At 33.2% G+C, this 53,161-nt stretch carries 49 protein-coding genes and 4 pseudogenes; 43 read left to right on the plus strand and 10 right to left on the minus strand.

Translation table 11 applies throughout. From position 1 onward, the window contains the following. Nucleotides 1–188 precede the first annotated feature (188 nt). The 20 genes from AB3H93_RS12890 (at nucleotide 189) to AB3H93_RS12985 (ending at nucleotide 18,706) form a co-directional block, all read left to right on the plus strand. Nucleotides 189–476, plus strand: a complete 288-nt coding sequence (locus AB3H93_RS12890; RefSeq protein WP_161645545.1) for a hypothetical protein — start codon at nucleotides 189–191, stop codon at nucleotides 474–476. Then, nucleotides 460–834, plus strand: coding sequence for a hypothetical protein (locus AB3H93_RS12895; protein ID WP_002334431.1), 375 nt, complete (start codon nucleotides 460–462; stop codon nucleotides 832–834). Before AB3H93_RS12890 ends, AB3H93_RS12895 begins: the two co-directional genes overlap by 17 nt. Next, a complete protein-coding gene (gene mobP2, locus AB3H93_RS12900; protein ID WP_368020666.1) occupies nucleotides 834–2,780 on the plus strand; it encodes a MobP2 family relaxase in 1,947 nt (648 codons plus the stop codon). The genes AB3H93_RS12895 and mobP2 overlap by 1 nt, the downstream gene beginning before the upstream one ends. 57 nt (nucleotides 2,781–2,837) lie before the next feature. Continuing rightward, entirely contained in the window at nucleotides 2,838–4,046 is a 1,209-nt protein-coding gene (locus AB3H93_RS12905) for a DUF3991 domain-containing protein (RefSeq protein ID WP_081115473.1), read from the plus strand. Between the two features lie 10 nt (nucleotides 4,047–4,056). After that, a complete protein-coding gene (locus tag AB3H93_RS12910; RefSeq protein ID WP_248255340.1) occupies nucleotides 4,057–5,220 on the plus strand; it encodes a glucosaminidase domain-containing protein in 1,164 nt (387 codons plus the stop codon). 18 nt (nucleotides 5,221–5,238) lie between these two features. Then, nucleotides 5,239–5,706 (plus strand): EF0163 family protein, encoded by a 468-nt coding sequence (locus AB3H93_RS12915; protein ID WP_368020675.1) that lies wholly within the window; start codon nucleotides 5,239–5,241, stop codon nucleotides 5,704–5,706. Between the two features lie 114 nt (nucleotides 5,707–5,820). Then, nucleotides 5,821–6,075: a type II toxin-antitoxin system Phd/YefM family antitoxin gene (locus AB3H93_RS12920; RefSeq protein WP_104761970.1), complete on the plus strand. Its 255-nt coding sequence runs from the start codon at nucleotides 5,821–5,823 to the stop codon at nucleotides 6,073–6,075. Beyond that, nucleotides 6,060–6,329 (plus strand): Txe/YoeB family addiction module toxin, encoded by a 270-nt coding sequence (locus AB3H93_RS12925; protein ID WP_104761971.1) that lies wholly within the window; start codon nucleotides 6,060–6,062, stop codon nucleotides 6,327–6,329. The genes AB3H93_RS12920 and AB3H93_RS12925 overlap by 16 nt, the downstream gene beginning before the upstream one ends. Before the next feature lie 51 nt (nucleotides 6,330–6,380). Then, complete coding sequence (locus AB3H93_RS12930) at nucleotides 6,381–7,139, plus strand: Fic family protein (RefSeq protein ID WP_181916680.1); 759 nt, start codon at nucleotides 6,381–6,383, stop codon at nucleotides 7,137–7,139. Between the two features lie 701 nt (nucleotides 7,140–7,840). Further along, on the plus strand, nucleotides 7,841–8,176 hold the full coding sequence (locus tag AB3H93_RS12935; protein WP_181916679.1) for a TnpV protein: 336 nt from the start codon (nucleotides 7,841–7,843) through the stop codon (nucleotides 8,174–8,176). A 3,041-nt stretch (nucleotides 8,177–11,217) separates the two neighbouring features. Then, entirely contained in the window at nucleotides 11,218–13,686 is a 2,469-nt protein-coding gene (locus tag AB3H93_RS12940) for an SNF2-related protein (RefSeq protein WP_368020676.1), read from the plus strand. A 37-nt stretch (nucleotides 13,687–13,723) separates the two neighbouring features. Further along, entirely contained in the window at nucleotides 13,724–14,110 is a 387-nt protein-coding gene (locus AB3H93_RS12945) for a hypothetical protein (protein WP_010720568.1), read from the plus strand. Nucleotides 14,111–14,311: 201 nt separating this feature from the next. Next, entirely contained in the window at nucleotides 14,312–14,647 is a 336-nt protein-coding gene (locus tag AB3H93_RS12950) for a collagen binding domain-containing protein (protein ID WP_368020667.1), read from the plus strand. Between the two features lie 6 nt (nucleotides 14,648–14,653). Next, a complete protein-coding gene (locus AB3H93_RS12955; protein ID WP_368020677.1) occupies nucleotides 14,654–15,157 on the plus strand; it encodes a SpaA isopeptide-forming pilin-related protein in 504 nt (167 codons plus the stop codon). Nucleotides 15,158–15,524: 367 nt separating this feature from the next. Continuing rightward, the gene (locus AB3H93_RS12960) at nucleotides 15,525–16,007 is read left to right on the plus strand and encodes an LPXTG cell wall anchor domain-containing protein (RefSeq protein ID WP_229065697.1); all 483 of its coding nucleotides are present in this window, start codon (nucleotides 15,525–15,527) and stop codon (nucleotides 16,005–16,007) included. 317 nt (nucleotides 16,008–16,324) lie between these two features. Continuing rightward, nucleotides 16,325–16,984, plus strand: coding sequence for a hypothetical protein (locus AB3H93_RS12965; RefSeq protein WP_368020668.1), 660 nt, complete (start codon nucleotides 16,325–16,327; stop codon nucleotides 16,982–16,984). Between the two features lie 102 nt (nucleotides 16,985–17,086). After that, nucleotides 17,087–17,308: a type II toxin-antitoxin system RelB family antitoxin gene (relB, locus tag AB3H93_RS12970; protein ID WP_096708555.1), complete on the plus strand. Its 222-nt coding sequence runs from the start codon at nucleotides 17,087–17,089 to the stop codon at nucleotides 17,306–17,308. 1 nt (nucleotide 17,309) lies between these two features. Then, entirely contained in the window at nucleotides 17,310–17,576 is a 267-nt protein-coding gene (locus AB3H93_RS12975; protein WP_161440314.1) for a type II toxin-antitoxin system RelE/ParE family toxin, read from the plus strand. Nucleotides 17,577–18,124: 548 nt separating this feature from the next. Further along, nucleotides 18,125–18,346, plus strand: coding sequence for a hypothetical protein (locus AB3H93_RS12980; RefSeq protein ID WP_010738575.1), 222 nt, complete (start codon nucleotides 18,125–18,127; stop codon nucleotides 18,344–18,346). A gap of 3 nt (nucleotides 18,347–18,349) precedes the next feature. Continuing rightward, complete coding sequence (locus tag AB3H93_RS12985; RefSeq protein WP_368020669.1) at nucleotides 18,350–18,706, plus strand: type II toxin-antitoxin system PemK/MazF family toxin; 357 nt, start codon at nucleotides 18,350–18,352, stop codon at nucleotides 18,704–18,706. A gap of 69 nt (nucleotides 18,707–18,775) precedes the next feature. On the opposite strand, the pseudogene AB3H93_RS12990 reads toward AB3H93_RS12985, so the two are convergent. Together AB3H93_RS12990 and AB3H93_RS12995 are read right to left on the minus strand one after the other, a co-directional pair. Continuing rightward, nucleotides 18,776–19,038 (minus strand): annotated as a pseudogene (locus AB3H93_RS12990) (hypothetical protein). A gap of 188 nt (nucleotides 19,039–19,226) precedes the next feature. Then, nucleotides 19,227–19,904, minus strand: a complete 678-nt coding sequence (locus tag AB3H93_RS12995; protein ID WP_368020670.1) for a hypothetical protein — start codon at nucleotides 19,902–19,904, stop codon at nucleotides 19,227–19,229. 590 nt (nucleotides 19,905–20,494) lie between these two features. On the opposite strand from AB3H93_RS12995, the pseudogene AB3H93_RS13000 reads away from it, so the two are divergent. The 18 genes and pseudogenes from AB3H93_RS13000 (at nucleotide 20,495) to AB3H93_RS13085 (ending at nucleotide 38,989) form a co-directional block, all read left to right on the plus strand. Further along, a pseudogene (locus AB3H93_RS13000) lies at nucleotides 20,495–21,274 on the plus strand (hypothetical protein). A 40-nt stretch (nucleotides 21,275–21,314) separates the two neighbouring features. Beyond that, nucleotides 21,315–22,259, plus strand: coding sequence for an LCP family protein (locus AB3H93_RS13005; protein WP_136771186.1), 945 nt, complete (start codon nucleotides 21,315–21,317; stop codon nucleotides 22,257–22,259). A 15-nt stretch (nucleotides 22,260–22,274) separates the two neighbouring features. Continuing rightward, a complete protein-coding gene (locus AB3H93_RS13010) occupies nucleotides 22,275–23,054 on the plus strand; it encodes a YveK family protein (RefSeq protein ID WP_252711026.1) in 780 nt (259 codons plus the stop codon). A gap of 12 nt (nucleotides 23,055–23,066) precedes the next feature. Then, a complete protein-coding gene (locus tag AB3H93_RS13015; RefSeq protein ID WP_136771184.1) occupies nucleotides 23,067–23,765 on the plus strand; it encodes a CpsD/CapB family tyrosine-protein kinase in 699 nt (232 codons plus the stop codon). A gap of 27 nt (nucleotides 23,766–23,792) precedes the next feature. Continuing rightward, nucleotides 23,793–24,557, plus strand: a complete 765-nt coding sequence (locus AB3H93_RS13020; RefSeq protein WP_368020671.1) for a tyrosine-protein phosphatase — start codon at nucleotides 23,793–23,795, stop codon at nucleotides 24,555–24,557. Between the two features lie 13 nt (nucleotides 24,558–24,570). Beyond that, the gene (locus tag AB3H93_RS13025; protein ID WP_252711028.1) at nucleotides 24,571–26,388 is read left to right on the plus strand and encodes a polysaccharide biosynthesis protein; all 1,818 of its coding nucleotides are present in this window, start codon (nucleotides 24,571–24,573) and stop codon (nucleotides 26,386–26,388) included. A gap of 13 nt (nucleotides 26,389–26,401) precedes the next feature. After that, on the plus strand, nucleotides 26,402–27,622 hold the full coding sequence (locus AB3H93_RS13030) for a DegT/DnrJ/EryC1/StrS aminotransferase family protein (protein ID WP_010738106.1): 1,221 nt from the start codon (nucleotides 26,402–26,404) through the stop codon (nucleotides 27,620–27,622). 23 nt (nucleotides 27,623–27,645) lie between these two features. Next, nucleotides 27,646–28,656 (plus strand): NAD(P)-dependent oxidoreductase, encoded by a 1,011-nt coding sequence (locus tag AB3H93_RS13035; protein WP_136771181.1) that lies wholly within the window; start codon nucleotides 27,646–27,648, stop codon nucleotides 28,654–28,656. Beyond that, nucleotides 28,646–29,338 carry a sugar transferase gene (locus tag AB3H93_RS13040; protein WP_136771180.1) on the plus strand — a complete coding sequence of 231 codons (693 nt, stop codon included), beginning with the start codon at nucleotides 28,646–28,648 and terminating at the stop codon, nucleotides 29,336–29,338. The genes AB3H93_RS13035 and AB3H93_RS13040 overlap by 11 nt, the downstream gene beginning before the upstream one ends. Further along, nucleotides 29,338–30,534, plus strand: coding sequence for an ATP-grasp domain-containing protein (locus tag AB3H93_RS13045; protein WP_368020672.1), 1,197 nt, complete (start codon nucleotides 29,338–29,340; stop codon nucleotides 30,532–30,534). Before AB3H93_RS13040 ends, AB3H93_RS13045 begins: the two co-directional genes overlap by 1 nt. A 4-nt stretch (nucleotides 30,535–30,538) precedes the next feature. Next, a complete protein-coding gene (locus tag AB3H93_RS13050) occupies nucleotides 30,539–31,684 on the plus strand; it encodes a glycosyltransferase (RefSeq protein WP_002323845.1) in 1,146 nt (381 codons plus the stop codon). A 15-nt stretch (nucleotides 31,685–31,699) separates the two neighbouring features. Further along, nucleotides 31,700–32,854: a glycosyltransferase family 4 protein gene (locus tag AB3H93_RS13055; protein ID WP_002323846.1), complete on the plus strand. Its 1,155-nt coding sequence runs from the start codon at nucleotides 31,700–31,702 to the stop codon at nucleotides 32,852–32,854. Nucleotides 32,855–32,874: 20 nt separating this feature from the next. Beyond that, complete coding sequence (locus tag AB3H93_RS13060; RefSeq protein ID WP_002323847.1) at nucleotides 32,875–34,131, plus strand: O-antigen polymerase; 1,257 nt, start codon at nucleotides 32,875–32,877, stop codon at nucleotides 34,129–34,131. A gap of 8 nt (nucleotides 34,132–34,139) precedes the next feature. Further along, entirely contained in the window at nucleotides 34,140–35,126 is a 987-nt protein-coding gene (locus AB3H93_RS13065) for an acyltransferase family protein (protein WP_010738101.1), read from the plus strand. Nucleotides 35,127–36,233: 1,107 nt separating this feature from the next. Further along, nucleotides 36,234–37,646: a flippase gene (locus AB3H93_RS13070; protein ID WP_010738100.1), complete on the plus strand. Its 1,413-nt coding sequence runs from the start codon at nucleotides 36,234–36,236 to the stop codon at nucleotides 37,644–37,646. A 769-nt stretch (nucleotides 37,647–38,415) separates the two neighbouring features. Further along, nucleotides 38,416–38,514: a hypothetical protein gene (locus AB3H93_RS13075; RefSeq protein WP_263854360.1), complete on the plus strand. Its 99-nt coding sequence runs from the start codon at nucleotides 38,416–38,418 to the stop codon at nucleotides 38,512–38,514. 23 nt (nucleotides 38,515–38,537) lie between these two features. After that, complete coding sequence (locus tag AB3H93_RS13080) at nucleotides 38,538–38,759, plus strand: hypothetical protein (protein WP_025479000.1); 222 nt, start codon at nucleotides 38,538–38,540, stop codon at nucleotides 38,757–38,759. A gap of 2 nt (nucleotides 38,760–38,761) precedes the next feature. Next, nucleotides 38,762–38,989: a transposase gene (locus AB3H93_RS13085; protein ID WP_169301969.1), complete on the plus strand. Its 228-nt coding sequence runs from the start codon at nucleotides 38,762–38,764 to the stop codon at nucleotides 38,987–38,989. 114 nt (nucleotides 38,990–39,103) lie between these two features. Here the strand turns inward: AB3H93_RS13085 and AB3H93_RS13090 are convergent, their stop codons facing one another. Together AB3H93_RS13090 and AB3H93_RS13095 are read right to left on the minus strand one after the other, a co-directional pair. Continuing rightward, nucleotides 39,104–40,588, minus strand: a complete 1,485-nt coding sequence (locus AB3H93_RS13090) for a nucleotide sugar dehydrogenase (protein WP_181916668.1) — start codon at nucleotides 40,586–40,588, stop codon at nucleotides 39,104–39,106. A 265-nt stretch (nucleotides 40,589–40,853) separates the two neighbouring features. Next, nucleotides 40,854–41,603 carry a MurR/RpiR family transcriptional regulator gene (locus AB3H93_RS13095; protein WP_136771189.1) on the minus strand — a complete coding sequence of 250 codons (750 nt, stop codon included), beginning with the start codon at nucleotides 41,601–41,603 and terminating at the stop codon, nucleotides 40,854–40,856. Between the two features lie 550 nt (nucleotides 41,604–42,153). On the opposite strand from AB3H93_RS13095, the gene AB3H93_RS13100 reads away from it, so the two are divergent. The 3 genes and pseudogenes from AB3H93_RS13100 to AB3H93_RS13110 all read left to right on the plus strand — a co-directional run bounded on the left by AB3H93_RS13100 (nucleotide 42,154) and on the right by AB3H93_RS13110 (nucleotide 43,527). Next, on the plus strand, nucleotides 42,154–42,318 hold the full coding sequence (locus tag AB3H93_RS13100; RefSeq protein WP_154650183.1) for a hypothetical protein: 165 nt from the start codon (nucleotides 42,154–42,156) through the stop codon (nucleotides 42,316–42,318). Between the two features lie 290 nt (nucleotides 42,319–42,608). Then, on the plus strand, nucleotides 42,609–42,983 hold the full coding sequence (locus AB3H93_RS13105; RefSeq protein ID WP_368020673.1) for a DUF3440 domain-containing protein: 375 nt from the start codon (nucleotides 42,609–42,611) through the stop codon (nucleotides 42,981–42,983). A gap of 50 nt (nucleotides 42,984–43,033) precedes the next feature. Then, nucleotides 43,034–43,527, plus strand: a pseudogene (locus AB3H93_RS13110) (IbrB-like domain-containing protein). A gap of 1,084 nt (nucleotides 43,528–44,611) precedes the next feature. On the opposite strand, the gene AB3H93_RS13115 reads toward AB3H93_RS13110, so the two are convergent. Then, complete coding sequence (locus tag AB3H93_RS13115; RefSeq protein ID WP_010738094.1) at nucleotides 44,612–44,878, minus strand: helix-turn-helix domain-containing protein; 267 nt, start codon at nucleotides 44,876–44,878, stop codon at nucleotides 44,612–44,614. After that, entirely contained in the window at nucleotides 44,865–45,224 is a 360-nt protein-coding gene (locus tag AB3H93_RS13120; protein ID WP_368020674.1) for a type II toxin-antitoxin system RelE/ParE family toxin, read from the minus strand. Before AB3H93_RS13120 ends, AB3H93_RS13115 begins: the two co-directional genes overlap by 14 nt. Before the next feature lie 130 nt (nucleotides 45,225–45,354). On the opposite strand from AB3H93_RS13120, the gene xerS reads away from it, so the two are divergent. Continuing rightward, nucleotides 45,355–46,440, plus strand: coding sequence for a tyrosine recombinase XerS (gene xerS / locus AB3H93_RS13125; RefSeq protein ID WP_136771190.1), 1,086 nt, complete (start codon nucleotides 45,355–45,357; stop codon nucleotides 46,438–46,440). Nucleotides 46,441–46,831: 391 nt separating this feature from the next. Here the strand turns inward: xerS and AB3H93_RS13130 are convergent, their stop codons facing one another. The 4 genes from AB3H93_RS13130 to AB3H93_RS13145 all read right to left on the minus strand — a co-directional run bounded on the left by AB3H93_RS13130 (nucleotide 46,832) and on the right by AB3H93_RS13145 (nucleotide 50,358). Beyond that, nucleotides 46,832–47,374, minus strand: a complete 543-nt coding sequence (locus AB3H93_RS13130; RefSeq protein ID WP_010738091.1) for a hypothetical protein — start codon at nucleotides 47,372–47,374, stop codon at nucleotides 46,832–46,834. Nucleotides 47,375–47,438: 64 nt separating this feature from the next. Beyond that, complete coding sequence (locus AB3H93_RS13135; protein ID WP_010738090.1) at nucleotides 47,439–47,993, minus strand: tyrosine-type recombinase/integrase; 555 nt, start codon at nucleotides 47,991–47,993, stop codon at nucleotides 47,439–47,441. Between the two features lie 841 nt (nucleotides 47,994–48,834). Then, nucleotides 48,835–49,428 (minus strand): hypothetical protein, encoded by a 594-nt coding sequence (locus AB3H93_RS13140; protein ID WP_010738089.1) that lies wholly within the window; start codon nucleotides 49,426–49,428, stop codon nucleotides 48,835–48,837. A 12-nt stretch (nucleotides 49,429–49,440) separates the two neighbouring features. Beyond that, a complete protein-coding gene (locus AB3H93_RS13145; RefSeq protein ID WP_010738088.1) occupies nucleotides 49,441–50,358 on the minus strand; it encodes a ParA family protein in 918 nt (305 codons plus the stop codon). A 2,017-nt stretch (nucleotides 50,359–52,375) separates the two neighbouring features. On the opposite strand from AB3H93_RS13145, the pseudogene AB3H93_RS13150 reads away from it, so the two are divergent. Then, a pseudogene (locus tag AB3H93_RS13150) lies at nucleotides 52,376–53,161 on the plus strand (replication protein RepR); the annotation flags it as partial.

Genomic DNA, 53,161 nt, shown 5'->3' on the forward strand with positions numbered 1-53,161 from the left:
TAGTAATGGCAAATTACATTTTAGAACGAAAGAGAGGGAGATCATTGATTCGATTCGTATTGTGTTTATTGATCCTTTTTATTTTTATGGGTTGTATTTTTTATGGAATCTATTATTTTTTATCGAACAAAGGAGAAAAATTTCGTCAATTTTTGTCGACTATGAGGTTTAAAAGGAGAAGATGATTAATGGATATAAAAATTAAAAATGTGAATAAAGAAGAGTGGGATCGTTTTGAAGCATTTTGTAAAAAATCAAATCGTAGTCGCTCAGAAATGTTAAAGGAATTTATTCGTGATGCAGGAAAATTTGAAGCAGTACTCGAAACAGAATTACGAATGAAGGCGATAATGGATGATGTAATCGCCCACTTAGATTTAAACACACAAGCGTATTTATTAAATGTTCAACAAGGACTAATCCCTTTAGTCCAAGAACCAATAAGGGAGGAAAACATCAATGACATTTTCAATTAATCCTAACCATCGTACAGAAGATTTATTAAATGAGCTGTTAGGGAAATTTGGTGGAACGAAAACTGGTGTGGTAAATATTTTAGCGGATCGTTACTTAGCACAAGAAAAAATGATCGAACAACTACAAGAAGAATTAGATGAAGAACGTCGCTTGCGAAAAAGTTTGTTGCGAAATTTAGAAAACAAAATGAATGTGGTTTACGAAATTGAAAACACACGACTTCATTACGAAGATTTTCCCAAAATGAAATCGTCTGATCAAGAGCCCAATCATATTTTAAGAGAAGCAGAAAATCATTTAGAGATGAAACGGAATCAAGAGATTTTTCATCACTTTGAACAGCGAGTGAATGACTGATGGGGTCGTCTCCTGGGATTATTATGACTGGAAAATTTGCTCGACCAGGTTCGTCTGCATTTCAGTCTTACATCGATTATATGGATCGAGAAGAAGCTGTTCGTAATGAAGCTTATGAGGCCTACTCTGCTTTTACGAATAGAGAAGGGACGAGCGCGGCGTATGAAGGAGACGAAGACGAAACATTAGAAGGGTACATTCATTATATGGCGAATCCTGTCAAAACGTCTCGCTTATTTTCCACAGATAAACACCAATTAAATGAAGAAGATTTAAAAAGAATGAAAGAACAATTTACCGCCGCCGCTAAAAATGGAAGTGTCATGTGGCAAGATGTTTTTTCATTTGATAATCAATGGCTGGTTCAACATGGCTACTTAGATGAACGAACGAATCAATTAAAAGAAGAAAAAATTCATGAAGCCATTCGATTAGCGATGGCTACGATGTTATCAGAAGAAGGAATGACAGATTCCGCTGTGTGGACAGCTTCTATCCATTACAATACAGATAATATTCATGTCCATGTAGCGACTGTCGAACCTTATCCGACTCGAGAGAAGAAAAGGTTTGTCGATCCAGAAACAGGTGAGTTGGTTACTGAGGTCAAAGGATATCGTTCGCGTAAGATCATGCGTAAAATGAAATCAGTTTTTGCCAATCAATTGTTAGGTTTACAAAAAGAACGTGCGAAAATTGATGTGTTGCGTAAAGTAATGATTGAGGGAATACGTTCCGAACAAGGACAAGAACAATTGAACCATATGGTTATGGATTTACAACGTGTGGCTGAAAAATTGCCCGAACAAAAAGGTTACCAGAAATATGGTTACGCAGAAAAATATGGATTTAAAAAAGAATTAGACAAAGTGATCCAGTCTTTTATCGACCAAAATTTTCCTGAGTTGTATCAAGAAATGATGGATCGACAAGCATATATTCAGTCAGAAGAAGAGTCTGGATTTGGAGAAGGTCGGAATAGTTCTGAAAATAAATTGCATACCTTATACACACGTCTAGGAAACCATATTTTAAAAGAAATCCAAGCGATGGATCTCGTTCCTAAAAAAAGACAAGTCAGCGGTTCATTAGGAGAGATGATGATGGAAGATCAGTCAATTGATCGTGACAAAATCACAGAAGAGAATCAGACAAAAACGACTGAAGCTTTTCAACTTGCACTTGAACGAATTGTAAATAATCCTGCACGACACCGAGCCAACGAGCCTCCAGTTTTGGAAAGTTTGTTGGCTTATATTCGTACGGAAGAAGAAAAAATGAATGTAATCGAGGAAGAACCCGATGAACGTGAACAATACAAACGAGAATTAAAAAAGGAATGGAAACTTCGCACAAGTAATACCCAAAGAATGACCATTCAGGAAGTAGAAGAAAGCAATTTTCCTCCGATGTTGAAAAAAATGATTCTAATAAGTTCGAGACAAGAAACGATCACAGAACAAGTATTTGATGAACAAACCGAATACTTTATCGATCAGTGTTTACCAAAAAGTTCTAAAGTATCAGAATACCAAAAGGAATTTGTAAAAAGTTTGAAAGAATCAGTGGAGAAAATTGAAAACAATCCTTTCCAACATAAAGAAAATGAACCACCAACAGCGGAAGAATGGCACCGTTATTTTCAATCATTGGAACAATCCATACCAACAGAAGATTCTTATGACCATTTATTCCAAGGTCAGGCTGAAGAGGTGCGTTCCATGTATCAACGAACAAAAGAATCATCTGAAAAACAAGCGAAATGGACGAAGAAACGGCGTTTTCCATTATCCAAAAAAGAACGTGCCATGTTACAAAAGCAATGGCAGAAAGAAGTAGCCAAACGAAAACAAGTGTATCAACTTCAACGTGTATTGCGAGAGAATACAGAACAATGGCGAAATGAACGCTTTTATGAACGAAACATTTTAGATCTATCCGTTTGACGAGTGAACAACTTTTATTGAAGTTGTTCTTTTTTTATTACTAAAGGAGGATGTTAGATGAGTTACTATTCACCAAATCAAATAAAGGAAGCACGTAATTCAGATATTTTGGAATATATGATCTCAAAAGGAGAAACTTTCCAACGCCAAGGCAACTATTATCGTCATACAGAACATTCTAGTTGGGTATATGATAGTCGTCGAAAAGTGATGTTTTTCAATAAAGAGATCGATCAACCTGCGGTCAATAACTGTATCATATTAGCGATGAAACTTTATGATTTTTCTTTTGAAGAAGCCATTGGCGATATTTTAGGCAGTGAAGTCAAGGTGTTGTCTGAAGCTGATTATCAAGTGAAGGAGAATGAACCGTTAAACTATCAACGAGACATTAAAGAACAGTCCAATTTTTCAGAAGTGTTTTCTTATTTGACCAAAGAACGAGAAATCGACCCAACGATTGTGACCTTATTTAATCAAGCCAATCTAATTGGTGAAGATCGCTATCAAAATATTATTTTCAAATTTTTTGATCGAACCCAAATCATGAATCCTACAGTGGTGGGCGTGGAATTAAGAGGAACACGTTATTTACCAGAAGAAAAACGGTTGATCAAGGATCGTCCTTATTTTCTTTTCCAACACCCAGGGAATCAAAAAGATGCGATGTTTTTTGCTAGTTTAAACTCGAAAATTCCTACTGGAGAATTAAAAGTATTTGAAGCACCGATTGAAGTGATGAGTTATCTTTCTTTATATAAAGAAAGATATTTTGGTGCGAAAAAAGTATTAATAAATACTGATTTTTGTGCCATGTCAGGTTTGAAGCATCAAGTTGTAGAATCCTATTTTAGAAAAGTATTAGAATCCAATCGGAAGATGGCAGAAGGGAAGAAAACGATCGTCCCACGTATTTCATTGTGTGTGAATAATGATGAAGCAGGACGAGACTTTGTCGATCGTTTTAAGAAGTATTTGGCACAAAAGGGATATTCAGAAACATTTATCAACTATAATGTTCGTCAAGAATTGCCGGTATCACAATTGGGGAAGTCTGAATCCTTTGACTACAATGATTTATTAAAAGAAACCAATCATTTGAAAACTATCGATCGATCCATGATGGTTCAAGAAGACAACTTGATGGAACGATCTATATCGGCTAAAGAAGACAACGTGGTGGAACGCTCCATAGTAACTGAAAAAGATAACGTAGTAGAACAGTCCATGATAGTCAAAGAAGATAATGTGATGGAACAAGCGTAGAGGTATCTGAATGAAATGGAAATTAATGGTGTTTGGTTCAGGTCTTCTTCTATTGCTTTTACCTTTTTTTATTATGCTAAATATGATGATACAAATGATTGGTTCAGTAGGGGCAACAGAAGAAGTAAGTTCTTGCTCAGAAGGAATGTTTACCGGAGAGTATACGGAAGATTTACCTATTTTTGAGGAAATTAAAGGAAGAGGCCCCATTACAGATGAACACGCGAGATATGCGGTAGGAGCGGCAGTAAAATACAAATTATTACCTTCAGTCATTCTTTCGCAATTAGGATGGGAAAGTGCTTATGGACAATCGTATTCTGGAAAAAATGATCATAATTATTTTGGGATAACCTGGTATTCAGGTTGTCCTTACCCTAAAGGGAGTGCAAGAGGTGTCGGAGGAAGTGAGGGAGGAAATTACATGAAATTTCCTGATGCAAAAGCATGTTATGCATATTATGGTTACATGGTGGCTACTCAATCCAACTTCAATGCGTGTGTGGGAAATAAAGATCCTGGACAATGCCTTTTAATTCTAGGTAGAGGTGGGTATGCAGCAGCAGGAATTACCGAAGGAAGCGCATATTATCAAGGAGCTATGGGAATTATTAAATCCTATAATCTAACTGAATACGATGAATTTGCGATCAAAAAATGGGGAAGTATTGGTTCAACTTCTAGTGGCGGAAGTACTGGTAGTTTAGGTGGTGGATGGTACAATCCGTTTCCTGGATCAAGTTTAGATCGAAGTTCATTTTTGGGAGGACAACTTTTTGGAAAAAATCCTGGAGGAGAATTTCGCGTGAATGGTTTCCATAATGGCTTAGATTTTGGATCGGTTGATCACCCTGGAAATGAGATACATGCGGTTCATGCAGGAACTGTCGTATTTGCTGGTAATCCAAGTATTGCAGCATTGGGTTCATGTGTCATTGTTATAAAGGATGGTGATTTAAGTATGGTGTATCAGGAATTTGGTTCTTCTCCTTCAAATGCACGTGTTAAAGTGGGAGATAAAGTCAAAGCAGGACAAGTAATAGGAATAAGAGATACGGCACATTTACACTTAGGATTTACTAAGAGCGATTGGTATGCCGCCCAAGCTTCAGCATTTAAAAATGATGGTGTTTGGTTAGATCCATTACCTTATTTACAACAAAGTGGAAAGTAGGAGAAAAGATTGAAAAAAGTGATATTACTCAGTTTACTAGCGGTTCTTTTTCTTTCGGGCTGTCATAAAAAAGAGGAAATGAAAGTAACAGAAACAACTACCAGTCAGTCAACAATGGTTTTGGAAGATAAAACGACTGAAACAAGTAAAGAGCCCGAAAATCCACGTCCTATGTTATTAGCATTTGGCAATAAATTTTTAAATTTCAATTCATTAAAAGAGCGGAATCAATCCGTAAAAGAATATATGACAGAAAAATGTCAAGAAGAAAATGGCATTAATGTGGATTTAGATGCTAAATTTCGTAGTGTAGGAAAAATTATCAAAGTGTTTCAAGACACAGATAGCGAAAAACAATATGCATTATTGGGTGAAGAAGATAGTCGTGGTGTGAAAAACGAAGTCCTATTTGTTGTTCAACTGGTTGAAGAAGATGGACAATATAAAATTGATAATTTTCGCTATGAACAACTTCATGTACATTAAATTCTTAATTTAAACAATTTCTATGTTCATTTATTTTCTATAACCAAAACGTTGACGAACGTTAAAGCGTACGCTATAATCAGGGATGAATAAACATAAAAGGATGTGAACATAATGGAAGTCACTACACCGACAAATGCTCGTAATAATATTTATGGGTTGATTAGGCACGTTGTTTCTGATAATCAACCTGTAGAAATTATCAATACAAAAAATGAGAATGAGAGTGTCGTTATGATCAGTAAATCTGATTGGAATGCGATTCAAGAAACATTATTTTTACAAAATACAGGGGTTCTTGATCAAATTAAACGTCACGAAAATGAAGGCACAGAAGAGCTAGGTGAAATTGATTGGGATTCACTATAGAGATTAAGAAAAATGCCAAAAAGGATTTACCAAAATTGAAAGCAGCAGGATTGCATAAAAAATTTGATGAACTGATTCAAGTGATTCGAGAAAATCCTTTTCAAACTCCACCACCATATGAAAAATTAGTTGGTGTTCCATATTATTCAAGAAGAATTAATATACAGCACCGATTAGTTTATAGCGTAGATATAAAAGAAAATGTGGTAGTTATCCTTTCTGTATGGTCACATTATGAACGTGGATTAAATTAGAAAAAATATACTAGCACCATGTAACTCCCAAAGAAAGTTAGAGGTGAGAAAATGACTTATAATTTTTACGATGAGTATTCTATCGCGCGTAATCAATTTCATAACCAGCAATTCCCTTCAGAATACTTAGATGATATTTTAGTTCGATTAGCTTATCATTCAAGTGCTATTGAGGGAAATACGATATCTTTACCTCAAACTGTTTCTATCATTTTGCATAATACGGTTCCCGAAAGAACTTCACTACGTGAGCTATTTGAAGTTGAAAATCATAGAGGTGCTTTTGCATTAATGCTGGAAAAAGTACAAGAGAACGAAGAATTATCCATTTCTTTAGTTAAAGATATCCATGAACGACTAATGGATAAATTAATTGTTGATCGTGGTCGATTCAAATCGAATGAAAATGCGATATTAGGGGCAGATTTTGATACAGCTTCACCGCAGGAAACTCCGTTTTTAATGCAACAACTTATTGATAACCTGAATTACCGGTTAGCTGTTTCTACAACTGAAGGCGAGCAACTTGAAGCAATTTTGGATTCGCATATCCAATTTGAACGTATCCACCCATTTAGTGATGGTAATGGACGTACGGGGCGATTGGTTATGAATTATTCTTTACTCAAAGAGGGATTTCCACCTTTAGTGATTCAAACGGAAGACAAAGGTCAATATCTGGAGTTATTAGCTGAACAAAATGTCAGAGGGCTAATGAAGTATGCACTTGAACAAATGGCCAAGGAAGAAAAGCGCCAAGAACAATTCATTGAAAAAGAAAAAGTACAGGAACACGATTTAGAGTTATAAAAAATTGAATAGAAAAGGGTACGCCTTTTCTAAGGAGGGGCGTATCCGCTCCTCCTTCTTTTATCTTTTTGGGAGGAAAACTATGAATTATCAAAAATACAAGGAATTAGGAAATTTATTCAAGGAGACATTTCTATTGGTTGTTTCTGATAAGAACAGTTTATTTGATTTTTTCAACCAAGTTCAGATATTTCATAAATACGATATTTATGAACAAATATTTATTTACGGACAGAAGCCGAATGCTACTCATATCGCTGATTTTGATACGTGGAAAAAATTAGGACGATTTGTTAAAAAAGGAGAAAAGTCTATTGCTGTTCTTAGCCAGTCAACAGGGAAAATAAATATAAAACATTATTTTGATCTTTCTCAAACAGATGGAAAAAAACTTGATTTTCCAGATTATACGTTAGAAAAGAACGACTGGAATCTTTTAGTTAGCCAAGAGATAGAAGATTTAATTGATGAAACAGTTGATTTTACTGAAGAACCAGATATTCGTAGACTATCTATAGAAATTGGTTTATTTTTGGCAAAAAATAAGAGTATTGGTTCTGAAGTAATTGATATAACCGAACAAGAATTCACTATGTTACAAAGTTTGCCTAACTTTTTTAAAGTAATGAATTATGCAAATGAAGTAAACCGACTAATTAGTAAAGAAATTTTAGTTTATAAAAGAGAGAGGATGAATGAACATGAGTCTAAAATATTACGAGAACGAGACAGGTCAATTGATACCAGAAGTCGAGTATCCCAATTATCCACTGGGGAGATTCGGGAAAATAGCTGTAGCCAAATTACAGGAAGAGAATCCCGTGGAGTATCAAATCAAACTAGTCGAGGGCGATTTGATGAAGTGGGGACACGAGATCAACAAAAAAGTGTGGAACAGAGTAAGCGAATTGATGGAAGCGTTGGAAGAAGCCAATCCACTGACATCAGCCCAACAAGCGAATTTCGAGGAAGCGTCGAAGATACGAACGCAATTTCGGGAACAAGCAATCGAACTCGCAATGAGCGAGATTCTATAGAGGTAAAATCTAATATAGATATAAAAGACTTGGAAGAAAAACAATCTTCGGAGTCTTTTTTTGTTGAAAAAAATCATGATTACGAAGAAATTACTCCAGATTTTACAGAGGAAGAGCTAAACAACATATTGAGACGTGGATCAGGCGTTGAAGGTGGAAAAATACGCATTTACCATTTATATCAACGAACCCTTTCCAAAAAGGAAAGAGCTTCTTTTTTAAAAGATGAATATGGTTGGTCAGGTTCTACTTTAGATATTCAGGGTTCTTCTTTTTCGATGATGGATTGTCGTCCAAGCAAAGGAATTACAGTAATTAAAAAAATCAATAATGAAGACTATGAGCGTGTGATGAAATGGTCGGAAGTTGAGGAACGTATTGGTTTGTTAATTCGTCAAAATGAGTATCTAACTGAAGAAGAACTTAAACTTGTGCAATCAAAGAAAGAAGAATCAGTTAAAGAAGAGTTAAGCCAAATGGATACTGAAGCAGAGGAATTAACGCTATTTGATTTAGAAGAGATAAAAACAGAAGGAAAACCTGTTATAACTGAAGGATATGGGACAGAAGTAGCATTTATTCCGAAAATAGAAGCTAAAAAAGAGACAATCAATCATGACGAAACAATGTTTGAACAAATTTATCGGAATAAAACAAACGGTTTTTCTTTTGAAAATATAGACGTTGTTCAATTTTATCCTAGTAAAGCGAGAGAAAAAATCAAAGCAAATCTTGAAGCGATTCGGTTATCGAAAGAAATTAGTCAGATACCTGGACGAATCGCTACTGACAAAGAACGAGAAGTTCTTGCAAAATATGTCGGTTGGGGTGGTTTGGCAGCGATTTTTGATGAACGTGATGACCAATATTTAAGTGAACGGAATCAGTTGAAAGTTTTGTTATCTGCAGAGGACTATCGAGCAGCTAGAGAAAGCGTATTGACTGCTTATTATACTGATCCACGTATTATTCAAGCAATTTATCAAAAAATTGAAGCGATGGGCTTTAAAGGTGGCACAATTTTAGATCCTTCGACAGGAACAGGGAATTTCTTTTCGGCTATGCCAAAAACAATCAAAGAAAATTCCACACTTTATGGGGTGGAATTAGACCCAATTACTGGGAAAATTGCGCAACAATTGCACCCTGACGCGAATATTGAAATTACAGGTTTTGAGAAAACTCCTTTAAATAAAGATAAATTTGACTTAGTCATTAGTAATATTCCTTTTGACAACTTCAAAATTGAAGATGAAAACTATTCTAAAAAATATGCGATTCATGATTACTTTATTAAAAAAGCCCTTGATAGCACAAAAGAAGGCGGAATTGTAGCAGTTATTACGTCGATGTCGACAATGGACAAATCAGATTCTTCTATTAGAAGAGAATATGCTGAAAAAGCTGATTTATTAGGTGCTGTTCGCTTACCAAGTAATGCGTTTAAGAAGATTGCAGGAACGGATGTTGTGACAGATATTCTTTTCTTCCAAAAAAATTTTGAACGAGAATTAGAATACTCTCCTAGCTGGGTATTTACTGGAACAGATCCAGAAATACCAGAAGTAAGTATGAATAATTATTTTATTCGACACAAAGAAATGGTTTTAGGAGAATTAGCTGTCAAGAACTTCAGAGGACAAACCCTAATAGTCAAATCACATGAAGGAGACTTAATTGATTATTTAAACCAAGCATTTTTGAATTTTAATGGTCAATTAGCCATTTCAACGGAAACAGAAGTGATTGATTTAGTTTCGGTAGAAAAAGAAGGGTTAGAGAAAGAAATTCCAATGTTCAATTATGGAGTCATTGGTGACGAAATTTTCTTCAATGATGCTGGAGAATTAGAAAAGTATGCGGGTTCTAAAAAGTCCACAGAACAAATGAAACGATTGATTGAAATTAAAGAAGCTTTGCTTTCAGTCATTGAGTTACAACGAAATACAGAATATACACAGGAAGAATTACAAGCTTCTTTAAATCAGCTTAATGATTGTTATGATGGATTTGTAGCTACCTATGGTTCGATAAATAAAGTAGGTAAAATATTTGATCGTGATGAGTATTATCCGTTGTTAAAGTCGATTGAAGAGGTTCAAGAAGATGGCACAGTTCGAAAGGGAGATATCTTCTTTCAAGCAACGATTCGACAAATAGAAGAAATCACTCAAGTAGATACAGCTCAAGAAGCTCTACAATTGTCAATTAATCGACAAATGAAAGTAGATCTCGATTATATGATGTCTATTTATCCAAAAGACAAAGAAACGATCATTGACGAATTAGAGGATTCGATTTTTATCAATCCTACGAAGTATCAAGGTGATATTTATGGTAATGTTTGGGAAACACGTGAAGAATATCTCAGCGGAGATGTCAAACAGAAATTAGTGGAAGCAAAATTAGCGATTGAATCGTATCCAGAAATTTTTCAAAAAAACGTGTCAGCACTTGAACAATCACAACCAACACCATTAAAAGCTGGAGATATTGACTATTCATTGGGAGCTACATGGATTCCAACTGAAATTTATCAATCGTTTATGTATGAATTATTTGAAACACCTCAATACATGCAGAGAAGCGGGATTATTCAACTAGAGTATGATTCCTATGCTTCTAAATATTTTATTCGTGGAAAAAGTAGAGACGAAAATGCGTTAACAACCAATAAATATGGGACAAAGCGTGCAAATGCGTATTTGATTTTGGAAAATAGTTTAAATCTTTTAAAAGTGGAAGTACGAGACCGAGTGATTGATAATGACGGTAAGAAACGATACGAACTCAATCCAAAAGAAACGATGTATGCACGTACGAAACAAGAAGAGCTACAAGAAACCTTTAAAAGTTGGGTGATGAATCATAGTGAGGTATTGGAAGAATTACATGCAATCTATGAAGAACGGTTCAATCGAATTGTGTCAAGGACTTATGATGGCAGCAAACTAGAGTTTCCTGGTTTGAATCAAAAAATCACTTTACGCCCTGCGCAACAAAATGTGGTCGCGCGTATTCTACATGAAGGAAGAGCGTTAATGGCACATTCTGTAGGGGCAGGAAAAACACTTTCCATGATTACAGCAGGAATGATGATGAAAGAACATGGACTGATCAAGAAACCATTGTACGTTGTGCCTAATCATTTAGTGGGAGATTTTGGGACAGAATTATTACGCTTTTATCCTGCCCAAAAAGTATTGATTACCACAAAAAAAGATTTTGAGAAAAGTAAACGCAAAGAGTTTGTTTCTCGAATTGCTGTAGGAGAATATGACGCCGTTATTATTGGTCATAGTCAATTTGAAAAAATCACGTTATCGCCAGAACGGCAAAAGAAAATGTTACAAGAAGAAATTGATCGAGTTTCTGAAGCAGTTGCGGAATATCAAATGAATAACGAAGAAGAATCTTGGTCAATCAAACAGATGATTTCTTTTGAAAAACGATTAAACGAAAGACTTGAGAAATTAAATAAACAAGATAAGAAAGATCATATGATTTATTTTGAAGATTTAGGAGTGGACTTCTTATTTGTTGACGAGGCGCATGTTTATAAGAACCTTTATTCTTATACGAAACTATCCAATGTGGCAGGAGTGAACTCTTCCAATAGTTTACGTGCCAGTGATATGGAAATGAAGGTCAAATATCTGTTAGAAGAAAATAATCAACGAGGGGTTGTTTTTGCGACAGGAACGCCGATTTCCAACTCGATGTCTGAAATGTTTACAATGCAGAAATATCTTCAACCCGATATATTAGAAGCATATGGTGTCAGTCATTTTGACGCATGGGCTTCTACTTTTGGCGAGATTATTTCTTCTTTAGAGATTAATCCTGAAGGTAGTGGTTATCAGATGAAGAATCGTTTTGCCAAATTTCACAACTTACCTGAATTGATGACTATGTTTAATTTGGTAGCGGATATCCAAACACCTGATATGTTAAAACTTCCTGTGCCTAAATTAAAAACTGGAAAAGCACAAATTGTTGTCACTGAACCAATTCAGTATCAAAAAGATAAGGTGGAAGAACTTGGTGATCGTGCGATGGCAGTACGTGAAAAAAAAGTAATGCCAGAAGAAGACAATATGTTGAAAATCACGAATGAAGCAAAACTCATGGCTTTAGATCCACGTTTATTGGAAGACTATGATGAAGAAAAATATGATTCTGACGAATTGAAGCAAACGAAGTTAGCTACTTGTGCCAATAAAGTATTTGCGATTTGGAAAGAAACAGAAGCAGCTCGTTCCACGCAAATGATTTTTTCTGATTCTGGTACACCAAATCCAAAAAAATTTAATGTTTATGATGAAATGAAACGATTATTGATGGATAAGGGAATCCCAGAAGAAGAGATTGTGTTTATTCATGACGCTAAAAATGATAAACAACGAGAAGCGATGTTTGAGAAAATGAGAAAAGGCTCGATTCGTATTATGTTGGGAAGCACAAGTAAAGTTGGGACAGGAACAAATATCCAAAACAAAATGATTGCGGCTCACCATATTGATTGTCCTTGGCGTCCGTCAGATATCGAGCAGCGTGATGGTCGAATTATTCGACAAGGAAATGAGAATAAAAAAGTTCAAATCTATCGTTATGTGACGAAAGGAACGTTTGATAGTTTCTTATGGCAAATTCAGGAACAAAAGCAAACGTATATTTCTCAAGTCATGTCTGGTAAAGCTATTTCTCGAAGCGTTGATGAATTATCCGAAACAGTGCTAGACGCTTCCGAAGTTAAAGCATTAGCAACAGGAAATCCATTGATTGCAGAGAAGATGAAATTGGACAATGAGATTAGCCGTTTGCGGATGTTGCAATCTGCTTTCTTGAATGAACAAGAAAGTCTAAAAAGAAATGTAGAACAAAATTATCCGAAAAAAATGCAAGAAATTAAACATTCGATTACCCAATTGGAAAAAGATGTCGAATTGTCAAAACAATATTCTAATAATGAATTTCAAGTTCAATTATTGAACATGACTTATGATTCTCGAACGGAAGCTACGCAAAAGCTTGAACAGTTGTGCCAAGCTTATAATCGTTCTGAAGAATTTGTAGAAGTGGGTGCTTATCAAGGTTTTAGTATCCATCTAAAACGTAGTGAAATGCAGTATGGACAGCTTGAAATGAAATTGCAGTCTGAAGGTGGACGTTATACAACGTTGATTGATCCACAAGCAGGTATTGGAATGGTTCGTCGGATTGAAAATATTGTTCAAAAATTGCCTGAACGGATATTAGAAAAACAAGAACAACTAAAAGAAACGGAAGAAAAGTTAGAAATAGCAAAACAACAACTTGGTCAACCTTTTTCACAAGAACAAGAACTAAAAGAAAAAGTAGCAGAACAAACAAGAATTAACACAGAAATTGAGTGTTCACTAAGTAAGAAGAAAGGCTCACAATCAGTGACTGATGAAATAGAAGAAACTGTGGAATATGAAGAAGAACGCTATACAGAAGAATACAATATAGAAGAAATAGAAATGTAGGGACTCCTACATTTCTATTATTTTGGAGGTAAATAAAATGACAAAAGAAACTCTTTCAATAAAAGATATTTTAACTAGATTAGAAGCTACAGAAGACGGAATATTGCTCATTCCGGAATCAGATGTAGCAATTGTTGATGAACGAGACCTTGAAGAGTTTGATATTCCTGAAACATTAAAAGATTCCAAGATTATTTGTTTCTGGACTACTGATGAAGTTCGAAATTATTTTAGTATAAAAGATGATAAAATGTTGTGGTTTGATAATGAATTAAGCGCACCTGTAAGTTTTTTTGAAGGAAATGTAAAAGAAGATATTGTATTTGTGATCGATGATAGAACGTTTGACTTAAAAATTTTATCAGACGATATTGTTCAGTATGAAGATCACAATTTTTTTGAGGATAGAGAAATAGAAATGTAGGATTCCTACATTTCTATTTTATTTATATACAGGGAAGGAGAAGAAATATGTTAAACAATCATTCTTGGGAAGAAAAGGGAAAGAAAATCTATTCGGCTGAAACGCTATGAAAAGGATAGCACGCCAATCCCATTTACTGTTGAAAAAGGAAAACAGGATTCTGTACAATTAACGAAGAAAAATAAAGTTGTACCAGGTAGTGTGTTATTAACAAAAGTAGACAGTGAAACAGGAAAAACTCTTGCAGGCGCAGTTTTTGAACTACAAGATAAAGATGGTCATACTTTGCAAGAAAACTTAGTAACAGATAATTTCGGTCACTTATCTATTTCAGGATTAAAAGTAGGACACTATCAATTAGTTGCAACACAAGCACCTAAAGGCTATGAGATAGATACTACACCTATTAAGTTTGAAATCACCAAAGACATGAGCCATAAGAATGTGGAAGTGACAAAGGAAAACACACCAGAAGAAAAGAGTGTTCGTTTAGAAAAACGTGATCGTCAAACGGAACAGCTATTGTCTGGTGCATAATTTGAACTGAGGAATGAAGATGGCAAAGTTCTTCAAAGTGGTTTAGTGACAGATAAAAATGGGGTTATTTTCCTAAAAGGGTTAGCTAATGGTAACTATCAACTAATAGAAACTAAAGCGCCAAATGGTTATCGTTTGGATAACACACCAGTTGTTTTTACTATTGATTCGGATACAACCGTTGTCAATGTAACAAAATACAATGTGAAAGAATCGCAAGATACACCAGTAAATCCAACGAATAAGAATGAAGGAATACCAACTAAAAACAATTTATCCAATAGTAGTAAGTATACAATATCAATGGCTAAATATAATCAAACAAACAATCCTAAAGAGAAAAAATCTTCTGTGGATGGCAAGCGTACTTATTTGCCAAAAACAAGTGAGAAAACAAATAAATGGTTAACTTGGATTGGTGGAGGGATTTTTCTAGTAGTTAGTGTTGGGATATTTTCTTTAAAAAAGAAGAAGTCATCAACCCAAACGGTTGATGACCGAGATAGATAATAATGGAAGATGTAGATTGAAATTTGTATAAAATCATTATATGAAGAAAAACAGTAATTTTATTCTTATTTTTAATCAAAAAAAGATAAAAAATAAGAATGGTTGAAAAACAAGATTTTTTTGATAAAATAGTATTGATAAACGTCCATACTATAGGCTTTATAGGTACTGTCCGTTAGTGAAGTTTCAGGCAGTACCTATCTTTATTAATTTGGTATATAGATGTTATACTCAAGATGCAGTAAGGTAGCATTTTTTATTTGTTTTTGAAGTAATTTTCTGAGCTATGTTTACGCATAGCTTTTTTTATTCATAGTATATCATTTGATAAATTACCAATATATTAAATGAAGGGGGAGTGACTGAGTTGTTAGTAGAAGCTGTTCATGTTCAACCAGCACATGGAAGAATAAATGATTCCGTCTACTTAAAAAATAAGATATTTACTTTTCGTGTAGCTGAAAAATTAGAAAAAAAGCTTCAAAAGGGAATGCTTGTGTATTCTAAAGATGGTCAATTGGTTTATGTTAAAAATATAATTAGTGGTAGATCCGAAAAAGAAGAAAACGAGTATACTGCGATTATTAGTAAAATTTTTAACGAAAATCGTTCCTCGGGTGCTAGTAAGAATCAAACAGTCGTAGACAATTATCAGGAAACAAAAAAACAAGAACCTAAAAAACTATCTGTGAATGGAAACCATACGTATTTTCCAAAAACAAATGATAAAACGAATCGATGGGTGACTTTGATTGGAGGAATCGTTGTTATGAGTGGAATAGGATGTGCTATTTTAGCTAACAAAAGAGAGAAGTCACCAAATAAATTATTTGATGACTACGTGAAATGATATAGAGATTATAAAGTTTTAAGAATATTGGATGATACAAATATAACAAAAAAATAGTTTTAACCATTTCAAAAAATTTAAAATAAAAAGAAAAAGAAAAAATAAAAAAGATAGGTACTGCTCATTGATGAAGTTTCAAGCAGTACTTATCTTTTTCATTTGACATATAGATGTTATACTCAAGACGTAGTTACGATAGCATTTTTTATCTGTTTCTGAAACAATTTTAGGAGCTATGTTTGCGCATAGCTTTTTTTCATTCATAGCATATTCTTTGGTAAGTTGCCAATATATTTGATGAAGGGGAAGTGAATTAGTTGCTAGTAGAAGCTGTTTATGTTCAACCAGCACATGGAAGGATAAATGATTCCGTCTACTTAAAAAATAAGCAATTTACTTTTCGTGTAGCTGAAAAATTAGAAAAAAAGATTCAAAAGGGAATGCTTGTGTATTCTAAAGATGGTCAATTGGTTTATGTAAAAAACATAATTACTGGTAGATCTGAAGAAGAAGAAAATAAGTATACTGCGATTATTAGTAAAATTTTTAATAAAGCACCGAGTATTCTCCCTGTAAAAAAAGGAGATAAAATACGATTCATAAACAAAAAGACAATTTTTGAAGGGCTATTTTTAGAATTGAAAGATAAGACCTTACACAAAACCAAGCAAAAGGTTTATTTCAAAGTACCACCAACTATCTATAAGAAAATTGGCATAGGAGATATTGTGATCTTTTCTATTAAAGGTAAAAAGTACCATGTATTAATTATCCAAGTCTACAAACCAACAGAATTGGATAAAGAAGTATCTTTAATCAAACCGAAATTCAAACCATTCTTTTTAAAAAAAGCTGCGAAAGGCTTCAAAAAAACAGACTATATTACTATACCAAAGGAAGAGAATATTGTAACTTCTAATCAAAATCAACAAACAAATCGTAAACGTCCGTTTACGATAAGAAAAACAAGTCAATAAGATATTTTGAACCTCTCATGACTACGAGAGGTTCAATCGTACTTTCAATTTGAGATTGTAATACAATTGTATTACAATAGGTTTGAAAGGAAGTTGATAACTATGCCAGTAATCAGTATTCGAGTATCTAACGAAGAAAAAGATTTTCTTGAAAAAGTTGCTAACTTTAATGGAGACAATATTTCTGAATTTATGCGCAGTAATTCTTTACAATCAGCTGAGTCATTAGTAGACTTTGAAACCTATAAAAAACTAATGAAAGATCATGAGAAAAATGATCAAAGCATTTCTCATGAAGAAATGCTAAAAGAGTTAGGATTATAAGATGACCTATCAAGTACGATATGAACGAGAAGCGCAAAAAGCATTAAAAAAAATGGATAAATTTCAAGCAAAAGTTATCCTGAACTGGATTGAGAAAAATCTTGTTGGCACAGACGATCCAAGAAGACATGGGAAAGGACTAACAGCTAATAAATCAGGATATTGGAGATATAGAGTAGGTGCATATCGTATAATAGCTGATATTAGTGAGCAAGAAGTGACGATTCTTATCTTATCAATTGGTCATAGAAGCGAAATATATAAGTAATAGACATGTCGATATAATTTTGTTAAAGGGCCAGAAACTTAAAAGTTTCTGACCCTTTATTTTTTCTATATTCTGATATGTGTAACTTTTTTTCTAGAAGGAGCATGTAAAAAAGTCATTTGACATAGCTTGCACGACAACAGTAGGGACAGCCATAAAAATTGTTTAACGGATATTTCTTTTGGGCAGTAACCATAGCGGAATAGTAGGAAAGTTCAAAGCCTATTAGTACTCTATCTTGGCAACAGGCTAAAAACGGGCACTCATTCGTGTGAATGGCATGTCTAAAATGTTGATTGGTAAATTTCTCGAAGTAGTAGTAATACATTATTGTCACTCTCCTTTACAATCACAAATATAACAAATAAGAGAGTAATCACATTTCACACTTTTTACTTTTTTGATTATAAATCACGATCATTAAATCACGATTTTATGAACATTTTCTGCCTGATTATTTTTTATAAGAATAACCACATAAATGAATACATTGTATTTACTTACAACTTATATTATAATAGTAATAAATTAAATAGAGGAGTTTTTTTATGAAAACTAGACGACAAGGAAATGCAATTGTTTTAACTGTTCCAACTAAGTTCGGCATTAATGAAAATGTTGACTACTTAGCTGTTAAAGGAGACGATGATTCAATCACGTTTATCAAAAAACAAGCAAATATTTTTGATGCAGCAGCTGCTGCAGGTAAAAAAATCGATGCAAGTTCAGGATTCCCAGACGATAAACCCATTGGAAAGGAAATTCTTTAAAAAATGGATAAACCTAAAGAATTTCCTAAACAAGGGGAGATTATAACTATAAATTTCAATCCCAGTGCAGGACGAGAAATTCAAAAAAGACGACCAGCTCTAGTTGTAAGCACCGATAACTATAATCTAGTTACTGGATTGGTAGCTGTTTGCCCAATCACAAGCACCAAAAAAGAACATTTTATTCCACTAAATGAAAATCATCAGATAAAAGGTTATGTCAATGCTTTACAAGTAAAAACTTTAGACTATAAAGCACGCCACTGGAAAAAAATAGAAAAAGCAACATTGTCAGAACTTGGACAAGTAGCACAAACAATAAACATGATTTTTAGCTTTGATACTTTATTGGGAGAATAAAAAGCTCATCCTGCTACATAGGTGAGTTTTTTTCATTACTTATTAATCTCAAAAATATTAGATATATTTTCACTGAAGACCTATTAGCCTAGTAATATGATCAGAATTTTTAACATTGAATAATGACACAACTAACTGATTTATTCTATTGTAGTGTCCGTTAACTACTACATTATATTTTCCGTCCTCTAACATTAGCATCTTCGTCGCTAACTCTTTTTTGGCCACAATACAACAATAGGGTTTGTGAATAGTAGTTAACGTAAATCGGATCATTAGAGGATCATATTTATAACTCTTATTTTGTCTAATACTCCTACTAAATGTTCCACATTTCTCGCCCCTAATATAGTTTCATAATAATATCACTTATCACCATTAATTAGTTAACTACAGGACTAGTATAACTCACTTATATAATAGAAAAAATATAGCACTGCTGGAAACTTCTTTAACAAGCAGTACCTACAATAACAATTGAACATCTACTACTATTTATCTTATCACTAAATATAAATTATTATTTGCTTGTTTTTCTTATTGTAAACGGACGTTTACGATTTATTTGTTGCTTTTTATCAGAAGCTGCACTACTTTCTTCCCCTGATATAGTGATATAGTCTGTTTTTTTAAAGCCTTTCGCAACTTTTTTCAAAAAAAATGGTTTAAATTTCGGTTGAATGAAAGATACTTCTTTATTCAATTCTGTTGGTTTGTAGACTTGGATAATTAATACATGGTACTTTTTATCTTTAACAGAAAAGATCACAATATCTCCTATGCCAATTTTTTTATGAACAGTTGATGGTGCTTTGAAATAAACCTTTTGCTTGGTTTTGTGTAAGGTCTTATCTTTTAATTCTAAAAATAGCCCTTCAAAAATTGTCTTTTTGTTTATGAATCGTATTTTAGGTAACTTTTCTCCTTTTTTTACAGGGAGAATACTCGGTGTTTCATTAAAAATTTTACTAATAATCGCAGCATACTTATTTTCTTCTTCTTCGGATCTACCAGTAATTATGTTTTTTACATAAACCAATTGACCATCTTTAGAATACACAAGCATTCCCTTTAGAATCTTTTTTTCTAATTTTTCAGCTACACGAAAAGTAAATTTCTTATTTTTTAAGTAGACGGAATCATTTATTCTTCCATGTGCTGGTTGAACATGAACAGCTTCTACTAACAACTTATTCACTTCCTCTTCATTTAATATATTAGCAATTTATCAAATGATATGCTATTAATGAAAAAAGCTATGCGTAAACATAGCCCCTAAATTTGCTTCAGAAACAGACAAAAAATGCTATCGTAACTACGTCTTGAGTATAACATCTATATGTCAAATGAAAAAGATAAGTACTGCTTGAAACTTCATCAATGAGCAGTACCTATCTTTTTTATTTTTTCTTTTTCTTTTTATTTTATATTTTTTGAAATGGTTAAAACTATTTTTTTGTTATATTTGTATCATCCGATATTCTTAAAACTTTATAATCTCTATATCATTTCACGTAGTCATCAAATAATTTATTTGGTGACTTCTCTCTTTTAATATATTGGCAATTTATCAAAAAAACTACGATTTTCTGAACACTTTGTTTTAAAATAAGAGCTAAGAAAATCCACCAATTATTTTGAACGATGTTCTTAGCAATTAAACATTTATAGTTTCTGTCAAATAAAATTAAAAATTTATGCCATTTAAAAAGAAAAGTGACAGCTGTCATTTTTATGTAAGTGAATTATATCTTAATTTATCTATCATCCATACTTAGGAGTGAATCTATGGAAAAGCCATTCATCAAGTCATTGACTACTGTGGTGGTAGGTGCAGGTGCTATTGCGATCTGTTTGTTTGGATACCATATCAATAATCAGCGGCAACATCATCAACGGATCAATTACGCAGAATCTGCCATCACCAATCAAAAAGACACCGTGACCTCTTTATCAAAAGAAGTAGATAAGCTGTACAGTACAAAAGAAAAAATTTTCCTAAATCCTGAAATAACAGAAGAAACAGTTTCAAATTTGTCACATAAACTATCTTCTATCAAACTTTCGGCAGATGATTATGACATCAAGGAATCAGAATTACCTAAAGAAGCTGCTGCGATCTAAGAAGAAAAGAAAGCAGTCTTAACGCAGTTAGAGGATGCAGGATCAAAACTGAAGATCCAGACGGCTGTCAATAAATTATTTACTAAAAACGTATCAAACTGGCAGCAAGCTGTGGATGATGTCATCATCAAAGAAAAGTTGGCAAGTGCAGATGTCGCCCATGTACGTGAAAATATGAGCTTTTTTAAGGATAGTGCTTGGAAAACAGTCGTTATGCAATATCTAGGATTCGCTGATACCCAAATTGCACAAGTCACGCAACTAGATCAGCTATTCGATACGATGCTGAAAGACGGTCAAGTAACAGCTACTGCTACTTACGATCAATATTTGACCGCACTCAGTCTCATCGAACAGATCCGGAATGAAAAAATAAGAGCCGTATACGCGTCAAAAGCAGAAACAGTCGCTCAGCAAATGGGCTATAGCAATACGAGCTATTAATAAGCGAGAATTCAAGCAAGGCTAGCAAACGGAGGAAACTATGGCAAAACGAAGAAGAAAATCAAGAGGGAAAAAGATATTTCTAATTATTTTAGCAATTCTTGTCGTATTAGTATTAGCAATCGTAGGAGTAGGAGCAAAATTATATCTAGATCTCTCACATTCTATTGAAAAAACTTACGAATCAGTGGAACGAACCCAAGGAGAACGAACAAAACCAGTTGATCTGGACAAACAAGAATCCTTCTCTGTCCTATTGATGGGGATCGATACGGGAGATTTAGGACGGGTCGATCAAGGACGATCAGATACGATGATGGTTGCCACAGTCAGTCCTGAAGATAAACAGACAACGATTGTCAGCATTCCTCGGGATACGTATGTCGACATCGTTGGTCATGACACAAAAGACAAGATCAACCACGCTTACGCATTCGGCGGAGCTGCCATGGCAATGGATACCGTACAAAAATATGTAGACATCCCAATCGATCACTATGTTTCAATCAATATGAAAGGTCTAAAAGAACTCGTTGATGCAGTTGGTGGTATCGAAGTCAATAATGACCTCACCTTCTCACAAGATGGCTATGATTTTACGATCGGTAAAATCACATTGAACGGGGATCAGGCATTATCTTATTCTCGTATGCGTTATGAAGATCCAAACGGTGACTATGGTAGACAAGAGCGTCAAAGAAAGATCGTAGAAGGTGTAGCGAAAAAAGTATTGAGTCTAAACGGTGTCAGCAACTATCAATCCGTTTTGAATGCTCTAGAGTCGAATATGAAAACAGACATGAGCTTTGATGAAATGAAAAAGATTGCTTTAGATTATTGGGAGGCATTTGGTACGATCAAGCAAGATCAGCTGCAAGGAGAAGGCTTCATGCAAGACAATATCTCATACCAAAAAGTCAGCGATCAAGAACTTGACCGTGTGAAAAAAGAATTAAAAGATCAAATGAATCTAGAGAATAAATAGGAAAGTGGAGAAAAAATGGAAGAGACAATCAGCTTGAAAGAAATTTTTGAAACATTACGCAAACACGTGATAACAATCCTCATCTCAATGTTTGCTGGTTTGGCCATCTCAGGCATCGTGACGTTTTTCATCTTGACACCAAAATACAGCTCACAAGCCCAATTGATTGTGACAATGCCACAATCAGATACTGTAAATGTCAATGATGTCAATACGAACCTGCAAATGATCAATACGTATAAAGATATGATCGTCAGTGATCTAGTACTAAATGAAGTCAAAGATCGTTTAGAAACAGAAGACAATGTGAAAATGACTGCTGGACAAATCAAAGATGCCATCTCCGTCAATCAGTCACAAAATTCACAAATGTTCTCGATCCAAGCAACAAGCACAAATGCAGTGACGGCTCAACAAATCGCTAATACAACGTCACAAGTATTCCAAGAGAACGCCAAAGATGTGATGAATGTCGATAAAATCTCGATTATCTCAGGTGCAGTTGCCAATACGACACCTGTTTCGCCAAATAATAAATTGAATCTAGTGATTGGCTTAGTGTCAGGAATGATGGTAGGTGTAGGTCTAGCTTTCTTATTTGAATTACTCGACCGGACAGTAAAAGATGAAAAATATGTGACGGATACATTAGGCTTTCCAATCTTAGGGACTGTACCAGAAATGTCAGCGAAAGAATTGAATGCTGGTATCCGTAAAAAAGGAACAGCTCCGACACAACCAAAAGCTACAAACGATAAAACAGCGCCATCACGCAGAAGCCGCTCAAGAGTCTAGGAGGAAAGAAAAATGGCACGAACACAGAAACAAAAAGCAACCCAAACTCATGCAGTCAGTTTGGTCACACTAACAAACCCCTCTTCACTAATAGCCGAACAATATCGTACGATTCGGACGAATATCCAGTTTGCCTCCGCAGCTGGTCAGCAAATCAAAACGATTGTTGTGACTTCATCAGGACCTGAAGAAGGGAAATCTACCACTGCAGCAAACATTGCCGTTGTTTTTGCCAAATCTGGTCAACGGGTGCTGCTAGTCGATGCAGACTTACGTAAGCCCGTCATCTATAAAACGTTCAAGTTGAACAACGCAAGCGGATTAAGTACTGTCCTTAGTTCATCAGGAAGTGTAGCAGATGAGATCCAACGAACACCAGTCGACAATTTGTCGATTCTGCCAAGTGGACCTAAACCACCAAATCCATCAGAGTTACTAAGCTCGCCAAGAATGGATCAGATTTTAGCAGAAGCAAGACAACTATTTGATGTAGTGATCTTCGACATACCGCCAGTCGTTGTCGTAACAGATGCACAGATCATGTCTTCAAAAACGGATGGCACCTTATTGGTCGTACGGGAAAATACGTCACGTAAAGAATCATTGACTAAAGCAAAAGAACTGTTAGATATGGTACAAGCGCGAGTCCTTGGTGTTGTATACAATGGGGCAGAACACAGCAAAGATGCTGGCTATTACTACGGGAATTAAGAAATAAAAAGAGAGGAGACAAGAGAAATGATTGATCTACATTGCCATATCCTGCCAGGAATTGATGACGGAGCAGAAAACTTAGATGCCAGTATCGCCATGGCTGAAAAAGCGATTCAACAAGGGATCACACATATTTTATGCACACCCCATCACAATAATGGAAAATACAGCAATGAAAAATCACAAGTCATTTCTCTAGTCGCTTCGTTACAAGCAGAATTAGAAAAAAGACAATTGCCTTTGACGTTATTGGAAGGACAAGAAGTACGTATTACCGGAACACTGATTGAAGACATCCACCGAGATGAAATTTTATTTACAGATTTAGATGATACATATCTTCTAATCGAAATTCCGACACTGGAAGTGCCGTTATATGCAGAACGGCTCTTTTTTGAGTTGTTACAACTAGGAAAGACACCAGTGATCGTCCATCCAGAACGCAACGCGCATTTTCGTAAAGACCCGAATCATTTGCTTCCGTTTCTAGATATGGGATGTTTGGCCCAACTTACTGCGCCAAGTTATGTTGGTGTATTTGGCAAAGACATCCAGAAAACAGCCAAAACAATGGTCAAACATAATCTCGTGCAGATGGCTGCTTCTGATGCACACGGGGTCTCTAAGCGCACGTTTTACTTAAAAGAGTGCTATGAGCAGATTGCCAAGGACTTTGGTAAGGAAAAAGTAGTACAGATGAAACAAGTCGCAAAGGATCTGATCAACGGGGATGAGATCAGTTATCCAATCTATGAAGAGGTAAAAAAGAAGAAGTTTGGTTTATTTTAGGGGGAGTTAAAAAGTGTTTATATTAACAAGAAGAAGAAAAATTGCCACATTGGTTGTTGTGGACAGCTTGTTATTAATCGCTGCAAATATTGCAGCAGCTAAATTCATGAAGCCGTTTGTATCTATATCAATGGACCTTATTTTAATCTCTATCGGTTTGTCGATTGGTTTTTATTTATTTTATGGTAGTTTATTCAAAGTTTTCACTCGGATCAATCGCTATACAAATTTAAGAGAAATCATTGCAATTTTTAGTTCACTATCTGCAAGTGCTGCCTCAAGTATCCTCATACTGCTGTTCATTAATCGGCGATACAGTTTACGGTTAGTTATCTTTGCTTATCTGCTTTCGCTCTTATTGATCATCGCTAGCCGATTGATCTGGCGTATCTACATCGAAACAAAAAATATGAGATATGTATCAGCAGATTCTGCTAAAAATACCTTGATCGTTGGTGCTGGCGAAGGCGGGCGTATTTTATACAACAGCTTTCTTGGATCCAAAACAGCTCAAGATATCCACGTTGTCGGGTTTGTAGATGATGATCCAAATAAAAGAAATACGTATCTTTCAGGAAAAAAAGTATTAGGTGCATTAAAAGATATTCCGGAATTGATTGAAAAATATGACATTCAAATGGTAACGATCGCTATTCCTTCCTTATCAAGAAAAAAATTACGAAGAATCTTCGAGTTAGTCGAATCCGCTCGTGTGAAAGTCAACACGATGCCTTCTATAGAAGAACTTGCTTCAGGAAAAATTAGTGTATCAAAATTAAAAACAATTGACGTAGTGGATTTACTGGGAAGAGATGAGGTAAAGCTGGATATTGAATCCATCAAAGATCAGATCACAGACAAAGTCATTCTTGTCACCGGCGCAGGAGGATCGATCGGTTCAGAAATCTGTCGGCAAATCATTCAATTCAATCCTGCAAAGCTATTGCTTTTAGGACATGGGGAGAACTCGATCTACTTGATTGACCGTGAGTTACGCACGCATCATCAAAATTATCCTACAGAAATCGTACCGATCATCGCAGATATCCAAGATCGCGAGAAAATCAATGAGATCATGGAACAATATCATCCAGATATTGTCTACCATGCAGCTGCTCATAAACATGTACCACTGATGGAATATAATCCAAAAGAAGCAGTCAAAAACAATATTTTCGGTACAAAAAATGTAGCAGAAGCAGCTAAAGCAGCAAGAGTGAAAAACTTCGTCATGGTATCGACAGATAAAGCTAACAATCCTCCAAATGTCATGGGTTCAACAAAACGAATTGCTGAAATGATCGTGACTGGGTTGAATGAAGAAGGCTGTACGAAATTCTCAGCTGTCAGATTTGGGAATGTCCTTGGTTCTCGTGGTAGTGTGATCCCAGTATTCAGAGAACAAATTGCTCAAGGAGGGCCAGTCACCGTAACAGACTTTCGTATGACCCGATATTTCATGACGATTCCTGAAGCTAGTCGTTTAGTTATTCAATCTGGTGCATTAGCAAAAGGCGGCGAAATCTTTATTTTAGACATGAGCGAACCAGTGAAAATCGTAGATCTAGCCAAAAACATGATCCGATTGAGCGGATACAGCGAAGACGAGATCGAAATCATTGAAACAGGTATCCGTCCAGGGGAAAAACTATATGAAGAACTATTGTTAGATAAGGAAAGAAACGATGAAGCAGTTTACGAGAAGATCTTTGTGGGAAACATCAAAGGTTACTCCATGCAAACAGTGATGGATTTTGTCAAGAGCCTGCCGCAAGACGACGAACAATTGGCTAAAGAGATCGTCACTTTTGCAAATGCTTCAAATAAGTAGGGGGAAAATATAAATGAATAAATTAGAAAAACGTCAGATACCATTTTCACCGCCAGATATTACTGATTTAGAAATAAAAAACGTTGTAGAAGTATTAAAATCTGGATGGATAACTACGGGACCAAAGACAAAAGAATTAGAAAAAAAAATTACAAAGTGGTTAGGAACTTCTAAAGTAGTTTGTTTAAATTCACAAACTGCTGCTGCAGAAACAGGGTTACGTTTGCTGGGAATAGGAGAAAATGATGAGGTTATCGTCCCAGCTTATACTTATTCTGCCAGTGCATCGGTGGTATGCCACATAGGCGCGAACCTAGTTTTAGTAGACTGTCAACAAGATTCTTTGGAGATGGATTACGATGCATTAGAAGCAGCAATTACGGAGAAGACAAAAGTGATTATTCCTGTTGATCTTGGTGGTATACCTTGTGACTACGACCGTATTTTTGAGATTGTGGAGAAAAAAAGAAATTTATTTCAACCTAGTAATGAGATTCAGAAAGCTTATGGTCGTATAATTGTTATGGCAGATTCTGCTCATGCGTTTGGAGCTAATTGGCATGATCATATGGTTGGTAATGTTGCTGATTTGACAACTTTTTCATTTCATGCTGTTAAGAATTTTACAACTGCAGAAGGTGGAGCTTTAGTATGGAAAGAGCACGAAAAACTAGATAATAAGGCAATGTATAATCAATGCCAGTTGCTTTCTTTGCATGGACAGTCAAAAGATGCACTTGCTAAAACACAGTTGGGTGCATGGGAGTACGATATTGTAGGTCCATGGTACAAATGCAATATGACAGACGTAACTGCTGCAATTGGTTTAGCTCAGTTCGAGCGTTATCCTAGACTGCTTGCAAAACGTAAAGACATCATTGCAAAATATGATGATTCGTTTAAGCCGATTGGGATTGAGGTACTGAATCATTATACAGACAAATACCAGAGTTCCGGTCATCTATACATCACACGCATTCCAGAAATCACACCGGAGCAAAGAAATGAAATTATCATTAGGATGGCAGAGAGAGGAATTGCTTGTAATGTACATTATAAGCCACTGCCAATGCACACTGCATATAAGAAACTTGGATTTGACATTAAGAATTATATGAATGCTTATGCGCATTTTGCTAATGAAATCACACTGCCACTTCATACAAAACTGACGGATGAAGAGATTGCATATGTAATCGATAACTATAGTGACATTGTGAAGGAATATATTTAAACAAAAATAAAGGAGAGCATCATATGTATATTGTTATGGGGGCATCCAGTTTTATTGGTGTTTATACTGTTGCTGAATTTTTAAAACAAGGAGAACAGGTAATTGTTACTGGTAGAAATAACAAGTTTAAAGAACATTATGATAAACTTGGAGTTCAATACATTAATTTAAATTTAACCCATAAGGAAGATTTTGAGCAGCTTCCGAAGGAAGGTATAGATGGAGTGATTCTCCTGAGCGGTCTGCTCCCGGCAAATGCACAGGTGAATTTAGATGAAGATGAAAATGCAGATGAATATTTTGCTGTCAACACTATTGGAACAATTAATGTACTTGAGTATTGTAGAAGAAACAGAATAAACAGAATTATTTCAAACTGTTCATATGCAGATGTTAGAGGCGCATGGGGAAAGAAAATAATTACCGAAGACGAACCACGCGATTTTATATATACAGGTGATCACGCTGTGTATGTATTTTCAAAGAACGCCGCTAATGATGCTATGGAGTACTATAATCAGCAGCACGGCATGAAAAATGCCTGGTTTAGATTTCCACCTGTATATGGAGTAGGACCTCATGATTGTTTTTACATTAATGGAACACTGAAGAAATCAGGATTGAAAAAATTTATTGATAATGCATCAGTGGGTGATGATATTTGTATCTTTGGTGACCCAAATCTTAGCCGTGATGTTGTATATGTTAAAGATGTAGCTCATGCATATTATTTAGCTATGAAAAGTGAGCATACATATGGTCTGTATAACATGACATCCGGTCGTGGTGTTACACTGCAAGAACAGGCAGAGATTATTGCAGAGTTGTGGGCTCCAAGCAAGGAGAAAAAATCTAAGATCACTTATAGACCTGAAGTGGTTAATAACACTCCTTCATATATATTCTCTATGGATAAAGCAAAGCGTGATTTTGGATTTGTTCCCCAATATGCAGACTTTAAAGTTATGATGATAGATTATAAAAAAGATTTAGATTCCAATAAATATCAGGAGCTCTTCCATTATGTTAAATAATAAAATGACTCCAGCAGGGAGTATAGGATATAGATTTATAAAAAGAAGTTTCGATATTGTTTGTTCTACAATATTGTTAATTCCGGTAGGAATTGTAATTGGTTTTTCTTCAATTTTCATCAAAAAGGAAGATCACGGGCCGATATTTTATATGGCCAATAGAACAGGTAGATATGGAAAAACATTTAAGATGTTTAAGTTGCGTTCTATGAAAGTAAATGCTCCAGATATACGTCTTGCTGATGGCTCCACATATAATGGAGACGATGATCCTCGCGTAACTAAGTTTGGAAAATTTGCAAGGAAAACGAGTATAGATGAATTACCGCAGATTATTAATATTTTTAAGGGAGATATGACATTTATAGGCCCTCGTCCAGATACCCCTGTAGGATCAGCTGCTTATACATATGAGGAGAAGATTATTCTTAGAGTACGCCCTGGTGTTACTGGATATAATCAGGCTGTAAATAGAAATTCAGTCTTAACAAAAGAAAAACTGAAAAATGATATTTACTATGTTAAGCATATATCGCTTTGGTTTGATATAAAGATAGTATTCATGACTATAGTTACAGTTCTGGGCCACAAAAATGTTAATAGAATAGATGCTACAACAGATAATACCTATGTTCTCAATGAAGATGGAAGTAAAACAGAAAATATTTCGGAGGTTAAATAATGCATAAAAGAATAATGATTTTGGGTGCGAGTATCCTTCAGCTTCCTGCCATTGAGAAGGCATTAGAAATGGGATTACAGGTTGTTGGAGTCGATATGAATCCAGAAGCAATAGGATTGCAGGTTGAAGGAGTTATTCCTGAAATAATAAGTACAATAGATATCCCAGCCGTTGTGGAAGCCGCAAAAAGACATAAGATAGATGGTGTTATGACATTGGCAAGCGATATGCCAATGAGAACCGTAGCTGCTGTGGCCAAGGAATTGGATCTAATTGGGATTACCAGTGATACAGCTCTGAGAGTGACTAACAAAGCTGAAATGCGAAAAGTACTTAAAGAACATAATGTATCGATTCCGGAGTTTTATAAAGTTTCGAATGAAGTGGAATATGAGAAAGCTATTTTATCATTACAATTTCCAATTATAGTAAAGCCTGCTGATAATTCTGGTAGTAGAGGAATTTTTAAATTGGAAAGTGGGGAAGATATTGAGCTGATTCAAGCGGCTTACAAGTACAGCAAGGAATTTTCTAGAAATGGAGATGTAGTGGTCGAGGAATGGATGGAAGGACCAGAAGTTAGCGTAGAAACACTTACAATCGACGGTACATGTCATGTGATTCAGATCACAGATAAGATTACAACTGGCTCCCCACATTTTGTGGAGATGGGTCATACACAGCCAACAAAACTTTCTGATTCGACTTCTGAACAAATAAAGATAGTAGCTAAATCCGCTAATAAAGCATTAGGAATTACAAACGGCCCGTCGCATACAGAAATTATTGTAACGAAAAGTGGCCCTAAGATTGTAGAACTTGGTGCAAGACTAGGCGGTGATTATATTACAACACATTTAGTGACGCTGTCAACAGGAGTCAATATGGTGGAGTGTTGTATTAGAATAGCGTTGGGAGAGAAACCAGATATAACTCCTAAGTTTGCTAAGGGTAGCGCAATAAGATATTTCAATCAAACAGCAGGAGTTATAAAGAACATATACGGTGTTGAGGATGCTAATCGTATGGAAGGTATTCAACAAGTTAGTATTACTCATGGTATTGGTGAAACGATAACACAGATTGACAGTAGTACAGCGAGAATGGGATTTGTGATTGCACAGGGGGATAGTGCGGAAGAGGCAGCTCGAATGTGCAACGGTGCAATGAGTAAAATAAAAGTAGAGATGGAATAAGAATATGAAAAAAGCAGTGATAGTTACTCCGTTTGATAATTATAGTTACAACGTTAGAATTAAATTTGTAGAGGAGTATCTTCAGAAAATTGGATATAACGTAAAAATTCTTTCTTCTGATTTTGATCATAGAAATAAGGAAAAGTATCAAAACAATCGAAAAGGATTAGAATTGCTGAAGGTGCCGGAATATAGGCGAAATTTATCACTTTCAAGAATTCAATCCCATAGGATATTTGCAAGAAAAAGCGTAAAGAGAGCCCTGCAATTGCAACCGGATTTGTTGTATGTTAGTGGGCCTCCGAATTTCCTTTTTAAATATTTTGCCACTAACAAAAGTAGTTTTAAAGGAACAAAGCTCATATTTGAACTCGGTGATATGTGGCCAGAAACAATGCCAATAAATGGAAAAAAGAAAACTTTATTTAAGTTTCCAATGAAGATATGGGCTTCATTAAGAGATAAATACATTGCAAAGGCTGATTTTACAATATTTGAATGCGATTTATTTAAAGAGTTAGTAAACACTAATATAAAGGAGATTAAAGGCGGTACCATATATTTATGTAAAGATGGTACAACAATGGAATTGCCTAAAGAACAAATTTCGAATGAATGTATAGAACTAGTTTATGTTGGATCTATCAATAATATAATTGATGTTGATTTGATAGTAGAAATCTCAAAAAAAATAGCGGTAAAGAAAAAGACAATAGTACACATTATTGGCGATGGTGAACAACGTCAAGATTTAATTTCTGAGTTAAGTGGAAAAAATATTGAAGTCAATTATCATGGAATAGTTTATGATGAGGTTGAAAAATCTAAAATATACAGTAGATGCAGTTTTGCTTTTAATATTATGAAAGAAACCGTATGTGTTGGTCTGACAATGAAAAGTATAGATTATTTTGAAGCAGGATTACCTTTGATAAATAATATTTCAGGCGATACACATGATTTAGTGGTAAACAATAGATGTGGATATAATGTTGATAGGAAGAATTTGGATACTGTTGTAGAAAAAATATGTGCGGTTTCAATGGACGAAGTAAGGAATATGAAAAAAGCCTCTAGAGATATGTATGATAAATATTTTAGTAAGACAGCATTTGAAAAGCAATTTGAGGAAATGATGAGTAAGTTATAATACAGAGGTGTCGAGATGAAAAAAATATTGATTTTTAACGGTTGGTATTTACCGTCTAAGCGATGTGGTGGACCGGTAACAAGTATTAGAAATACTGTTGAGGCGTGTAGTGATGAATTTCAGTTTTATATTGTTGCGTTAAATCATGATTTTGGTGACAACATAGAGTTTCCTAATATTCAAAAAGGATGGAACCAGGTAGGTAAAGCGAAAGTTCTGTATGTCCCAGATAAATATTTTGATTTTAATATGAATCATCTTGAAAAGCTGTTTACTGATCTAAAACCAGATCTAGTGTGGTTTTCTGGTATTCTTCATCCAGAAATCAAGCTTTATACGATGCGGTTGAGTAGGAAACTAAATTTTCCTGTATTGTTTTCTCCACGTGGAGAGGTTAGTCGAGATAGAGTTACAAATCTGAAAGCATATAAAAAAGTACCATATTTATTTTTAGCTAGGCGCTTAGGATTTTATAAAGGAGCATGGTTTCATGCTACCAGCGATGATGAATTTGAAGGCTTAAAATATTATATAGGTGCTCCAGCAGATAGAATTTCATATGTTAGGAATATACCGGTAATGCCGGATAATTATAGGGATGACTATGAAAAAAAATCCGGAGAAATTCGAATAGTATTTATATCAAGAATCCATGAAGTGAAAAACTTAAAATTTGCAGTGGAAGTAGCAACCAAAGTTAAAAATTATAACGTTATTTTTGATGTTTACGGACCAAAAGAGTCACAGGATTATTGGGATGAATGTGAGGAAATAGGGAAAAATGCTCCCACTAATGTGAAGTTAAATTATTGTCGAGTACTTGCTCCAGACGAAGTAGGAAGCACATTTAAGAAGTATGATTGTTTCTTATTTCCGACAATTAATGAAAATTATGGTCATGTTATAGCAGAATCCTTAGCTAATGGTTGTCCGGTGATTTTAAGTAAGGGAACAACTCCTTGGGATGATTTGGATAATATAGCAGGATATGTATGTAACCTTGGGGATGAAGAAGCGTTTGTTGAAGCTATAGGTAAAATAGCAGTATTAAATACCCAAGAGTTTAACTCATTATCAAATAATACGGTTGAGTATTACAAGAAGAAGATTGCCGAGGATGATGCAATTAAAGGTCATATAGATATGTTTAATCGAATTATAAGCTCTTAAGAAAAGGAATTAAATTTATTATGATAAAATTTATTGGAATATTATTAGGCCTGTTTTTTTTATTAATGTTATATATCTATTACCAAAAAGAAAAAGATTTTTTAGAGCCAAAGGTTTTGTTTTTGATATTGGAATTTATTTCTTACGTTCCTGGAATGATTCTGTTTACATCAGAATCATCTATAGAATTTACGGTTGCGGGATGTATGAAGGTGATGTTATTTGAATTAATATATGTTTTTTCAGCATTAGCAGGCATTAATTTATCGAGGAAGATATTTGTAGCGGAGAAAAACAAGGTATATGATATTCCACTAATTAATATTATTATATTTTTTGCGATCGGTTTTGGGGCGAAAATATTGGTTATCCTCAAGTTAGGTGGACTCTCATTTGTAATTCAAAACGGACAGCTTGCATACTTGATGCAATCCCATGGATATGGAATATATACTATGTTTTATAAATTTATGGTTGTTGCAATACTAGCAATGTTTGAAAAATTCGTCATTCACAAAGAACGAAGAGTATATAAAGTACTGTTGATTGTAATGATCTCTTTATACGCATTATCTTTTCTTATCTATACAAGCCGGACTCCAGCGTTTATTGTAGTATTGATTACTTTTTTTATATATAATTTTGAGATTCGAAGAATGAATTTATCAAGAGTGCTAAATTTAAGAGTTATTTTAGTAGTAGTATTACTTGTATTTTTGGCATATACAGCAACATTGAGTAGGACTGAGAATTCAAATAAAGTAAGTCAGTCCATGTGGGAAGATTTATTTTATAACTATACTAATGTCGGTCGTGATATCAAAGTTTATGATTACTTTTCTGATCATGAAAAATGGCTAGGAAAAGGATATCTTAATATTATTCCTTCTTTAATTCCAGGAACTAAATCGAAACCAAGTACGGATGATGGAATTTATTTAGTCAATATTATAAGAGGAAACGATATAGACATTAATGCCAACAGTGACGAATTGCCGAGTCAGACAGGAAGTGTACCATTTACAACTCCAGGATATATGTATGCCAATTTTGGTTTTGTTGGGGTTTTATTAGGAGGTATAATAGAAGGATTTCTTATAGGATTATCATATAAGAAAATGCAAAAAAACAAAAATGCATTTAATGTAGCTATATATTTCTATATGATATATTCTTTTGGTTTATCTACGGGAAGAATGGTGCCCACAATGATTTCCATTATCTTTATATGGTTATTTAAAAAAGTCATAAACATCAGAGTGAAAGTATATAGGTGAATTCAATAATGAACGAACGTAAAGTCGAATTAGATATATTAAAAGGCATTGGCATTATTTTTATGATAATGGGACATATTGAATATGGGGATATATTTAATAAACTTATCTATGGATTTCATATGGTTTTGTTTATATGTGTATCTGGATTTTTATATAAAGATTACAATGGATCCGTGAAATCATGGCTAAGAAAAAAAGGCAGAAGTTTACTGGTTCCATATTTGACCTTTGGTGCTCTATTTTTAGCAATTTCTTTAACTCAAGGTGTTTTGGGAATGGAACCGTTGGAAGATTTTAAATCTCATTTCATTAATTTTCTATGGATAAATACAGATGGCTTGGCTGTTGCGGGAGCGATATGGTATTTGACAGCTATTTTTATTATAGAATTTCTTTTCTTTTCGTTAAATAAAAAAGTTAAGAATAGAGTGATTAAAGTGGGGGTGATTCTAGTAATTTTTATATTAGGAATTATACTCGGAAATTTTGGGATAAGGTTACCATGGGCGATAGATGTGTCATTCGTTGGTTTGTTTTTCTATAGCATTTCAGTTTATTTGAAAAAATATGAAAGAAACTTAAAAAACATAAAAACATATGACATTTCTATATTATTAGTATTAGGAGTATGTTGTATACTTTTCAATGATGATGTTAATCTCAGGATGGGAAATTATGGGAATCCATTTTTGTTTGTCACTGGGTCACTTCTGACGGTGTTCGTAATATATAGATTGGCATTAAAGATATCTAAATATAAAAATATATTTGTAAATGAGATATCTTATATTGGAAAAAAAAGCTTAGTATATCTATGCTTGAATGAATTTGTGCTATTCTTTTTGAAAAGATTGATTATAAATACAAGTTCTGAGTTTATAGAGCTTATTAGTAGAATTGTAGTTTTGTTAATTACATTATTAGTACTCCATATAATTGATATCATTCTAGAAAAAACACCATTCAGAATAATGCTAGGAAAAGTGTATTGATCAAAACGCAGAAGGAGAAATAACAATTTATTATTAGATATGTGGGAATGATGAATCAAAAAGTTAATGAATGGAGAATTATAGGATAAATACTAGTATAAAAAAACTGCTATTAAATATGTTGCATCAAATTTTAAGCATGGTTCCCCCATTTATTACGAGACCATATGTATCCAGAATATTAGGGCCAGATGAAATTGGATACAGATTATGGAAAGTCAATTCAGGAGTGAAGCATTCAAAATATATAAATTTTTAGAAAAAGACAGAATGTCAATAGACTAGACAATTATTGAAGGACATGTCTAAAGATAAGAGCAGCACAAAAAAAGAAATCAAAAATAAAAAAACATGGACAGTTTGCTTACATTGCAAAGCAAAGTAGAAATCAATTATAGATGTTGTACGTGTGTATGGTACACATTCAATAGAGGGCATATACAGGGGAGATTCTGATGATAGGTTCGTGAAACGAGTTGGGGTATATCTTGATGAAATAGTAGGAACAACATTGAACAGGTTAATGCAATACCATAAAATTACGTAGAGCACGGTTTAAATAAAGAACCAGAGAAAGAGCCAACGATTACTTATTACGTCACAGAGCATCCATCTAATAAGAGTGGTAAATAAAGGATTATGTATAGAAATATCTTGAAATTAAGTCTGAAATGTATTAATGACGAAAACGGATATTATCTGGAGAACATTTTCACGTTATTAAATGTGCGATTAATTATAATTGTTTATATTTAAGAGGTATACTTTCAGGGGACGCACATTTAATAAATAAAGCTGTAGCTACATACAGGATTCATTCGAAGAAATATTTCAAAAGAAAAATTTAGTAATAAGTTTATGGACAGGTGTTTAAATGGAAAAAATCTATTTATAATTATGCTATAAATAATTTTTAATTGGAATATGGTAAGCGATTGTTTAATTTTTTAATTAAATATGTCTACTTATTATTTTAATAGTTTTTCTAACTATAAATCGGTAAATTTACTTCGCATATTAAGGTGGGTTACATTAAAAGGATAGAGAATTCGTACTCATTTTTTATCAGTTTATTAAGAAGAAGTAAAATAAGTTTGGAGGGATAAAGTGAAAAGTAATTTAAAAACTAATTTTATATATAATTCTGCATATCAGATGTTGTCTATGATAGTTCCACTTGTGACTACTCCTTATATTTCTAGAGTTTTAGGTGCAGATGGAGTTGGAATTTACTCTTATAATTATTCGATTGCGGCCTATTTCGTTATGTTTATTCTTCTTGGTCTAAATAATTATGGTAATCGAGAAATAGCAATAGAAAGAAGCTGTAAAGAAAAAGTATCACGAAAATTTTGGTCAATATATTCATTACAAATACTTCTAGGAATATTTATAAATTTGTTATATTTTTTTTATTGCATTTTTATTGCTACGAATCAAGTAGTAGCGCTGACATTATTATTTTATACTTTATCAGGGATATTTGATATAAACTGGTTTTTCTTTGGGATGGAAGAATTTCGTATTACAGTTATTAGAAATACATTAGTAAAAATTCTTAGTACCGTAGCTATTTTTCTTTTTGTTAAAAAACCGAGTGATATAAATATATATACATTAATCTTATCACTTAGTTTCTTAGTTAGCCAAATCTTATTATGGCCATATTTGATAAAAAAAGTATATTTTTATAAGCCAAAGCTTTCAGAAGTAGTATCTCATATAAAGCCAAATCTATTTCTGTTTCTTACTGTAGTAGCTGTAAGTATTTATAGGACAATGGATAAGATTATGCTAGGATATTTAACTGATAATTTACAAGTTGGGTATTTTGAATCTTCAGAAAAAATTATTCAAGTTCCTATGCTCCTAATTACTTCATTAGGAATGATTATGCTACCTAGAATGAGCAATCTCGCAAACAATAAGAAAAGTATTGAAAGTAAAAAGTTAATAAACAAAAGTATTCTATTTGCAATGTTCCTATCCTCTTCTTTATGTTTTGGAATAATGGGGGTAGCAAGTGAATTTGTTCCTCTTTTTTTTGGTAAAGGTTTTGAAACTTGTATTTATTTATTTTGGATTCTGTTACCTAGTTGTCTTTTTTTAGCATTTGCTAATGTTGTACGAACTCAGTATGTTATTCCCAATAAATTGGACCAAATTTATGTGAAATCTGTTTTTATCGGTGCAATAGTTAATTTTTTATCTAATTCGTTACTTATTAAAAATTATTATTCTATTGGAGCTGCAATAGGCACATTATTAGCAGAAATAGCTGTGTGTGTATATATAAGCTATAAGATAAGAAATGATTTAGACATATCTTACATGGTATGGATTTCTGTACCTTTTATTATTTCTGGGATAATAATGTTCAGTGTATTATTAAATGTTAAATTACCCTTTGAAAGTTTAAGCTCCATAATGCTAGGGAAAATTTTGATAGGCGTTCCAATTTACATGGGTTCATTATTATTACAAATAATAATAATAAAATTAACAAAAAAAATTGTTTAATTTTTCCAATATAGAAGGCTTCTATATTGTTTATTGCTTCTTTATAAATATATCTAATAGAAGTTATGCTTCTATTATTTTTGGATGGGATAGGTTCTACTGGTGTATTTTTATTGATTTAAAAAATAGAAGATATATCATGATTACTCTGTACTAAATGTCTATTTAAAAGGGAAATGTTTAACTAAAAACATTTAGATCAAATTTGTTTGATCTATCGTAGCATACTTTACTATTCATCTAAAGAATGAATGTATTCATTGCCACGCCTCTCTTCGTAGGTGGTCAATCAATGACTTAACTTATCTAGATGGAAGAAAAGATGTTGTCAACAATAGAATCTTTTTACAACCTTTATTGCCAATACCTTGATCTCTGAAAAACATTATTTTATTAGTTAAAATGTTCCGGTTGTCTGCCTTCGCTCATTAAAAAGAACAAACTAATGATTAAAATTGCCGGCAAAAAAACATTTCTATTTCTTCGGTTTATTGAATCAGGAAAAATTTTTATCGTCCATTGAATCCTTTGAAACAAAGCTTGCCAAAAATCTTATGTTTCGATGAATTTAGCCTGTTCGTAGTGTGTCTAGCTCCATGAGCTTCATCCTGATGGACGGTGACACCTATGAACTACTGGATATTTTAGAAAATCGACGATTTCCCTGTCTAGAATGTTACTTTATGCGCTTCTCATCAGAGGTTCGAGAGGCGATTAAATTAATGTGTGCACCTCTTATGTTTCCTTAGTGAAAAAACAGTTTCTAACCGTGAAACTGATCATTGAACGATTCCACATTGTCCAGCATATCGGTAGAACATTTCGCAATCAACGAATCAAAGAAACGAATTCATTGCCTAAACGTTGATCTTCTTTCCAAAAAAGTATAGGGTGAAAGCTGAAAAGTTACTGGAAGCTTCTACAAAAAGAAGAGGAGAAACTGGATTATATCAAATGCCTTTGGCGAATCTATTTAAAGATTATTTAACTGAGAATGAAATAGTGGATCGCTTTCTCAGAGACTGTCCTAGTCTACGCACTAGTTATCAACTCTATCAAAACTTACTTTATGCAGTTAAAAAACGTGAAATCGAAACGTTTAAGAATATTTGAATGTGGAAAAAATAGACCTTCTTAAGATCTATAATACGACTTTGAAAACTTTCAAAGATTTTCTTCCACAAATTGAGAACGCTCTAGGTTTTAACTACTCAAATGGTCCTTTGGAGTGTTTGAATAATCATATCGAGGTATTAAAACGAAATGCCTATGAGTTTCGAAGCTTTTATAACTTTAAATTGCGAATCATGATTCGATATGTGAAAGCATTGCTCATAAAATAAAAAATGACCAGAAAGAAAAAATTTCTTTCTGGTCAAAATCATTCTAGGATATCTCTTCACCAACATCATTTGACAAAGAGCCTAAGAATTATAGTATCAAAATAGATCACTATATTAATCTCGTTGAAATAAATCTCTAGTGTATACTTTTTCTTTTACATCATTAAGAATACTATCATATCGATTAGCAATAATACTATGACTTATGCTTTTAAATTTTTCTAAATCATTTATTACTTTTGAACCAAAAAATGTACTACCATCTTTAAGTGTTGGCTCGTAAATTATCACAGTGGCTCCCTTTGCCTTGATTCTTTTCATAATACCTTGAATAGAAGATTGACGGAAGTTATCCGAATTACTTTTCATTGTAAGCCTATAGACTCCAATAATCACTTCTTTTTCTAGAGACAAATCGAAAGTATTGTCATCATCGTAAGAATAATATCCAGTTTTTTGAAGCACGCGGTCTGCTATAAAGTCTTTTCTTGTTCGGTTACTATCGACAATTGCACTCATCATATTTTGAGGTATATCGTTATAGTTAGTTAGAAGTTGCTTTGTGTCTTTTGGTAAACAATAGCCACCGTATCCAAAAGAGGGATTATTGTAATGAGTGCCAATTCTTGGATCGAGACATACTCCATTGATAATATCTTTGGTATTTAATTCTTTCATTTCTGCATAAGTATCAAGTTCATTGAAGTAAGATACTCGAAGTGCAAGGTAAGTATTAGCGAATAATTTAACTGCCTCAGCTTCTGTGAATCCCATGAAAAGAGTTTCGATATCTTTTTTGATTGCTCCTTCTTGGAGTAAATCTGCAAAAGTATGAGAGGCTTCTAGTAAAGTTTTGTCATTTTGGTCCGTGCCAACAATAATTCGCGAAGGGTATAGATTGTCATATAATGCCTTAGATTCTCTGAGAAATTCTGGACTGAATAGAATATTTTTAGTATTGTATTTTTCACGAATGCTTTCGGTATAGCCTACAGGTACCGTCGATTTGATAACCATTATTGCTTTTGGATTGACTGCTAATACCAATTCAATTACTGATTCTACAGCAGAAGTGTCAAAATAATTTTGTTTACTATCATAATTTGTTGGGGCAGCAATGACAACAAAATCAGCTTTTTTATAAGCGGTTGCTCCATCTGTCGTTGCAATTAAATTAAGATTTTTTTCAGCTAGATATTTTTCAATGTAATCGTCTTGTATTGGCGATTTCTTATTATTGATTTGTTTTACTTTTTCAGGAATAATGTCTACTGCTGTTACCTGATTGTGCTGAGCAAGAAGAATAGCAATGGAAAGACCTACATAACCAGTACCAGCTACAGCAATATTCTTCGACTGATGTTTTGTTCTGTTTGATTTATTTGATTCATTTATAAATAGATCTGTTGGTTCAAAATTTAGAACTTCGGCTAATGATTCTAATTGTTGTATTGAAGGGATAAAATCGAGAGATTCTAATCGACTAATTAAGGCGCGGTTGATACCAGTAGCTACTGCAAGTTTTTGTTGTGTCATTTTTAGAGATTTTCTAGAATCAATAATGATTTGAGCTAAACGTTTTTGAGATAACTTTTTCATGATATACTCCTTTTTGTTACTATTAATAACAAATGATTTTTTCTTCTATAACAGAATAGCTTATTATTAATAAATATGTCAATTTTTTTATTGATTAAAAAGATATTTTTTAGTTTTAAGTATTTTCACTTATTTTTTTGTTACTTAAAGTAACCTTGTAGATTGTGAATAACCTTATACATAAAAAGTTTCCGTGAGTCCCTACAATATAAAGAATAAAAAAATGTGATGTTTTAAACTGTAACCAACCACAATAAACTGCTTCTCAATTCTCCCCCATACGCAATACATAGGCGTCAAGCAGAATTCTCGCGATGATCTGGAGAGACAAACGTGACCGTACTTCATAATCAGGGAAATAAGAACCTTCTGATTTGAAACCTACGAGATTGATCTCGCAATAGTCTTTCAGTGTAGAGGAATGATTGGCTGTAACTAGAATTGAACCAATCTCTGCATCATAGCAATTCTTTGCGGCAGTGACGAGTTCTTTTGTCTCGCCGTTCAAAGAAACAAAAATAACGCTGTCTTTCTTAGTTAGTTTTCGACTGATGCTTTTGATAATCTCTGGATCAGTATGCATTTGACAATTTTTTCCTGTTAATTGAAGTTTTACCAGCATTTCTTGGCCAATCATTTCTGAAAATCCTCGGGCAAAGACAAAAACCCGGTCAGCAAATTTGATTATTTGTATCGCATCCTCAATATTTCCGATTTCCAACATATTGATCGTACGTACCACTTCTTGTTCATTTTTTAGAATGGCTCGGCGGATGCCTTTGTCTACTTTATCTAAGAAAGAAAAATTGATGTTCTTGTTTTCTCCTTCTTTTAGATGATACTTAAACGAAGTAAACCCTTCATAGCCTTTCTTTTTCATTGTCCGCACAATGGTGGCTGTTGAGACATTTGCTTGTTCACTTAGATTCACAATGGAGTAGTTAGGGATCTCTAGGATATGGTGTTCGATAAAGTTCCAGAGGTACTGTTCTGTTTCACTTAATTTGTGATCCATATTCTTTCCTTCTTTCACCAAAAGTTAGTTAAAAAATAGGCTCTTTGTCAAATGATGTTGGTAAAGAGAAATCTTAGAATAATTAGGACAGAAAGAAAACTTCTGGTTCTTTTTCAATAAGGACTGATGAGTGGTATAAAATCAAAATTGAGTCAGAAGGAACCTCATTCTGCCCCAGTTTTGATTTTTTATAATTTTTACTTTATAAGATTCTATTTTTTAAGCTGGAGTCGTTTCGGAAACAATCCAAGAAATAGTATCTGAATAATTTTTGCTTAAATCAATTGGAGGGTTTGTATTACCAGGTATTGGAGAACAAAAAAGTATATAGCGTGATAACGGTGATTTTGTGTTTCCTTAAGCTGATTAAGTAAATGTAATTTTTTTAAGATCAGTTGCTTCAGCAGCATTATTTTTCATTTTATCAGTTAAAGCAGTAGGTTCTGCAGCACCTTGTTCCGTTTATTCACTATATAACCATGTCCAATCCTTACCATCAGAAGTTTTGACTAGCATATATCCATCGCTATCTACATATTGAGGAGTATCGTTGACACTGAAGGTACGATCCTTAGAAGAATCTTCAAAAGATTTACCATCTGCATCTACAATTGCTAGTTGTCCCATACCATACTTAAATGTGACATTATCAGATTTATCTTCCTTTGTTTCATTGATTGTTGCAGGAACAGAGATTCCCCAATCTTTTGGTTGAGGGGCGGTACCTGTATAAGAAACTACTGTATTACCCTCTTTTGTAGTGTCCGCATGTACGGGCCAATTATGAAATTCTTAAAGCAGAGATCCCCATAATTGCTGCTGCTCCTAATGTGATCATTTTACTGTTCATACATTTATTCTCCTTTTTTAAGGAAGAAAAATTAATCATGTTAAATAACTTTTTTACAGATGAGAAAAAATATTTTCAGTTTTTTGAAGAGAAATATTAGAACTGCTATTTTCATAAGAATTATTCACCAATTGCTTAAAGAATGGAAGAAATATGTGAAGAGATCAAAAAAATTCATAGTATGGAAAGCATATACAAATTTTTTATTACAAATATTACCTAAAAAAACTAGAGATATTTATTTAAAAAAGTTCAACTTTTCTAAAAATTATTGGTTAAATAAAGGTGGTTCATTACCTTTAGATGTTGTGGAAGAATTGAAAAATTTTGATGTTTCATTTGTAGATTTAGGCAAACCAAATAATAATAGAAAGTATAAAACTGAATATTACTGGATTAAATTTTATGATTGTCTTGATGAGGTACCGGTTAAACATTTTCGATTGATTCCATCGTATAAAAGAATGTGTATTGAAATTCTAAAAAATGAGACATCCTGTCGATATATTTTTTTCTCAAACAAAGGATGAATTACAAAAGAAAGAAGAAACAATAAAATTATGGAAAACAGAAGAAATTTATAAGTCCTGTTTATAAAGTGTGTAGAATTCAGATAAATAAAATACGAGCAAATGATTATAATTCTAATAATGTAGCTCCTACGGAACTAAAATTATTAGAAAAATCAATTTTAGCAGATGGTTGTACAATGCAATTGTCTGTTATTATGTAAATGAAAAGAATTACTATGAAATTATTGATGGTTATCATAGATATTTAGTAATGAAAAAGTTAAAAGAGATTGCAGAAAGAGAAGAAAATCATTTGCCAGTAGTTATCATTGATAAACCAATAGTCGATAGAATTGCCAGTACAATTCGCCATAATCGAGCAAGAGGTAGATCATATGGTAGAAATTATTCAAAAGTTAGTAGGATCAGTAGTAAGTGATCAATGGATTATATAACAAACTTGGGTATGGACAAAGACGAGCTATTGAGGTTGAAGCAGATTAGCGGATTAGTTTCTTTGTTTGCAAAGGAAGATTTTTCTGAAGCATGGGAAGAGATATAATTATTTACCTTAATTTAAATTTAGGCAGAAGTTGCTGCCATCCATTCTTAAGTTAAGTAATGAAATATTTGATGATGTTAAAGATACTTTTGAAAGAATTTTAGAATTGTACCATTGGAGATTCTGAGAAGAATACAAACCCAAGTATATAGAAAATTATAGTTTTCTATATACTTGGGATTTTTACAAGTTATATCTGGATCAATAAGAACCATGGAGTATTTAATTGTAATGGTCCACCAATATGTGGAGAAATATACTAAACTGAAATTTTCAGTTATGGTATAATGTTTATGCTGTCTGCTACCCCGGCCTATTCTGGCAAGGGGAGGAGGTTGTATAATGAATTACCTTTTCGATATGTTTTTTGCAATTGTAGCAGAAGTAATCGCGCATTACATCTGTAAATGGCTTGATTGCAAAATTATTGCCAAAAAAGACAGTAAGCCTACCCGTTAATCTGAAAAGAACGTAAAAGAAAACCACTAGCCCGCCAGCTAGTGGTTTTTGGTGTATAATGAATTATCTTTTCGTTAAAACAATTATACCATATCTATTAATAATTACAATCAATTAAATACAATAGATAAAGTTTGTTTTTTGCAATTGCGGCAGAAGTAGCAGCCCCTACATCTGTAAATAGCTTGATTGCAGAATTGTCAAAAAAGACAGTAAGCCTACCCGTTGATCTGAAAAGAACGTAAAAGAAAGCCACTGGCCCGACCGCTAGTGGCCTTCGGTCGTAATATGAACCTGTTTTTGATAATTTTATCATAGCATATATTCTGTTAATTGTAATCAGGCAAATACTTGTTTGTAAACTTACAAATAAGTGCAATTTTCAAGTCTACTCTTTTAAATAGCTATAGCAAAACAAGTTAATAAATTACCCCTTAACATCTGCTTAGATTTTTAGGCTAAATTATGTGTTCTTTGGTTATTGCTGCTCCCCTTCTTACTCTCTTAAACACTTAACTAGTTACATTCACTTATTTTCAATTATTTAATTATATAGAAAGATTGTTCTTTCTATATAATTAATATAAAAAAACTCTAAAAGATTTTTTTGGAGGGTCAATCTTATTTAGATAAATTCAACTTTTAATTCTTTTCCCATAGCATGAGCAATTGCTGATAGCTTCTCAAAAGATACGTTATCCCCACGTTCAATTCGAGCGATAGTTGCTTGAGTGGTCTCTGCACGTTCAGCTAGCTCAACTTGTGTTAGTCCCGCCTCTTCTCTTGCTTTATATAGTGCTATAGCAGTTTGCAGTTTCTCCCCTTCACTCTGATAAGCTTCTGCAAAGGCGGTATCTTTTTTCATATCTTTAATTAAATCATCTATCTTCATTTTCAAACCATTCCTTTCTTAATTCCTTTGCATGATATATTTCTTTTTTGGGCGTTTTTTCTGACTTTTTTGTAAAGCCATGTGTGATTACATATCGCCCATTTTCAACATGAAAATATAACCCTCTTTGAATATTTGAACCAACTTTACTTCTCAATTCATATAAATTGGTATCTATTTTTTTAACCCATTTTAAACGTTGTGCGACTAACAGGCCATTTACTTCTGTTTCTTTGATAGTTCTTAATAATTTTGCACGATCTTTAATAGGCAAAGCGGTAACCCACTCTAAAAATTCATCATGTCCATTTGGTCGTTTATAAGTTTCGAATTCTATCTTATCCATGCACTTATTATATCATATATTTTATTTATTTCAATTTTTGTGTATAAATTAATTGACAAGCAGCTCTCGAATTGGTATAGTCCAATTGTAGAGTTACTTCTCTCCCCTACTATTTGAAAGGATGAATATAATGAAAAATACGGAAATATATATAAAAATAGATGAAATATTGCTTCATATGCCAGCTTATATAAAAGATTTTGTTCAGGAACGTGAGAATAAAGATCAATCTCCTCGTACAACGCTAGAATACTTGAAAAATTATAAACTCTTTTATAATTGGTTATTGGGCGAAGCTATTGTTGCTGATACTTCCATCGCATCAATAAAGCAATTAACAGCCTATGATTTAAATCTATATAAGTCCCGCTTGAAGCGTCGCGCAAAAGAAAATGTCAAAAAAGAATCCACTAAATCTCAACTTGAAGACAATAATAACTTGGGCTTATCGATCCCTACTATTAACCGAAACATCACGGCACTAAAAGTTTTGTTTAAGTACCTTTCTACGAGCTCGAATAATCCTTTAGGAAAGCCATATTTAGAAAAAAATCCTATGGACCAAGTATCTACTATTGCAGATAAAACAACTTTAGCTGCACGTGCAAATGCTATAGAGAAAAAATTATTTTTAGAAGATGATACGCAAAACTATTTGGATTATATCGCAGTGGATTATAAGAACACTTTGAGTAAAAGAGCGTTAGTTTATTATCAAAGAGATATTGAAAGAGATCTTGCCATAAATGCTCTTATTTTAGGGTCTGGATTGAGATTATCAGAAGTTGTAAATATTAATTTGGAAGATCTATCTTTAGAGAAGAACAATGTCGTAGTGACTAGAAAAGGAAATAAAAGAGATGCTGTGAATATAGCAGCTTTTGCTATGGAATACATAGCAAATTATTTAGCCATTCGAAAAGAACGGTATAAAGCTTCAGACGATGAAAAAGCCTTTTTCCTAACAATCTATCAAGGAGAAGCAAAACGAATCTCAGGGATTGCTATAGAAAGAATGGTAGCAAAATATTCGAAAGGCTTCAGGGTCCAAGTCAGTCCCCACAAACTACGTCATACGTTGGCCACTAGACTCTATCAACAAACCAATTCTTTAGTACTTACGGCACAACAATTAGGACACTCTAGTACTAATACAACAACTTTATATACCCATATAGACAACGCAGCTACGATTGATGCTTTGAACGCTTTATAGATGTAGTAAACAAGTATAATAATGAAGCTTCCCTCTAAAATTAGACAAAAACCTAACTTTAGAGACAAGCTTCACTACCGTTTTTATATTACTAAACTACCAGTTGCCAATCAGAATAACTGATATAAAATCTCTTAAATAAAGCTTGAAAAATCAAGAAAAAAATTGTGATTGTTAAAATACTATGCAATTAATAAACCAGTCCACAATACTAACATAATAAAAGGAGAAGTATTCTTATTTCCCTCAACAATAAATGAAGACTTTTTTATTGTTAATAGTTTATTTTTCGATTATTGGATATGAGACTCGCATTCAGAAACCATAGAAAAAAATGTATATGTTTTAAATATTAAGATGAGCGTTATAACTTGTGACTGTAAGTTATTTGTTATTTAAAGTTAGGGACAGTGCCAATTGTTTTAATTTCAAAGGCTTTTTTTATATCTTCTAAATTAGAAGATATTTGTTTATCAATATGGACTATATTACCTTTTTTATATTTTCTTATATTATCTTTAGCTAAAACATTAAATACATATCCTTGAAATTGTATCGAGTTAGCAGGATTTAATTTAAATTGAGGAACTTTCACCACAGCTGATTCAAAACATTTGTCACACTTTTTTATTTTTTTACCTTTGTAAAAATATTCGATTGAATAATCTATTTGACACGACTCATTTGGTAGGATATGTATGTCAATGTTTTTCATCTGTTTCATAGGTATTTCAAAATCCAAAGTATTAAAAACATATAATTCTCTGTAATTATTTACATCTAACTCTACTAAATTTGTCTTTGGAACAATAGAACCTCCGCCCATTCCTCCATAATAATCATTATCAACTACAATATTTTGTTCTATCTCTGGTATTCTATTATAAATGTTACTAAACGTTTTAAATACTTCCAAAAATTCAGTTATCTTCATTCATCTTACCTTCTAAGTTTTCATTATAGTTATTTAATTATACACGAAAAAACTAATATCTAAATTATCCTCCCAATTTAAATCCACGCAACGAAGCACCTATCTCATCTTCGGTAATTCCGATATATCTTTTTGTAATTGCTTGAGAACTGTGATTGAAAATGAACATTAAGGTAGCAATATCTTTCGTTCTCTTATAATAATGATACCCGAAAGTTTTTCGTAAAGTGTGTGTCCCTATATCTGTTCTTTCTAGCTTCTTGGCTACATCAGCATAGATTTGATACACGCGATCTCTAGTGATATGCCCTCCCTGCTGCCTGCTTGGAAACAACCATTCATGATCTTCTTTTCCTTCAGTGTAAATTGAAATTTCTTCTCTTAAATTATCTATAAAAATTGGCTTTCTCTTCCCTGTTTTTTGTTCGACAATTACAGGCTTATCTATTCCACAAATGTCCCCTACCCTAAGTTTTATAATATCAGACATTCGCAAACCATTATTTATCCCAAATAGAAACAAAAAGCTATCACGTTCAGCGTAAGTTGTTCTTCGTAGCCAGAATTGAAAATCTTGAATCTCTTCCATCGTTCGCAGCGGTTGAACATTATAGTTCAAATTGTTCACCTTCTTAAAAATATTCTGAGTTCTTTATTTTAGTTATATATTAACATAATCATAAACTGATAGATACTAAGATTTAAAAGTCAATAAAATCAATGAGATGAGTTTATGATTTTATATCATTTCAGTAACTCAGAATATTCTGGAAATAACAAACAAAAAAAGTGTTTTTTGCTTAGGAGCATTCTGAGCGCGTTTCAGTTTTTTTGTTGAAGGATTACCCAAATAAGGCCTTAAAATGTACGCAGATAAATTGGGATTTTAGTCAGCATTCTAATGGTTAAATTAGCCATTTTTTGTGGAGTAAATATATAAGTAAATTTTGTCATAATTACAAAATATAGGCTAGTTTCCTACTTATAGATCAGTTTATATAGTATCAATCAAGCTATTTTGATATTTAAGTAATCCAATAAAAAGGTAATAACATACTACCTTAATCTGTAATTGAGGTAGTATGTTATGTTGATTTAGAATCCAATTCGTCATAATATATTTGAAAAAATGGAGACTAAGGAATACTGCTATATTTTAAATATTATGGAAAATGAATAATATACTACTTTAATTAATAAACTACTACCCTAATTGTGAATTAAAGTAGTAGTTTATTAGTGTCCATAGTATAATTTTAATTATTGAGGCTGAAAATCAAACAGCTTTTTTAGCTATCCCTATAAGTTTTTACCAGGTACATTAATAGCAATGTTGGTAGCATTAAATATTTAAAGAGGTAGAGGATATTAAGTTATATACCATATAAAAGATCATATGTAATGATACTTCTAAATATGTATAAAGTACTACCCTAATTTGTAATTAAGGTAGTACTTTATCAATGTTTATAGTTCATCCCCCAACTATCATGTAGGAATGTTTCAGTCTCTTGTTCTATTTCTTCTACTGTGCGAATGATAGTACCATCTGTGTCTATTTCAGGAATTGTAGGTTTCTTTTTTCTAAATAATTCAATATCACGCATAACATTATTAAAAAGATCTTGTTTATCTTCTTGAGTCAAATGCTGCTTGATATACTCATCAAGTGCTTTTCTTAATAACTCATCCCTAGTAAGATTTGTTTCATATTTTTCGACCATTACTCTAGAGGTGGCGTTCAGTAGTGGTGATAGCTTCAGGGGCATTTGGGCAGAAAAAGAACGATCAAATTTTCTTATGGGAGCCCCTACCCCTTTTGACTTCTTAGGAGGAACTGTTTTTTTTGTTGGCCTTTTTGGTGATTGAACAGAATCTGTAACATTAACTTTTTGAGCTTCAGTAGTTTCTTTACTAGTAACAATGGCACTTTCACCAGCAGTTATTGAATCAACGGAAATTTTTTTCGATTCTTTTCTTGCAGCATTTCCAGCTCGTATTTTATTTAAACCTTTATTTGGCTTAAAGATACCTAGATCTTTTATATCAGCCATTGGATCCCCCTCCTACTCGTACCAAGTTTCATGTTCAACAAGTTCATCATATATATTGATAAAAAGTTCATGAGAACGTCTATCCCACTGTTTTAGCTTACCAGCTTTAGTCAATTCCATAGTTATTCCTGATCCATCATAACGTTTTAATCTTGCATTTTTAAGTACTACATTTTTCAATAGATGATCGCCGTAAATTTTTTGAGCCTCTGCATACATTTCTTGATCTACGGCATCTCCACTCTCAAGCATAAAAGGAATGACTCCAGCAACCTTTAAAGTTGTATCAAATTCATCAACAAAGAAGTCCATGTATTCTAAGTATTGCATAGCATTTCGCATAGATTTTACTTGTGTTTGCAAAACAACAATCGCGAAATCAGCTATATACATTGCGGATTTACTATAAACAGAAATTGAAGGTGGTACGTCCAGATAAATCACGTCAAATTCTTCTAATAAAGGTGCCAATCTTTTTTCCATGTAAAGAAGTTTATCTGAAGAATCTGAAAACTGGTCTTTGATCCAATCATCGTAAAGTTCAAAACTCATATCAGCTGGTAATATATATAGATTATCTACTACTTTATATACAGCTTTTTCTGGATCAACACGAGTATCATTGACTACTACCTTATCCCAGTTGACTTTCCCATTTTTTTCCAATCCTAGTTCTAGAGGAGGCGTTCCAACAAGAACGTCAGTAATTGTATATTGATAATCTAACGGTTCACCATCTCCACCACCATCTTCAACTGGAAAATTCATATGGGTTAAACTCATAACATCTGAAGTATTCCCTTGCATATCTAAATCGATGATCAATGTTTTTTGTTTTTTTGCCACGGCAGATTCAAAACCTAACATTTGGGCGCAAGTGCTTTTTCCAACGCCACCTTTAAAGTTACCAATTACAAATTTTTTGGACAATCTCTATCACTCCTTTATCTATTATATACTACCTTTTTTAATATGATAACATACTACTTTAATTAAATCTATAAAATATAATATATACTACCTTATTATTTTTAAATTATAAAATATATAAAGAAAGCTTATTTCAAGACATAAATACGTAATGATTTAATAAATAAAGGTCATAAATAATAGTAATTATTTTTATCTACTACTTCAAAAAAGTATATTATATACTACCTTTTTAACTTTTTTTGGAATTAAATAATCAGTTATACTTTAATGAATTAATAAAAAGCATATGTTTCCTAAAATGATAAATATATATCAAGTATGTTATAATCTTTTGTCGCCTATCCTACAGTTTTGCGACTGAATGGAGGTGTAACTTGTGCTTAAAAATATCATTTGTCCTTTTCTTGTAGGGTTGTTAGTAGTAACATACGATTATTGACTGAGTAATCGTAACAAGAAGTAAAGCAACAAAAGGCGACATCAGATCACAAAAAAGGCCCCTAGAGAATCCTACTTCTCTAGGGGCTTCGTGTAACTTGTGCTTGTATCATTAGTGAGTTTATTGTACCACATACTAATAAAGTTAGCTAATTTTATTAGCTAACACAAATTCTATTAAAAACGGAGCTTAATTAGATACACGTTTTATGTATCCTATATTTTTTTATTTTTGACCTCTTAAACATTAAAAGTATATTTCCGAGGCCCCGTGCTGCAAAATGTATAGATAAAAATTGACATTCTATTGCTAAAGTGATAGTAGTATCAAAGTAATAAACGACTAGTGTAATTTTTCATAAATATCTATTATATACTACCTTAAGATCTTTAATTGAATACTACCTAATATTTACAAAAAATTCTTTGGTAGTAATTAATTTTGTTTCTTACTAAATAAAGGTAGTAATTAATGCTTATTAAAGGTAGTACATTATTGAACATTATTTTCATTATAGTAGTATATAATAGATTAAATTAGTAGTTCGTAATTATAATAAAGGTAGTACGTAATAGGAAATAAAGGTAGTATATTATACTATTATTAAAGGTAGTACTTAATTGTAAAAATAGGATTTTATTTATTAACTACAAAAAACAAGTAGCTACATTATATATGTAACCGCATTATTTAGAAAATATATGGGAAACATATGTAAAAAAATAAATACATACTAATTTAATGAATAGGAGAATTAAATTAGTATGTATTATGTATTTAAAGTAGTAGATAATTGCTATTTGAACATATTTTGGTAGTAGATATTTCATTATAAAGGTAGTACATAATTAATTTAATTTGTTAGAAAGGGTAGTACATTAATGTATATAAAGGTAGTAACTAATATATAAATAGAATTAATTAAGGTAGTAACTATTTTTTTTGAGAAGAAAAATACTTGTACATAATGTTATCTTCCTCTATTCTTAATATAAATATAAAAAGAAAATTGATATGTGGTTAAGAAGAATAACTTGCTATCGGTCAAGAAAAAGCTTTTTGACAAAAAAATAAAAGAATATATTGAGCTATTTAGATGAAACAAATTTATTAGATAGTCAAAAAAAACAAAGGCACTCAAAAAACTATTTACAAAGCATTATAACAAGTGCTATCGTTATAAATAGGAACAATTATAAAAAACAAAAAAAGAGACGGAAATAATTGACTTTGGTCGGATCAATTATTTCTGAATCACATGAACAGTACTCATGTGTTCGTGCTCGTCTCAATAAATAATTAAGTGGTCTCGCAAACCACTTAGTTGTTTTCTAAATGTGCTTAAAGTATAGCACATTTAGTTCGAGCAGTTCAATAGATAAAGCAATATTTTTCTAGGTTTTTCTAGGAATTTAAGCCGAATATTGGAAGAGAACACAGAACAATTTTTAAAATTGGCATGTGTTCTCTTTTTCAATACAATTCGGAGGAAATTTTGCTATGGTAAACTTAGATCAATGCTATACGGCTTTATTGAAACAAGGCATTCGTACATACAAATATCGAAACAGCACCATGAAGCCTGTCGGGTATGAGAATACCAGCAGGAATGGTGCAATCTTTGCGTACCGCAGTAAACAATTGATGAACGCAGGGCGTGGCATGGTTATTACGTCTGAAGAAGCGATTTTAGAAAATGAGTCTAAACTGACCCATTGGACACCAAATGTTTATCGCTATGGGACTTATGCAGACGAAAATCGTTCAGTTGTCAAAGGACACTCAGAAAAGAATTTAAGTCAAATCAATACTTTTGTGGTAGATATCGATTCAAAAGAAAATCACCAGGGAGAGATTTTCTTAGCTTGTGTGGATGAACTAGGATATATGCCAACGATGATTTTAGAATCGGATCATGGCTATCAAGTTTACTTTGTGTTAAAAACACCTGCTTATGTGACGAAAAAGAGTAATTTCAAAGTAATTGAAGTGGCAAAACGTATTTCTACAACGATTCGGACACAATTAGCTAACCAATTACCAGGTATCGATGTAGGTTGTAACCATTTTGGGATTGCTCGATTCCCAAACCAACAAAATATCGTTTTTTGTGAGTTAGAAAATCAATATTCTTTCTCTGATTGGTTAAATTGGTCAATGAAAAGGGCATCTAACCAAAAAACTGAAGCAGAAATAAGTGCGAAATTGATTGTTTTTCCTGAGAAAAAAGAGTATCGGCAAGTCGATGAGCCTTGGTTTGATTTGTTGCTACGAAAAGCAAATATTATCGGGGGAGAAGGTCGTTTAGGACGAAATAACGTGATTTTTACACTCTCTTTGGCTTATTATTCTTCTGGTTAT

Source organism: Enterococcus sp. C74, assembly GCF_040887125.1.
GTDB lineage: Bacteria > Bacillota > Bacilli > Lactobacillales > Enterococcaceae > Enterococcus_B > Enterococcus_B hirae.

Bases quoted from the DNA above. Each gene is read 5' to 3' on its own strand.
- AB3H93_RS13140 (WP_010738089.1), bottom strand. From the start codon at position 49,428: ATGGCTGATATAAAAGATCTAGGTATCTTTAAGCCAAATAAAGGTTTA.
- AB3H93_RS13030 (WP_010738106.1), top strand. From the start codon at position 26,402: ATGAATAAATTAGAAAAACGTCAGATACCATTTTCACCGCCAGATATT.
- AB3H93_RS13015 (WP_136771184.1), top strand. From the start codon at position 23,067: ATGGCACGAACACAGAAACAAAAAGCAACCCAAACTCATGCAGTCAGT.
- AB3H93_RS12920 (WP_104761970.1), top strand. From the start codon at position 5,821: ATGGAAGTCACTACACCGACAAATGCTCGTAATAATATTTATGGGTTG.
- AB3H93_RS13010 (WP_252711026.1), top strand. From the start codon at position 22,275: ATGGAAGAGACAATCAGCTTGAAAGAAATTTTTGAAACATTACGCAAA.
- AB3H93_RS13090 (WP_181916668.1), bottom strand. From the start codon at position 40,588: ATGAAAAAGTTATCTCAAAAACGTTTAGCTCAAATCATTATTGATTCT.
- AB3H93_RS12910 (WP_248255340.1), top strand. From the start codon at position 4,057: ATGAAATGGAAATTAATGGTGTTTGGTTCAGGTCTTCTTCTATTGCTT.
- AB3H93_RS12980 (WP_010738575.1), top strand. From the start codon at position 18,125: ATGAAAACTAGACGACAAGGAAATGCAATTGTTTTAACTGTTCCAACT.
- AB3H93_RS13060 (WP_002323847.1), top strand. From the start codon at position 32,875: ATGATAAAATTTATTGGAATATTATTAGGCCTGTTTTTTTTATTAATG.
- AB3H93_RS13035 (WP_136771181.1), top strand. From the start codon at position 27,646: ATGTATATTGTTATGGGGGCATCCAGTTTTATTGGTGTTTATACTGTT.
- AB3H93_RS12985 (WP_368020669.1), top strand. From the start codon at position 18,350: ATGGATAAACCTAAAGAATTTCCTAAACAAGGGGAGATTATAACTATA.
- AB3H93_RS13095 (WP_136771189.1), bottom strand. From the start codon at position 41,603: ATGGATCACAAATTAAGTGAAACAGAACAGTACCTCTGGAACTTTATC.
- AB3H93_RS13130 (WP_010738091.1), bottom strand. From the start codon at position 47,374: ATGAAGATAACTGAATTTTTGGAAGTATTTAAAACGTTTAGTAACATT.
- AB3H93_RS12975 (WP_161440314.1), top strand. From the start codon at position 17,310: ATGACCTATCAAGTACGATATGAACGAGAAGCGCAAAAAGCATTAAAA.
- AB3H93_RS12940 (WP_368020676.1), top strand. From the start codon at position 11,218: ATGGCACATTCTGTAGGGGCAGGAAAAACACTTTCCATGATTACAGCA.
- relB (WP_096708555.1), top strand. From the start codon at position 17,087: ATGCCAGTAATCAGTATTCGAGTATCTAACGAAGAAAAAGATTTTCTT.
- AB3H93_RS13055 (WP_002323846.1), top strand. From the start codon at position 31,700: ATGAAAAAAATATTGATTTTTAACGGTTGGTATTTACCGTCTAAGCGA.
- AB3H93_RS12905 (WP_081115473.1), top strand. From the start codon at position 2,838: ATGAGTTACTATTCACCAAATCAAATAAAGGAAGCACGTAATTCAGAT.
- AB3H93_RS12945 (WP_010720568.1), top strand. From the start codon at position 13,724: ATGACAAAAGAAACTCTTTCAATAAAAGATATTTTAACTAGATTAGAA.
- AB3H93_RS12935 (WP_181916679.1), top strand. From the start codon at position 7,841: ATGAGTCTAAAATATTACGAGAACGAGACAGGTCAATTGATACCAGAA.
- AB3H93_RS12890 (WP_161645545.1), top strand. From the start codon at position 189: ATGGATATAAAAATTAAAAATGTGAATAAAGAAGAGTGGGATCGTTTT.
- AB3H93_RS13040 (WP_136771180.1), top strand. From the start codon at position 28,646: ATGTTAAATAATAAAATGACTCCAGCAGGGAGTATAGGATATAGATTT.
- AB3H93_RS13065 (WP_010738101.1), top strand. From the start codon at position 34,140: ATGAACGAACGTAAAGTCGAATTAGATATATTAAAAGGCATTGGCATT.
- AB3H93_RS13115 (WP_010738094.1), bottom strand. From the start codon at position 44,878: ATGAAGATAGATGATTTAATTAAAGATATGAAAAAAGATACCGCCTTT.
- xerS (WP_136771190.1), top strand. From the start codon at position 45,355: ATGAAAAATACGGAAATATATATAAAAATAGATGAAATATTGCTTCAT.
- AB3H93_RS13045 (WP_368020672.1), top strand. From the start codon at position 29,338: ATGCATAAAAGAATAATGATTTTGGGTGCGAGTATCCTTCAGCTTCCT.
- AB3H93_RS13120 (WP_368020674.1), bottom strand. From the start codon at position 45,224: ATGGATAAGATAGAATTCGAAACTTATAAACGACCAAATGGACATGAT.
- AB3H93_RS12895 (WP_002334431.1), top strand. From the start codon at position 460: ATGACATTTTCAATTAATCCTAACCATCGTACAGAAGATTTATTAAAT.
- AB3H93_RS13020 (WP_368020671.1), top strand. From the start codon at position 23,793: ATGATTGATCTACATTGCCATATCCTGCCAGGAATTGATGACGGAGCA.
- mobP2 (WP_368020666.1), top strand. From the start codon at position 834: ATGGGGTCGTCTCCTGGGATTATTATGACTGGAAAATTTGCTCGACCA.
- AB3H93_RS12930 (WP_181916680.1), top strand. From the start codon at position 6,381: ATGACTTATAATTTTTACGATGAGTATTCTATCGCGCGTAATCAATTT.
- AB3H93_RS13050 (WP_002323845.1), top strand. From the start codon at position 30,539: ATGAAAAAAGCAGTGATAGTTACTCCGTTTGATAATTATAGTTACAAC.
- AB3H93_RS13005 (WP_136771186.1), top strand. From the start codon at position 21,315: ATGGCAAAACGAAGAAGAAAATCAAGAGGGAAAAAGATATTTCTAATT.